41 protein-coding genes, 1 pseudogene and 1 riboswitch are annotated in these 57,671 nt (G+C 43.3%); of the genes and pseudogenes, 31 read left to right on the top strand and 11 right to left on the bottom strand.

What is annotated here, in order from left to right:
- Window positions 1–208 precede the first annotated feature (208 nt).
- Genes H8S63_RS16180 through H8S63_RS16165 form a run of 4 tightly spaced genes read left to right on the top strand, consistent with a single transcriptional unit; the run spans window position 209 to window position 4,659 of the window.
- Window positions 209–649: a MarR family winged helix-turn-helix transcriptional regulator gene (locus H8S63_RS16180; protein ID WP_004317834.1), complete on the top strand. Its 441-nt coding sequence runs from the start codon at window positions 209–211 to the stop codon at window positions 647–649.
- The gene (locus H8S63_RS16175) at window positions 630–1,949 is read left to right on the top strand and encodes a TolC family protein (RefSeq protein WP_186927371.1); all 1,320 of its coding nucleotides are present in this window, start codon (window positions 630–632) and stop codon (window positions 1,947–1,949) included. The genes H8S63_RS16180 and H8S63_RS16175 overlap by 20 nt, the downstream gene beginning before the upstream one ends.
- 38 nt (window positions 1,950–1,987) lie before the next feature.
- Complete coding sequence (locus H8S63_RS16170; RefSeq protein ID WP_186927370.1) at window positions 1,988–3,058, top strand: HlyD family secretion protein; 1,071 nt, start codon at window positions 1,988–1,990, stop codon at window positions 3,056–3,058.
- On the top strand, window positions 3,055–4,659 hold the full coding sequence (locus tag H8S63_RS16165) for an MFS transporter (protein ID WP_186927369.1): 1,605 nt from the start codon (window positions 3,055–3,057) through the stop codon (window positions 4,657–4,659). The genes H8S63_RS16170 and H8S63_RS16165 overlap by 4 nt, the downstream gene beginning before the upstream one ends.
- 118 nt (window positions 4,660–4,777) lie before the next feature.
- Here H8S63_RS16165 and H8S63_RS16160 read toward each other — a convergent pair whose 3' ends face one another.
- On the bottom strand, window positions 4,778–6,268 hold the full coding sequence (locus tag H8S63_RS16160; RefSeq protein ID WP_118407776.1) for a UxaA family hydrolase: 1,491 nt from the start codon (window positions 6,266–6,268) through the stop codon (window positions 4,778–4,780).
- A 28-nt stretch (window positions 6,269–6,296) separates the two neighbouring features.
- Window positions 6,297–7,361 carry a LacI family DNA-binding transcriptional regulator gene (locus H8S63_RS16155; protein ID WP_186927368.1) on the bottom strand — a complete coding sequence of 355 codons (1,065 nt, stop codon included), beginning with the start codon at window positions 7,359–7,361 and terminating at the stop codon, window positions 6,297–6,299.
- 253 nt (window positions 7,362–7,614) lie between these two features.
- On the opposite strand from H8S63_RS16155, the gene H8S63_RS16150 reads away from it, so the two are divergent.
- Both H8S63_RS16150 and H8S63_RS16145 read left to right on the top strand, forming a co-directional pair.
- Window positions 7,615–8,640 (top strand): sugar kinase, encoded by a 1,026-nt coding sequence (locus H8S63_RS16150; RefSeq protein WP_007752090.1) that lies wholly within the window; start codon window positions 7,615–7,617, stop codon window positions 8,638–8,640.
- A 71-nt stretch (window positions 8,641–8,711) separates the two neighbouring features.
- Entirely contained in the window at window positions 8,712–9,380 is a 669-nt protein-coding gene (locus H8S63_RS16145) for a bifunctional 4-hydroxy-2-oxoglutarate aldolase/2-dehydro-3-deoxy-phosphogluconate aldolase (RefSeq protein WP_007752093.1), read from the top strand.
- 177 nt (window positions 9,381–9,557) lie between these two features.
- Here H8S63_RS16145 and H8S63_RS16140 read toward each other — a convergent pair whose 3' ends face one another.
- From H8S63_RS16140 to H8S63_RS16115, 6 genes are read right to left on the bottom strand one after another with little or no spacing between them, the layout of a single operon-like run.
- Window positions 9,558–9,896, bottom strand: coding sequence for a DUF2149 domain-containing protein (locus H8S63_RS16140; RefSeq protein WP_004300151.1), 339 nt, complete (start codon window positions 9,894–9,896; stop codon window positions 9,558–9,560).
- Complete coding sequence (locus tag H8S63_RS16135; protein ID WP_186927367.1) at window positions 9,883–10,491, bottom strand: MotA/TolQ/ExbB proton channel family protein; 609 nt, start codon at window positions 10,489–10,491, stop codon at window positions 9,883–9,885. The genes H8S63_RS16140 and H8S63_RS16135 overlap by 14 nt, the downstream gene beginning before the upstream one ends.
- Before the next feature lie 8 nt (window positions 10,492–10,499).
- Complete coding sequence (locus H8S63_RS16130; RefSeq protein WP_074560311.1) at window positions 10,500–11,213, bottom strand: hypothetical protein; 714 nt, start codon at window positions 11,211–11,213, stop codon at window positions 10,500–10,502.
- 6 nt (window positions 11,214–11,219) lie between these two features.
- The gene (locus H8S63_RS16125; protein ID WP_186927366.1) at window positions 11,220–15,620 is read right to left on the bottom strand and encodes a cobaltochelatase subunit CobN; all 4,401 of its coding nucleotides are present in this window, start codon (window positions 15,618–15,620) and stop codon (window positions 11,220–11,222) included.
- A 38-nt stretch (window positions 15,621–15,658) separates the two neighbouring features.
- Entirely contained in the window at window positions 15,659–17,920 is a 2,262-nt protein-coding gene (locus H8S63_RS16120) for a TonB-dependent receptor (protein ID WP_229102251.1), read from the bottom strand.
- A gap of 6 nt (window positions 17,921–17,926) precedes the next feature.
- The gene (locus tag H8S63_RS16115; protein WP_186927365.1) at window positions 17,927–18,523 is read right to left on the bottom strand and encodes an HmuY family protein; all 597 of its coding nucleotides are present in this window, start codon (window positions 18,521–18,523) and stop codon (window positions 17,927–17,929) included.
- Between the two features lie 218 nt (window positions 18,524–18,741).
- Here H8S63_RS16115 and H8S63_RS16110 point away from each other — a divergent pair, with 218 nt between their 5' ends.
- The 15 genes from H8S63_RS16110 (at window position 18,742) to H8S63_RS16045 (ending at window position 38,211) form a co-directional block, all read left to right on the top strand.
- Window positions 18,742–20,340: an aspartate:alanine exchanger family transporter gene (locus H8S63_RS16110; RefSeq protein ID WP_022275213.1), complete on the top strand. Its 1,599-nt coding sequence runs from the start codon at window positions 18,742–18,744 to the stop codon at window positions 20,338–20,340.
- Window positions 20,341–20,386: 46 nt separating this feature from the next.
- Window positions 20,387–20,767: a hypothetical protein gene (locus H8S63_RS16105; protein ID WP_022275212.1), complete on the top strand. Its 381-nt coding sequence runs from the start codon at window positions 20,387–20,389 to the stop codon at window positions 20,765–20,767.
- An 84-nt stretch (window positions 20,768–20,851) separates the two neighbouring features.
- The gene (locus tag H8S63_RS16100) at window positions 20,852–23,173 is read left to right on the top strand and encodes a TonB-dependent receptor (protein ID WP_186927364.1); all 2,322 of its coding nucleotides are present in this window, start codon (window positions 20,852–20,854) and stop codon (window positions 23,171–23,173) included.
- Window positions 23,174–23,385: 212 nt separating this feature from the next.
- Window positions 23,386–24,234: a site-specific integrase gene (locus H8S63_RS16095; RefSeq protein ID WP_229102252.1), complete on the top strand. Its 849-nt coding sequence runs from the start codon at window positions 23,386–23,388 to the stop codon at window positions 24,232–24,234.
- A 429-nt stretch (window positions 24,235–24,663) separates the two neighbouring features.
- On the top strand, window positions 24,664–25,557 hold the full coding sequence (locus H8S63_RS16090) for a phage integrase SAM-like domain-containing protein (protein ID WP_008650617.1): 894 nt from the start codon (window positions 24,664–24,666) through the stop codon (window positions 25,555–25,557).
- Between the two features lie 46 nt (window positions 25,558–25,603).
- A complete protein-coding gene (locus tag H8S63_RS20205) occupies window positions 25,604–25,933 on the top strand; it encodes a hypothetical protein (RefSeq protein ID WP_004289226.1) in 330 nt (109 codons plus the stop codon).
- Window positions 25,934–26,319: 386 nt separating this feature from the next.
- Window positions 26,320–26,512: riboswitch (cobalamin riboswitch) on the top strand.
- Between the two features lie 154 nt (window positions 26,513–26,666).
- Complete coding sequence (locus tag H8S63_RS16085; RefSeq protein WP_004289228.1) at window positions 26,667–27,584, top strand: DUF4465 domain-containing protein; 918 nt, start codon at window positions 26,667–26,669, stop codon at window positions 27,582–27,584.
- 64 nt (window positions 27,585–27,648) lie between these two features.
- Window positions 27,649–29,430, top strand: coding sequence for a PKD-like domain-containing protein (locus tag H8S63_RS16080; protein ID WP_004293827.1), 1,782 nt, complete (start codon window positions 27,649–27,651; stop codon window positions 29,428–29,430).
- 14 nt (window positions 29,431–29,444) lie between these two features.
- On the top strand, window positions 29,445–31,535 hold the full coding sequence (locus H8S63_RS16075; protein WP_004311297.1) for a lipoprotein: 2,091 nt from the start codon (window positions 29,445–29,447) through the stop codon (window positions 31,533–31,535).
- Window positions 31,536–31,563: 28 nt separating this feature from the next.
- Entirely contained in the window at window positions 31,564–32,664 is a 1,101-nt protein-coding gene (locus H8S63_RS16070; RefSeq protein ID WP_004293828.1) for a YncE family protein, read from the top strand.
- A gap of 18 nt (window positions 32,665–32,682) precedes the next feature.
- Window positions 32,683–34,761 (top strand): TonB-dependent siderophore receptor, encoded by a 2,079-nt coding sequence (locus H8S63_RS16065; protein WP_004311295.1) that lies wholly within the window; start codon window positions 32,683–32,685, stop codon window positions 34,759–34,761.
- An 11-nt stretch (window positions 34,762–34,772) separates the two neighbouring features.
- Window positions 34,773–35,912, top strand: coding sequence for an ABC transporter substrate-binding protein (locus H8S63_RS16060; protein WP_004289233.1), 1,140 nt, complete (start codon window positions 34,773–34,775; stop codon window positions 35,910–35,912).
- Window positions 35,913–36,893, top strand: a complete 981-nt coding sequence (locus H8S63_RS16055; RefSeq protein WP_004311292.1) for an iron ABC transporter permease — start codon at window positions 35,913–35,915, stop codon at window positions 36,891–36,893.
- Window positions 36,890–37,648 (top strand): ABC transporter ATP-binding protein, encoded by a 759-nt coding sequence (locus H8S63_RS16050; RefSeq protein ID WP_186927363.1) that lies wholly within the window; start codon window positions 36,890–36,892, stop codon window positions 37,646–37,648. Before H8S63_RS16055 ends, H8S63_RS16050 begins: the two co-directional genes overlap by 4 nt.
- Window positions 37,645–38,211, top strand: a complete 567-nt coding sequence (locus H8S63_RS16045; protein WP_004289236.1) for a DUF2284 domain-containing protein — start codon at window positions 37,645–37,647, stop codon at window positions 38,209–38,211. Before H8S63_RS16050 ends, H8S63_RS16045 begins: the two co-directional genes overlap by 4 nt.
- Window positions 38,212–38,794: 583 nt before the next feature.
- Here the strand turns inward: H8S63_RS16045 and H8S63_RS16040 are convergent.
- Window positions 38,795–39,049: a hypothetical protein gene (locus H8S63_RS16040; protein WP_008650625.1), complete on the bottom strand. Its 255-nt coding sequence runs from the start codon at window positions 39,047–39,049 to the stop codon at window positions 38,795–38,797.
- A gap of 76 nt (window positions 39,050–39,125) precedes the next feature.
- On the opposite strand from H8S63_RS16040, the gene H8S63_RS16035 reads away from it, so the two are divergent.
- The 3 genes from H8S63_RS16035 (at window position 39,126) to H8S63_RS16025 (ending at window position 40,840) form a co-directional block, all read left to right on the top strand.
- On the top strand, window positions 39,126–39,542 hold the full coding sequence (locus tag H8S63_RS16035) for a DUF3408 domain-containing protein (protein ID WP_008650626.1): 417 nt from the start codon (window positions 39,126–39,128) through the stop codon (window positions 39,540–39,542).
- Between the two features lie 29 nt (window positions 39,543–39,571).
- Window positions 39,572–39,976 (top strand): DUF3408 domain-containing protein, encoded by a 405-nt coding sequence (locus H8S63_RS16030; RefSeq protein WP_004315818.1) that lies wholly within the window; start codon window positions 39,572–39,574, stop codon window positions 39,974–39,976.
- 75 nt (window positions 39,977–40,051) lie between these two features.
- A complete protein-coding gene (locus H8S63_RS16025; protein ID WP_004311277.1) occupies window positions 40,052–40,840 on the top strand; it encodes a ParA family protein in 789 nt (262 codons plus the stop codon).
- 108 nt (window positions 40,841–40,948) lie between these two features.
- Here H8S63_RS16025 and H8S63_RS16020 read toward each other — a convergent pair whose 3' ends face one another.
- A complete protein-coding gene (locus H8S63_RS16020) occupies window positions 40,949–41,110 on the bottom strand; it encodes a hypothetical protein (RefSeq protein ID WP_153862836.1) in 162 nt (53 codons plus the stop codon).
- A gap of 987 nt (window positions 41,111–42,097) precedes the next feature.
- On the opposite strand from H8S63_RS16020, the gene H8S63_RS16015 reads away from it, so the two are divergent.
- The 7 genes from H8S63_RS16015 (at window position 42,098) to H8S63_RS15985 (ending at window position 57,238) form a co-directional block, all read left to right on the top strand.
- The gene (locus H8S63_RS16015; protein WP_004327093.1) at window positions 42,098–43,978 is read left to right on the top strand and encodes a carboxypeptidase-like regulatory domain-containing protein; all 1,881 of its coding nucleotides are present in this window, start codon (window positions 42,098–42,100) and stop codon (window positions 43,976–43,978) included.
- Window positions 43,979–44,888: 910 nt separating this feature from the next.
- Window positions 44,889–47,759, top strand: coding sequence for a TonB-dependent receptor (locus H8S63_RS16010; RefSeq protein ID WP_004311273.1), 2,871 nt, complete (start codon window positions 44,889–44,891; stop codon window positions 47,757–47,759).
- Window positions 47,760–47,772: 13 nt separating this feature from the next.
- On the top strand, window positions 47,773–49,044 hold the full coding sequence (locus tag H8S63_RS16005; RefSeq protein ID WP_004312956.1) for a DUF4876 domain-containing protein: 1,272 nt from the start codon (window positions 47,773–47,775) through the stop codon (window positions 49,042–49,044).
- Window positions 49,045–49,067: 23 nt separating this feature from the next.
- Complete coding sequence (locus H8S63_RS16000; protein ID WP_004327091.1) at window positions 49,068–50,630, top strand: DUF6850 family outer membrane beta-barrel protein; 1,563 nt, start codon at window positions 49,068–49,070, stop codon at window positions 50,628–50,630.
- Between the two features lie 30 nt (window positions 50,631–50,660).
- Complete coding sequence (locus H8S63_RS15995) at window positions 50,661–52,835, top strand: HEAT repeat domain-containing protein (protein WP_008650628.1); 2,175 nt, start codon at window positions 50,661–50,663, stop codon at window positions 52,833–52,835.
- 6 nt (window positions 52,836–52,841) lie between these two features.
- Window positions 52,842–55,043: a HEAT repeat domain-containing protein gene (locus H8S63_RS15990; RefSeq protein WP_004311266.1), complete on the top strand. Its 2,202-nt coding sequence runs from the start codon at window positions 52,842–52,844 to the stop codon at window positions 55,041–55,043.
- 2 nt (window positions 55,044–55,045) lie between these two features.
- Window positions 55,046–57,238 carry a hypothetical protein gene (locus H8S63_RS15985; RefSeq protein ID WP_004311265.1) on the top strand — a complete coding sequence of 731 codons (2,193 nt, stop codon included), beginning with the start codon at window positions 55,046–55,048 and terminating at the stop codon, window positions 57,236–57,238.
- A gap of 3 nt (window positions 57,239–57,241) precedes the next feature.
- On the opposite strand, the pseudogene H8S63_RS15980 reads toward H8S63_RS15985, so the two are convergent.
- Window positions 57,242–57,415: pseudogene (locus H8S63_RS15980) on the bottom strand (transposase); the annotation flags it as partial.
- Between the last annotated feature and the right edge of the window lie 256 nt (window positions 57,416–57,671).

Genomic DNA, 57,671 nt, shown 5'->3' with positions numbered 1-57,671 from the left:
GAACAAACTTTTTGCTTGAATATTTTGATAATAAAGATTGGAGTACTATGTTAATGCATTAATATATAGTGATTTAATGAATGAATAAACGAATGGACAGGAATTATGTCTACATGGTGTAAAAATGAAATTAGTCAAACGTTTGACTAATTCGACGGAAATATGTAACTTTGCCACCGAAACGAAACAGGTAAAAAGGTTATAGAAAATGAGAGAAGGAGCAGAGTTTAGAGAACTCATGTTGCAGATTGTTCGTACCCGTATGGCTTTCCGCCGGTCTATGCAACGGACATTGAGAAAAAATAACGCGGGTATTACGTTTGAGATGCTTCAGGTATTGAGTAGTTTATGGCACGAGCAGGGAATCAGTCAGCAGATATTGGCAGAACGCATTGCAAAAGATAAAGCCTGTCTGACCAATTTGATGAATAATCTGGAGAAAAAAGGATATGTGTACCGTAAAGAAGATCCCGCCGATCGTCGTAATAAACTGGTATTCCTGACTCCCGAAGGGGAGGAGTTTAAAGACCAGATTCGTCCGATTCTCGATCAGGTTTATGTATACGCAGAAAAGATTATTGGTATAGAAAGCATTGAAACGATGTTATCTGAATTAAAAGGTGTATACGATGTACTTGAAAATGTATAAAAAATATTGGGCAGCTTTGTCCTGCCTGCTTTGGGTCACTTCCTCCATCAACGCACAAACAGATTCTTTGTTCCTTACCGTCGATCAGCTTTTTGAACGGGGAGTGCAATATAATCTGCAACTTCAGGCAGATGCAATGAAAGAATCCATGGCACAGGAGCGGATGCGAACCGCACGTTCTGCGCAGTTGCCGGAATTGCAGATTGGACTGAAAGGGGGATTTGTAGGACAACCCGTCGTTTGGGAACGGGGATTATCCGATCCTGTCTATCCGGAAGCACCGGACTGGTCACAAAACTATGCAATTGATTTTGCGCAGCCTCTCTATCAGGGTGGTAAAATCCGAAGCGCTATTCATAAAGCGGATATAGAAAAGCAAGTTGCCGAATTACAGACATTGACCGATCAGGCGGAAATAAAGCTAAGGTTATTGAATCAGTATATGAATCTGTTTAGTTTGTTTAAGCAGCATGAGGTACTGGCGCGGAATATTGAGGAGTCAGAACTCCGGCTACACGATATACGGCGGATGAAAAAGGAGGGTTTGATAACGAACAATGATGTGTTGCGGAGCGAAATGCAGTTGACTAATGATCGCCTGTCTCTACAGGAAACGGAAAACAGCATTGCGCTTGTATCGCAGCAACTTGATATCTTATTGGGACAGGACGAGAATTTATTATTAAAACCCGATACTACTGTTCTTTATCAGGCAGTTGCCTTGCAGCCGTATGATGATTATATTGTTCAGGCTTATGCGAATGATCCGGCGATGAGGCTGCTTCGTGCACAAACAGAATTGGCGAGGAATGAAATCCGTTCTGTCAAGTCCTTTTCTCTTCCCAGTGTGTCGCTTTATGCGTCGAATACTTTGGCGCGCCCCATCTCACGTACGTTGGCAGATATGTATAATAATAACTGGAATGTAGGTGTGTCGGTTTCCTATCCTTTATCGTCACTGTACAAGAACAACCATAAAATAAAAGAGAGCAAACTGATGGTATCCTTGCGGAAAAATGAGGAAGAGCAGAAGATGCAGGGAATCCGCGTCGATGTACGTTCGGCTTTTTTACGCCACCGGGAAGCGTTGCAAAGGGTGGAAGCTCTAAAGCTGTCAGTCCGACAAGCGGAAGAGAATTATCGTATCATGCAGAATCGTTACCTGAATCAGTTGGCTATCCTGACTGATTTGCTTGATGCAAATTCCGTCCGTTTGAATGTAGAATTGCAGTTGGTCAATGCGCGTACTCGTGTGATTTATACTTATTATCAACTTCAGAAGGCTTGTGGAGATTTATGATTTATGATTTCAGATTTATGATTTATGGGTGAATTGTTATGGCAAATGAATTGAAAGAAAAACAGCAGAAACTGAAAAAAGTAAGAGTTCGCAATATAGCATTAAATGTAGTGTGTATCTGTTTGGCAGGTTCCGGGCTTTGGTGGACGGCTACTTACTTTTGGCGTTACGTTAATTACGAAGTGACGAATGATGCTTTTGTAGATCAATATGTGGCTCCTTTGAATGTCCGGGCTTCGGGTTATATAAAGGAGGTGCGTTTTAAGGAGCATCAATATGTCCGTCAGGGAGATACGCTGCTGGTGCTTGATAATCGTGAATATCAGATTAAGGTGAAAGAAGCGGAAGCTGCATTGTTGGATGCGCATGGTTCGCAGGATGTACTTCATTCGGGAATTGAAACTTCCCATACGAATATTGCCGTACAGGATGCCAACATTGCCGAAGCGAAAGCAAAACTCTGGCAATTGGAACAGGATTATCATCGTTTTGAACGTCTGTTAAAAGAAGAATCAGTCCCGGAACAGCAGTATGAACAGACAAAAGCTGCTTATGAAGCGGCAAAGGCACGTTATCAGGCATTAGTTGCGCAGAAACAGGCGGCATTATCACAATATGCGGAAACAAGCAAGAAGACAACCGGTGCGGAGGCTGCTATTTTGCGGAAGGAAGCAGATTTGGATTTGGCGAAGTTGAGTCTCTCTTATACGGTTCTCACTGCTCCTTATGATGGATATATGGGCAGGCGCACGCTTGAACCCGGTCAGTATGTGCCGGCCGGGCAGACTATTTCTTATCTGGTGCGTAACAAGGATAAATGGATTACCGCTAATTATAAAGAAACGCAGATTGCTAATATCTATATTGGTCAGCAAGTACGTGTAAAAGTAGATGCAGTGCCCGGAAAGACTTTTCACGGAGAGGTCACCGCGATTTCCGAAGCAACCGGGTCTAAATATTCCCTGGTTCCTACGGACAACTCTGCCGGTAACTTTGTAAAGGTGCAACAGCGAATACCCGTGCGGATTGACTTGGAAGATGTTTCTCCGGAAGAAATGGCGCAGTTGAGAGCCGGGATGATGGTGGAAACAGAAGCTCTACGCAAATGATTACCATGAAAGAATTGGAGGCACCTGTTCGTCAATGGGTGCCCGATTGGCTTGGACTTATCAGTATTTTCATCGTGATTCTCCCGGTCACGATGCTCAATGGTTCATATACAGGCAGTATGCTGGAAGTATCGAACACGCTGGGCACTAATTCGGAAGATATAACGATGGGATATTATGCTGCTTCAGCGGGCATGGCTATCGCTTATCCGATTATTCCTAAAGTGCTGGCAGCCTTTTCTGTGAAGTCTCTGTTGTTGATTGATTTGGTACTGCAATTCTTCTTGAGTTGGGTTTGCGCACGTACGCAAAACGCAGATATTCTGATTGTTTGTAGTTTTGCCGTCGGTTTTATGAAAGGATTTCTTATGTTGTGGTTTATTCGTTATGCCCAAAAGATTTTCAGTCCGAAGAATGTACGTAGTGAGTTTTATTCTTATTTTTACCCGTTGGTTTACGGTGGGGGACAGGCTTCGATGCTGGTAACGGCTTTACTGGCGTATCATTATAACTGGAAGTATATGTATTACTTTATGATGGTACTGATTTTGATTTCCATTTTATTTGTTATCGTCTGTTTCCGTCATAACCGTCCCATTAAAGCCGTCGCATGGTCTGATCTGCATATTCGTGAGATGTTTGTTATTTCAGTAGGGTTACTGATGCTGATGTACGTTATCAATTATGGAAAAGTACTTGATTGGATGGCTTCCGGTAAGATCTGTGCCTATATCATCATAGCGCCTATGTTGATTGCGTTGTTTATCTGGTATCAGAGCCGTTCGGAAAATCCTTATGTAAGTCTGGCTCCTTTATTCCAGCCCAAAGCGATTATAGGTTATTTCTATATGATGCTTGTGATGTTTTTCAGTACATCGACCACATTGCTGACTAACTATCTGACTGTCATTCTGAAAGTAGATACTACACATACCTATTCCCTTTATATTTATTTGCTTCCGGGATATGTAGTCGGTGCTTTTATCTGTTTCTGGTGGTTCCGATGGCAACGTTGGCGGTTCCGTTTTCTGATAGCGGGAGGGATGAGTTGTTTTGTGATTTTCTTTGCGATCCTGTATTTTGGCATCTCTCCGGATAGCACGTATGAAATGCTCTACCTGCCTATATTTTTTCGTGGGTTGGGTATGTTGACTTTGATTATAGCTTTCGCCTTGTTTGCCGTGGAGGACTTGAATCCGAAATACTTATTGTCGAACGCTTTCTTTCTGATTATTTTCCGTTCCGTATTGGCACCTATTCTGGCAACCTCTTTCTATAGTAATGCACTATACCGCTTACAGCAGAAATATATGTATTCTTTATCGGAGACTATCACCACTGCCGATCCGTTGTCGGCAACACGTTATAACCAGTCTCTGAACAATGCAATTGCACAAGGGCATCCGTATAATGAAGCTGCGCAGCTGGCAACAAACTCTTTATATAATACCCTGCAACAGCAAAGCCTGCTGCTTGCGTTGAAAGAAATACTGGGTTATTTGTTAGTTATATCCGTTGTTATAGCTGTGGTTTCCCGTTTTATTCCCTTTCATAAAACAATCCGTGTTACCTTTAAGAGAACAGGTGACGATATGGTGTAATACAAAAAAGAGTTGCTATCCCGTTCAACTTATCATTGAGTGGAGGATAGCAACTCTATAGTTCTAACAATGTTTCTTTTTATCTTCGATATATTTGTTCTATCAGATAAAGAGCTGTTTACAAGGTTACACCTGTTTTAAAGATAGCAATTTCGCGATAACCTTTCTTTTCGTTATTTACGAATTCACCGCTTGCTACTTTGATAATATAATCAATGAAGCGTTCACAAGTCTTTTCCATCGGTTCGTTTTCTATAATTACACCAGCATTGAAGTCAATCCATCCCGGTTTGTTTTTAGCCAGCGTCGAGTTGGTGGAAATCTTCATGGTTGGAACAAAAGTACCGAAAGGAGTACCACGTCCGGTGGTGAAAAGCACCATGTGACATCCGCTTGCAGCAAGGGTGGTGGCTGCAACCAGGTCATTGCCCGGAGCAGAAAGCAGATTAAGACCTTTTTTCTGTAAACGTTCGCCGTAAGGCATCACGCCGGATACATAGCTCTTTCCGCACTTTTGGGTACATCCCAGTGCTTTTTCTTCCAGGGTAGAGATACCGCCGGCTTTGTTTCCCGGAGAAGGATTTTCGCCGACAGGCTCTCCGTGTGACAGGAAGTATTCTTTGAAGTCATTAATCAGATGGACGGTCTGTTCAAACAGTTCCTCGTTTTTGCAACGGTTCATTAGGATGGTTTCTGCACCGAACATTTCCGGTACTTCGGTCAATACGCTTGTACCTCCCTGTGCAATCAGGAAATCGGAGAACATACCCAATAACGGGTTTGCCGTAATGCCGGAGAAACCATCGGAACCACCGCATTTCAATCCCACACGCAGTTCGGACAAAGGAACATCGGTGCGTTCGTCTTTAGAAGCCTTTGCATACAAATCACGCAGGATTTCCATTCCTTCTTCATACTCGTCACCTACCTTTTGAGTAACCATGAACTTCACGCGGTCTTCATCAAACTCGCCCAGAAACTCACGGAATACGTCCGGCTGGTTGTTTTCGCATCCCAAGCCTACTACCAATACGGCGCCCGCATTGGGGTGAAGCACCATGTCACGAAGAATCTTTTTCGTATTTTCGTGGTCGTCACCAAGTTGTGAGCAACCGTAGTTGTGTGGGAAAGCGACAATGGCATCCACTCCCTTGCCTTCGGTTTCGCGACGCAGTCCTTCAGCCAGTTGACCGATGATACCGTTTACGCAACCTACCGTCGGGATAATCCATATTTCGTTTCTTACCCCTACATCACCGTTTTTGCGACGATAACCTTTGAATGTAAGATCTTTATGAGGAATATCCAAAGAAACCTGAATCGGGTTGTAAGTGTAATCCAACAATCCGGCGAGGTTGGTTTTGATGTTCGTTTCGTTCATCCAGTCACCCTGTTTCTTTGCCATTCGTGCATGTCCGATAGGATAACCGTACTTGATTACATTTTCGCCTTCAGCAAAATTCTTCAATGCGAATTTATGTCCGGCGGGAATGTCTTCGTTCAATGTAATTTCAATGCCATCTACAGAAAGATGCTCTCCTGCCGGGAGGTTAACAATGGCAACGGCAACGTTGTCGGCAGGATTAATTCTTAAATACTTTGTTTCCATGTAATGTACTTGTAAAGTTGTATCTCTTTTATTTGTTATGATAATAATCTATTGTTTCTACCGTCAGCAGGTCAATGGGCATATAGTTAATGCAGGTCACTTCTTTTTTGAAAATAAGGTGATCGCAAAGGGCTTTAATTCCATTGGCGCCTTGCAGCTCCGGTTGTTGGGCGATAAGGAAAAAAACACTTCCTTCTTTCAGACAGGCGACATTCCGTTCCAAAAGGTCATAGCCTATCAGGTTGAAATCTTTCTTTCCGTGACTTTGCAGGTATTCGCCGATGATGTAGACTTTGGAATTGAAAGTGATTCCGTTCTTAACAGTCGGGTGGGAACGGAAAAATTCATCCAGCATTTCATTGTCTTCGTCATTGCGTTCGGCGTGCAAGTCGAGCTCTAATATATTATAAGACGGATGATGTTCTTCCATGTACTGTCTAAAACCGATTTCTCTGTTCTCTTGTTGGTTGGAGCCCACAATTCCTTCATGTATTTTGCGGAAAATAACGATTTCCTTTTCATCGCGTGCCAGCAACATCATCATCCGTGCGGCAAAATATCCGCTTTGACGTGAGTTCTGCCCGAAGAAGGCGAGGGGAGGAACATTCTTGATATTTGAGTCTATATATATATAAGGTATATCTGACGCCTGCAACCGGTCGGTGAACCCTTTGGTGTACTGAGGGGCAGTGGGAGCCATCATGACCCCGTCCGGTTGAAGCGCCAGGATCGCTTCGCTGGCGTTGACAAAAGAATGATAGTCGTATGGATCGTAATAGTTGATTTTTACCGAGGTATTAAAATCCGAATAAGTAGCAATGGCTTCATGGATACCCAGCTCTACGGCTGTCCAATAGTCACCTTCCAAATGCTCCGGCAAAAGACAGATAAATGTATATTTTTTATTGGATGCAAGAGCACTGGCATACATATTGGGCTGGTAGTCAAGCTGCTTCAAGATTTCTTCTACACGTTTTTTGCTTGCTTCCGACACTCCGCTACGCCCGTGAATGACACGGTCTACTGTTCCCACCGATACATCTGCTAAACGGGCGATGTCTTTGATTCTGATCCTTTCGGGCAATTTATTCATACGACAACCTTAATTTATATAAGTATTTGTGCTCGCACACAATAATAATCTTAATATTTTCGATACAAATATATAACAATTTTTGTAATTACGAAAATTGTTGTATCTTTGTGCCCGCACACGAAAGATATGTGATGTTGACCTTATAATAGATTAACAGACAAATAATCAGTGCGTTACCCCTAGAAATAGGCGTAAAATGATAAATTGAAAGTTCATAATATTAATAACTTAGAATTTAAAACATAAGATTATGGGAAAGAAAGTCGTTACATTAGGCGAAATCATGCTTAGATTATCAACTCCGGGCAATACTCGTTTTGTTCAATCTGATTCTTTTGATGTAGTATATGGTGGTGGTGAAGCTAACGTTGCAGTAAGCTGTGCCAACTACGGACATGATGCCTATTTCGTAACTAAATTACCGAAACACGAAATTGGACAGTCTGCTGTTAACGCATTGCGTAAATATGGTGTAAAGACAGACTTTATTGCTCGTGGTGGCGACCGTGTAGGTATCTACTACTTGGAAACAGGTGCTTCTATGCGTCCTAGCAAGGTTATTTATGACCGTGCTCACTCTGCTATTGCTGAAGCTGACGCTGCTGATTTCGACTTTGATGCAATCATGGAAGGTGCTGACTGGTTCCACTGGTCTGGTATCACTCCGGCTATTTCTGACAAGGCTGCCGAGTTGACTCGTCTGGCTTGTGAAGCTGCAAAACGTCACGGTGTAACTGTTTCTGTTGACTTGAATTTCCGTAAGAAACTGTGGACGAAAGAAAAAGCACAGTCTATCATGAAACCGTTGATGCAGTTTGTAGACGTATGTATCGGTAACGAAGAAGATGCAGAACTTTGTCTGGGCTTCAAACCGGATGCTGACGTTGAAGCTGGTCACACAGATGCTGAAGGTTACAAGGGTATCTTCCAGCAAATGATGAAAGAATTCGGATTCAAATATGTAGTTTCTACTTTGCGCGAATCTTTCTCTGCTACTCACAACGGCTGGAAAGCTATGATCTACAACGGTGAAGAATTCTATACTTCAAAACGTTATGATATCGATCCGATCATTGACCGTGTAGGTGGTGGTGACTCTTTCTCCGGTGGTATTATCCATGGTTTGATGACTAAACCTAATCAGGGTGCTGCCCTTGAATTTGCAGTTGCCGCATCTGCTTTGAAGCATACTATCAATGGTGACTTCAACCTTGTTTCTGTTGAAGAAGTAGAAGCATTGGCTGGTGGTGATGCAAGCGGTCGCGTACAGAGGTAAATAAGTTGAGAATTGAGAATGGAGAGTTGAGAGTTTGAAAAATCATTTCATTTAAAATAGTAAATAATAAGATGGCAAAATTCGATAAAATAGCCGTATTAAATAAAATCGGCTCTACAGGAATGGTTCCTGTATTCTACCACAAAGATGTGGAAGTTGCAAAGAAAGTAGTAAAGGCTTGTTATGACGGTGGTGTTCGTGCTTTCGAATTCACAAACCGTGGTGACTTTGCACAGGAAGTATTTGCTGAAATCGTTAAGTTCGCAGCAAAAGAATGTCCTGAAATGGCAATTGGTATCGGTTCTATCGTTGATCCGGCTACTGCTGCTATGTACTTGCAACTGGGTGCTAACTTCGTAGTAGGTCCGTTGTTCAACCCTGAAATAGCTAAGGTATGTAATCGTCGTTCGGTTGCTTACACTCCGGGATGCGGTTCTGTATCGGAAGTTGGTTTTGCACAGGAAGTAGGTTGCGATCTTTGCAAAGTATTCCCGGGTGATGTTTATGGAACTAACTTTGTAAAAGGCTTGATGGCTCCGATGCCATGGTCTAAGCTGATGGTAACAGGTGGGGTGGAACCTACTAAGGAAAACCTGACTGCATGGATTAAAGCCGGTGTATTCTGTGTAGGCATGGGCTCTAAACTGTTCCCGAAAGATAAGGTGGCAGCAGAAGACTGGGCTTATGTAACTGCCAAATGCGAAGAAGCTCTCGGTTATATCGCCGAAGCTCGTAAATAAGATTAGAGAGCGAAAGCTTGTCTATGATAAAAAGAGGTTGATGCGACAGCCTCTTTAAAATATGCCTCGAGGGTTAGTTAGTTTAGTTAGTATATGAGGCATATTTTCATTTTGTTTAAAGGTGTTTAAAGGGGATAGGTCATCGGAATGAATCACTCATTTCGATGGCTTGTTTTTTTATTCCGGAACATAAATAATCTCACCGTTATCCAGTTCGTAGGCTATCCCCACTTTTCTTCCTCTTTTTCCTGAATCCTCCTCTTTCTGACCGGAAGGCTTGTAAGTATTGATTTTCTTTCCTTCCTTGGAGATGATTTCCATATTTTCCTTACCAGGGTTCTTCACGATGGTGAAATCTTCCTGTCCGAAAACTTCCGTCATATTCATGTGCATCACCATTGCTACCATCAATGCCACGGCAAATACCATCGCCACGTCGAACAGGTTTACTACTACACTTAGCGGGTCGGTATCCTCTTCTTTGAGGAATTTGCTGACTCTTCTATTTCTTTTCATTATTGGGGTCTCCGGTTGTTTCGTTTAATACTCTTGATACATAATCGAGGTTGTTGACATCTTTGGCATACCAACGTTGTTTGAACTGCATGGATATCAATCCTACAGCACTAATAACCAGACCCACAACAGTCGTTGCAAATACTACCTGCATATTATATGCCATTCCGGAGATGTCTCCTGTAGAAAGTCCAACTAGTGCCGGACTCATGGAAATCAATGTTCCTATCAATCCGAGAACCGGACCTATCTTAGCCAGCATTTTAGAAAGAGACACATCTTTCTCTGCTTCATTCTCGAATTTTGTTATCAGGAAGTCTGAGTAATCTGCACTGGCCGGATGGTAGAGCAGATCGCGGAGATAACCCATATATAGTGAATTGTCTTTGTCGGGTAAAGCTGCTTTCAGATCGTCTATCCGTGCATCTTTAATGAGTTGGTCCAGTGCTTTGTCATTTTTACGTTTGGTCATGTACATGTTGTAGGTGCCTCCGATCAAAATAAGTGAACGAACGAACAGGCACAGCAAAATAATGATATCGGGTATAAGTAAACTGTTCGCTACCCAGAATAAAAGTTTAGAGATGAGTTCCATATAATATTTTATTGATTGATTTTACTTCTTTTTTTTAATTCTCTACGTTGTAATAAAGGCCATTTCAGCTTGTTCCAGGCAAATCCAATGAGAAACAGGACAACGAACAGACCGATGGACAAGATAATCGCTTTCCAGTTGAGTGCCTCCTCGGTGGCAGCATAGGTCGTTTTCCCATTGACAGTGGTCAGTAGTCCGAGGATACAGATGAATAAGCTGACAAGGAAATGAACTTCCAACCGGAGATCGTCTTCGGGTACAAGATACTTCATCAGCCGGCTTAATAATGGGATGGCGATAACCACTATCCCTGCAAGTGACCAGGCTGTCACTGAAAAGTCTACGCCAGGTAACCGGAAGATAGCTTCTGTGAGATAGTAGAATAATACGGGGAAGAGCAACAAGCTGGGATACCAGCGAAGTAATTCCGCCCACCATAAATTCTTCTTACCATAAAGTCCGCGCAGGAAAGCCACGCAATAGCCGAAGCAGAGTGCTGACTCAAGCGTTATGATAATAGCCATGTTTTGCAATGCTTCCGTGTTCTGCAGATAATCAGCAATCTGTGTCTTTGACTGGAGAATAGCATACTGCCAGGTGCCGGCTACAAAAAGACCGGCTATCAGGCTGTATATTACGGTTTGCCAAAGTTTCCAGAAACTGAGTTTGAAACTGCAGTTAATCACGATAAACAGCATTAATATGTGAATGATTAACTCCATATTACATTACTTTTTCCGTTTCTTTTTAAGTATTAGCAACATGACAACAAATGCTACCAGAACAATACCTGAAATAAGGCCTCCATTCAAAGAATTTTGCTCTTCCTGTGCCCCTTGTACGGCATCGCTCGATTGTTTCTTCAATACCATGCCTCCTTTGGTCGCTTCTCCGTCCAGGGTGGCTTGTTTCATTTGTTTCAGTTCCTTGTTGTAGTTGGCTGCGGTTTGCGCATCTACTTGAGAGGCGATGAACTGCTGTAATTTGGTATTGTCTCCGGTAAATCCGCTGCCCGAAGGACCGAACTGTCTGACAAGGTCTGTATGCAGCTTGGCAATATTGGAGAGTTGTTCCGGAGAAGCTTTCCAATATCCTTTGCGGGCAGTTTCCATCATAACGGCAGTCACTTCCTGTAAAGCTGCGGGATTTTGTTTTTCAAAGAAGTCTTTTACATTCAGTTTGTATTCGTCTTTGACATATACATCATATATATTATCCCAAAGTTCCTTGTCGATAGCGGCAGGTTTCATCACGTTCCAGCCATACGTATTGGTTACAGTCTGGGCAACTTCGCTTGCTGCAGAAGCACCGCCTTTCATTTTCTCTTTGATATAGGTAGGATTCAGAATCGTTGTACGGCTTTCTACGCCGACTGCTTCTTTAAGTTCCTGCATTTTCATATTGTTGCGGTTCCGGTAGTCGCTAAGATAAGCGTCCGGGTCTTTACCGGTAACGTTGCGTACGGCAAGATTCATACCTCCCATAAATTCATATACGTGGTCGAGGCTCAATGCTCCCCAAGTGTTACTTTGGCGGGGCTGAACGACAACATCAGTACTGTTCAATGCTGCTTCAAAGGCAAATTTCTGAAAGACTTCCCAGTGTTTTTCGTCACCGTAGAAGGCTCCCATATTGTTGAGGTAAGTATCTGCGATTTCCGATTCACTTTCCCAACGGTCGCCGGATTCCACCATTCCCTGAATTCCTGTACCATACATGCCATTAGCACCTCCGAATACTCGGAAAGAAGCCATCTCGCGTGCATCTTTCGGACTGACACCTTTTTCAGTCAGCACTCTTTCAGCTTCTATCACACTGGCGGCTACCTGATTTTCAAACTTGTCGTCTTTCGTTGCCGCAGCCATTTCTACTGCACGGTTAATCAGGAAGAGGCGGGAAGCGGCAATATCACGGAGTTGTCCGGAAGTCTGGACCACTACGTCGATACGTGGACGTCCCAGTTCGGCTGAAGGAATCAGTTTCAAATCGCTGACACGACCGAATGCGTCACGGACAGGTTCTACTCCCAGCATATAAAGAACTTGGGCAATAGTAGCTCCGCCAGTTTCAATAAATTCGGAAGACCAGAGCGTATAACTTACTTTGCGTGGAATAGAATCATTATGACGTTGTTTGTAGGTATCAATTGTTTGTTTAGCTAAAGCAATACCCTTTTCCCAAGCAGATTCTGTTGGAGTTGCTTCGGCATTGATAGCATACATATTACGTCCGGTAGGCAAAGCGTTCGGATTAGCTATTGGGTCACCGCCCGGAGTAGGAGCGGTGTATCCGCCTTTCAATGCATTGATCAGACTGTTTAGTTCCTCTTCGGGACTTGTCATGAGTGCATTTTTATAATTACCTACATTCTTGATTGTACGTTCTACTTCCGCTACGGCAAGTGCTAGTTCAATCTCTTCTTTGCTGTATTCTTTCGTCGCTTTCCCCATAGCGGCCATCATGGCTGACATGCCTTTCGGTTTTTCTTGTTTGGAGCCTTTCATCTGTTTATCTGAAGACCCGGCAGGCTGCTCTTTATCCTTGTTGGATTTCATGGCAGCTTCCATCTTTTTCAGAGCTTCGGGATTTGCTCCCATAGATTTAGCCATTTCCATAGCTTTCTCGGGGTCCATATTGGCACCCATCTTTTTCATGGCTTCCTTCATGCTGTCAGGCATATTACTATGAGGAGTTTTTCCTTTGCCTGACATAGCCGGATGATCCTTGCCGGATTTCTTTTTATCAGCATTTTCATTCTTTGCAGATGCAGCCATCATCATTGCCATCATACCTTTCGGAGCATTGCGTTCGGCTTCTATCTGACGTGCTTTGGCAAGTTCTTGCGGTGTGATGCCAGCTGTACGGCAAATCAGTTCATCCGTGGCTAGTGAAGGATTGGCAATTAGCTTTTCTACCAACTGACGGGCAGGGGTCAAATACTGTTGTGTAAAAAGGCTGCGATGCTTGCTGACGGCATCTGTCGCTTTGCCACGCTGCTTGTCAAGAGCCAGCAGACTGTATGCGATAGGTTCTGTAGCCATTGCATAGACGGAAGAAGTGATTCGTTCCGCTTCATAAGGAACTCCCATTGTGTAGAGTTGTCCGGTGATTTTCTCGGTAGCCAGTTCTTCTGCGAAGTTTTCTACACGGGCGATTTCATCTTCCGTATATGGTTTGTTGGCAATGCTATCCAAACCTAAATCACGGTGAATTCCCATCTTCACAGTCAGCGTTTTGATCGCTAATGATTCTTGATCTTTATTCTCTTTTTGAGAGTTATTGTAAATCTTGATTTTTTCCATCAACTCCCGATAAATACCGCGTACGCTGCTTTCAAGGAAAGGAGGAGTGAGGTATGATTGTATAGTTGCGTAAGAACGACGTTTAGCCATCATTCCTTCTCCAACATTACCGATGGAATAGATGTAGAAGTGCGGAACTGCTCCTACCAGGCGATCTGGCCAGTCGTTGCTGCACAATGCCACTTGTTTTTTGGGAGTAAATTCAAGACTTCCGTGTGTACCGAAATGGATCAGTGCGTCAGCCTTGAAGCCATATTGCATCCATAGATAGGAAGCAATATAGGTATGAGGAGGTGCCATATTAGTGCCATGAATCACTTGGAAGGAGTTGTCACCACTTCCGGCTGCATTTTGTGGCATTAAGACAACATTTCCGAATTGCAGACGGGCAATACCCAGTTTGCCGTCATTGGTTGCCATATAGTTTCCGGGAAATTCGCCGAAAATATCCACCACTTCCTGATATTTTTCAGGGCGGAGTGACTCTTTCACCCAACTTTCATATTGATCTTTGGTGATAAGTTCGGGATGTCCTTTTTGCATAAAGTCATTAAAGGCTCCCTCTGCGTAAGAGTTGAACACAGCGCCTTGAGCCTGTATCATTTTACCCAGTTCTTCAGCATTTGCAGGCAGACCGGATATGTTGTATCCTTCCTGTTTCATGCGGACCAGAAGATTGTATAGGGAAGGAGCCACCTCCATACCGGCAGCGGTCAATGCATTTTGCCCCGGACCTTTATAATAGTAGATAGCTACCTTCTTCTCGCTGTTCGGCTTAGTATTCAGATTCAAATAATTATTGATTGTGGATACGAAAGTCTTCAAGCGTTCGGGTACTGCATACGAATGGCGCAATCCTTCTTCATCCTCATATTGTGCAAAGAGAGCGAAAGGACGGATGGCACCGTCAATTTCCGGAGTCACGATGCTCTGTGACATAAATCCTCCTGCCATTCCCATCGGATCTTTCTCCCATTCATCTACCAGGCTGTTGATGGTGAGCGGAGCAAACAAGAGGATATTCTTAGCTTCCAGATAATCCACCATTTTGTCTCCCATGCGTCCGTGTGCCATGTTGATGATTGCGTCGGGCTGCACTTCGTCAATAAATGACATGAATTTCGTCATTGACTGAACCGGATAAACATTGTAACCTTCTTTTTCAAGAGCCTCAATAAGTCCGGTGGCATCAGCCATTTGTCCGGTAATCATGATTTTACGTGCTCCTTCTTTATAAAGACGGTTGTCCTTCATGAATTTCTCATAATCTGCCACGGTGAGGAACTCCAGTTCATCATCCGGGTTGGTGAGTCCGGCGTGATAGAGCATGTCGCTGGGCCTTTCTGCCGGGCCTTCCACTTCCGGTATGGAAGAGATTTTACCGTCAATAGCTTTACGAATATAATTCAGCATATTCCGGTAGTTGGTCTTTCCTCCATTAGTCAGATAACCTCGTATCAGATTCTGTTGTACACTGTCCAGATTACAAATGTTGTTGGCCGGGTTGGTAGCCATGGAAGTATATACAAGAATACCTTTGTCGGCAGCCTGTTGTATCTGTTGACGTTGTTCCTCGACGATACGCAGACCCATTCCGTTGATGAATACCATGTCGTAACCGGTCAGGCGGTCGAGGTTGTCGAGCGATACTTCACTGAGTTTGATGGATGAATTGTCGTTGGCTTTCGATATACTTCCCTGCTGTATGGTCTGGAAGTTGATGAAAGCAATCTTTGTAGGACTGAACCAGGTATTCCATACGGACATCCCTATCAGAGCTGCAGCAACGATGCATACACCTAAGATGATTTTACTTTTCTTTTTCATTTCTCTTATTTTTAGCTTTGTATGTAGTTTAACTCTCGTTATAGTCTGAACAAATCGGCAAGATTAATTGAAACAGTTCCGATAAAGCCGATACCTTGCTGTGGTAACTGGATTCCATAATCGGCAGATTTATCTTTGTAATTGAATAAATTGTCTATACCCAGTCCCACAGAGATACCGCGAGGAAAACTTGCACTAGTGTTCAAGGTGCAAATAGTACGTGGAGAGTAATTATATTCAGTTATAGTATTGTCAACGGAATAATAGGAGTATGTGTGTAATTTGGAACTCCACTGCCCGTTCAGTGAAACGGAAGTATTGACTTTACCGAATTTACGGTTAAAGGATGCGTTGAATGTTAAACTATGAGGCCGTGTCATGGATAAATTGTATCCTTTATATTCTTCTTTTTCATGGACGTATGCGTAAGAACCTTGTAACATCAGTCCGCAATCCATTTTTACCCGTGCAATAGCTTCCATACTTATACTTTCAGCATTGTCGGAATTCATGTATTTCATGTCCGGCATACTTTTCCCGTCTTCAATATTATCAAGATAAGCTAGTGTAATTTTATTCTTGAATTTATTGTAATAGCCGGATATGGAGGCATAAAAGATGTCTTTGTTAATTTCGGCAGACAGGGAAAACTGCTGGCTGTTCTCTGCTTTCAGATTTTCATCACCATGAATGGTAAACATCCCCAGACCTCCCATGTCATATTCTTCATACAGTTCTTTTAAAGTCGGTGTCCGATAGCCTTGTGCATAGCCGACACGCAGGGTTAACAGTTCTACCGGCCGATACATTACCGATAGTTTAGGAGTCATACGGAAGTGGTATTTGGAATGGTAATCAGTCCGTATGCCCGCTATCAGATTGAACTTCTCGGAGATTTTCCAGTCTTCCTGCACATAGAACACGTATGATTGCTGGTTATAATTGGTACTGTCTTTGAACATATAATGTTTTAAATATTCAAGATTGGCTTCCAGTCCTGCTGTAAATGTATGTTGGTCGTTGAAATTTCCGGTATAGTTCAAACGTGCTGTTTGCACGAAGTTATCGTAGTTCTTTTTGGTATGTCCTGCTACAAAATAGTCTATATCCTTTCTATAACTATCGAAGATGTAGGAAAGATCCAACCTGTGATTGACATTAAACAAATATTTTAATTTACCATTTACCGAGTAGTTTGAAAATATATCATTGGTTTTTGCATTAGCCGTAGCATTATCGCGTTTATTCCGATAATATGTTCCTTTTATTTCCGCACTAAACTGGTCGGTAAAAGCATAACCGAACTTCTGCGAGGCATCCCAGATCTGATATCCCCGAATGGTACTGCTGTTAGCACTTTTATCGATGGTGATTGAACCGTCCGGATTGATGACTGTTCTTTCTGTTTCTTTGTCATCAGAAATTGTGTATGTATCTCTTCTTCTGTGGGATATGGTAGTGAAAGAAGAAAAACGGTTTTGTTTGGTTCCACCTGAAACAGTGTATTTTTGTCCACTGTTATTGCCATAACGTGCGTTTACATTTCCTGTAAAAGGTCTGTTGGCGCTTTTCGTGATGATATTGATCACAGCACCCAAAGCATTTGAAGCATAGAGAGTGGATTGAGCTCCTTTGACGACTTCAATGCGTTCAATATCATCTATATTGAAACGGCTGAAATCGGGGTTATGATCCGAGCCTTCACCACTTATACGTTCACCGTCAACCAAGAATAATAAGTATTCGCCACTCATTCCTTGATAAGTGATTTCCGGCAATTTACTCATGGAATTGTAATTGAATTGTATACCGGGTAGCTCATACTGTAAAAGGGTCTCTATATCCATAGGATTTAAAGCCTGGATTTCCTTTTGCCCGATCACTCTGGTTAGTATCGGGGCATCTTTGAGCGGTTTTTCTGTCCGTGTACCTGTAACGACGACCTCTTCCAATGAGCTTTGGGTCGGTTTCAGGCGTATGACAATGTTATTGTGTTCATTGTCTTGAATCTTGTATTCCACAGGAGTATACCCGATGAAACTGGCCCGCAAGATAGGAAACCCTTTATCTCTTAAACTTAATGTAAACTCTCCTTGTGTATTAGTGCCGGCACCGATTGTCGTACCTATTACAACGATGGACGCTCCGGGCAGGGGAGTGCCGTTTTCATCTAATACAACTCCTTTGAAACACCGCGTAGTAGCGTTATCGTTCTCATTGTTTTCGTAGAGGCACCCCGTCTCCGCTGTCGTATACAACGTGGATAGGACACCCAATAACATCATAAAGATTCTTTTCATGATTGGTTATTTAACGGGATACTCGTAATTAAACGTGACGTGCCCTTTTACATTATCCGCATTTGCAAAATCGGTGAACTGGAGTTTTGCATATGTCCCGTCTTTACATTTTAGAACGAACACATTGTTGGTTGTTGCCAATGTTCCAGCCATAGCCGAACCTTCGGTCCATACCATTGTAGTATTACAGTGGCTTTTCACGTAGCAATCATCTGTTGGCGGCATAGCGAATCTGACGAGTATGTTCTGTTCACTTTCATCTGCGACATATCCGCCTGTCGGAATTGTAGTCACCTTGCTCATATCCGTCATATCTGTTTTTACAACAGAGCCTCCATTGGTTTTTACTTCCGTATAGCGATGTATGGCAATCTGCCAGTCAATGGTAACTGCAGATTCGTCATCACTTCCTTCCATAGTTACGGTTTGGGTTTTGCCATCTTTAAGATTTACATATACCCATTGATTATAAGCAGTAGCGTCAACGGTCAATGTTTTCATCTCTGTTTCTTCTTTCTTTTCGTCGTCATCGCTGCAAGACGTCAATGTTGTTGAGAGTGACAGTGCCATAAAGGCAACCATCCAAAAGTTCAAGATTTTCATACTCTGTTAATTTTGATAGATAATGATTGTTTAATTTTCGGTTGCAAAGTTATAGGGAACTATAAGGATGGAAAATACCTAAAAGAAATGAAAAATAACCAAGCTTTAGTTATATGTAGGTATTAAAAGTGAGGAAGTCGCTTCTTGTGAGAAGGAATATTGTACGGCTTAAATAAAATCCGTACCTTCGCGCCCTTAACTAACTAACCTTTATTTTTATGTTTACTGACTTATTGCATTCCTCTTATTTCTCCCTTTTCCTGATAGTCGCGTTGGGGTTTATGCTGGGAAGAATAAAGATCAGAGGATTATCTCTTGATGTGTCGGCAGTTATTTTCATTGCCCTTCTTTTCGGGCATTATGGTGTTATTATTCCTAAAGAATTAGGAAACTTCGGTTTGGTGCTCTTCATATTCACCATCGGTATTCAAGCGGGGCCCGGATTCTTCGATTCTTTCCGTAGTAAAGGAAAGACGCTCATTCTTATTACTATGCTTATTATTTGTTCTGCCTGCTTGACTGCAGTCGGGTTGAAGTACGCATTTGATATTGATACACCGAGCGTTGTCGGTCTGATTGCCGGTGCGCTGACCAGTACTCCGGGTCTGGCGGTTGCTATCGACAGTACCCATTCTCCTTTGGCGTCCATCGCTTACGGTATCGCATATCCGTTTGGAGTGATCGGCGTGATTCTGTTTGTCAAACTGCTGCCTAAGATTATGCGGGTAGATTTGGATAAAGAAGCCCGCCGCTTGGAGATAGAACGTCGTGGACAATTTCCGGAGCTGATTACTTGCATTTATCGGGTTACCAATTCTCATGTGTTCAATCGTACTCTGATGCAGATAAATGCGCGCGCCATGACGGGCGCTGTCATTTCACGTCTGAAACATAATGATGAAATATCCATCCCTACGGCCCATACGGTGCTGCGTGAAGGAGATTATATACAAGCCGTAGGTAGTGAAGAGTCGTTGAATCAGCTTGCCGTGTTGATTGGCAAGCGTGAAGAAGGTGAGTTGCCTTTGGATAAAACGCAGGAAATAGAATCTTTACTATTGACCAAAAAGGACATGATAAATAAGCAGTTGGGTGATTTGAACTTACAGAAAAACTTTGGATGTACAGTGACCCGTGTCCGTCGAAGCGGTATTGATTTGTCTCCATCTCCCGATCTCGCTTTGAAGTTTGGCGATAAATTGATGGTTGTCGGTGAGAAAGAAGGACTTAAAGGAGTAGCCCGCCTGCTGGGTAACAATGCGAAGAAACTGTCTGATACGGATTTCTTCCCCATTGCGATGGGTATTGTATTGGGAGTGCTGTTCGGCAAAATAAATATATCTTTCTCTGACAGTCTGTCATTCTCTCCGGGACTGACCGGTGGAGTGTTGATGGTAGCCCTTGTGTTGAGTGCGATTGGTAAGACGGGCCCCATCATCTGGTCTATGTCCGGACCAGCCAATCAATTGCTGCGCCAGTTAGGTCTGCTTCTTTTTCTTGCCGAAGTAGGAACTTCTGCCGGTAAGAATCTGGTAGCCACTTTCCAGGAAAGCGGATTGCTGATGTTTGGCGTAGGTGCAGCCATCACATTGGTGCCGATGCTCGTTGCCGCCATTGTCGGACGTCTGGTATTTAAAATCAGTCTGCTCGATTTGCTGGGAACGATAACGGGAGGCATGACGAGTACTCCGGGACTTGCTGCTGCCGATTCAATGGTAGACAGCAACATACCTAGTGTAGCTTACGCGACTGTTTATCCGATTGCTATGGTATTTTTGATTCTGTTTATACAAATCATAGCTTCGGCGGTATATTAACAGTATTTTGTCTAATCATTGATTGTGAAATAAATAGTTTGTATCTTTGCCGTCCCAAAGTGAAAATGAGGTGAAACGATTGGTTTTAAATATAACACGCTATTTCTTGCCGATACTTTTTATATCGTATTTGGCAAGTATTACATTCTTTACCCACGTCCATGTGGTTAATGGCGTGACAATTGTCCATTCGCACCCGTTTAAGCAAGGGACGGCGCATCAACATTCAACAGTCGAATTGTTGCACATCCATATCCTGTCTCATCTGATAGCGGATAGTGCGACTGTTGTTTTTGCCCTTCCCCTTTTCGTTTCTTTTCTATTGTGTTTGCTGCTCGGACGCTTGCCGCATACACATTTTCATGCTCCTTATCATGGAGTGACAGCACTGCGTGCTCCGCCTGCTATTTGTCTTTTCGCCATTTAAATGATGGTACCATGTCTCATTTGAGGCAGGGGATTATCTATATGTACATACAAGTATTAAACGAAAACAAATAACAAACGGAAAATGAAGAAATACATCTTTTCGCTTGTCTGCCTGTGCTGCGCATTGTTGCCTGCCCTTGAAGGACAAGCTCATGAATATCCTAATCATCCTGAATTACGTAAATCGGACGCCAATATCATTGGCCATATTCTTGATAAAAACACTAAGGAACACTTACCCTATATAACAGTCGCCTTGAAAGGTACTACCATCGGAACGGTAACCGATGCTACCGGGCATTATTTCTTGAAGAATCTTCCCGAAGGTAATTTTGTGCTCGAAGTTAGTTCGGTGGGGTATAAAACCGTCAGACGGAATGTGACGCTGAAGAAAGGGCGCACATTGGAAGAAGATTTCGAGATAGAAGAAGATGCGGTTGCTTTGGATGGTGTAGTAGTATCTGCCAATCGTAATGAGACTACCCGTCGCCTGGCTCCGACGCTGGTGAATGTGGTGGATTTGAAAATCTTTGAGAATACCAATTCCACGACTTTGGCGCAAGGATTGAGTTTTCAGCCGGGTGTCCGTGTAGAGTCTAATTGTCAGAATTGCGGCTTCCAGCAAGTACGTATCAATGGATTGGATGGTCCTTATACGCAAATCCTGCTCGATTCCCGTCCCATCTTTAGTGCACTTTCCGGTGTGTATGGCATCGAGCAGATCCCTGCCAGCATGATAGAACGTGTGGAAGTGATGCGTGGAGGTGGATCTGCTTTATTCGGTTCGTCTGCTATTGCCGGAACAATCAACATCATTACCAAAGAACCTATACGTAATTCCGGTATGTTGTCGCATACCATAACAGGTATTGGTGATGGCGATGCTTTTGACAACAGTACAGCACTGAATGCATCACTTGTGACGGACGACCAGCGTGCCGGTTTGTATATCTTCGGGCAGAACCGCCATCGTTCTGCGTATGATCATGATGGTGACGGATATTCCGAAATACCCAAGTTGCACGGGCAGACAGTCGGGTTCCGTTCATTTTTGAAAACAACGGCTTATTCGAAACTGACTTTTGAATATCACCACATGGAAGAATTCCGTAGGGGAGGAGACCTATTGAGCCGCCCGCCTCACGAAGCGAATGTGGCGGAGCAGACCGAGCACTCTATCAATGGCGGAGGACTGAAATTTGATTATTTCTCTCCTAACGAGAAACATCGTTTCAATGTGTTTGCATCAGCGCAGCATATCAATCGTGACAGCTATTATGGTGGCGGTCAAGACTTGAATGCTTACGGAAACACCACCGACTTGAACTGGATGGCAGGATCGCAATATGTTTATAGTTTCGGAAAATGTATCTTCATGCCGTCCGACCTGACTGCCGGAATAGAATTCAATCAGGATAAACTGGAAGATAATATGTGGGGATATAATCGTACGGTAGATCAGAAAGTGAATATCGGTAGTGCCTTCCTCCAGAATGAATGGAAGAATGAACATTGGGGATTTCTGATTGGCGGTCGTTTGGATAAACATAACCTGATTGACCATGTGATATTCAGTCCGCGTGCCAATCTGCGTTATAATCCGACGGAAAACATCAATCTTCGTTTCAGTTACTCATCCGGTTTCCGTGCCCCGCAGGCTTTCGATGAAGACTTGCATGTGGAGAATGTAGGCGGTAATGTAGCGATGGTCGAACTGGCTGATAATCTGAAAGAAGAAAGGTCGCAGAGCTTGAGTGCCTCGGCAGATATTTACCATCGTTTTGGTGCGTTTCAAGTTAACTTCCTGGTAGAAGGATTTTATACAAAGTTATCAGATGTATTTGCACTTACTGACGGAGAGGTGGTGGATGGAATCCTGACACGTACACGATACAATGCACCGGGAGCCCGTGTGATGGGACTGACATTGGAAGGAAAGATGGCATATCTGACTAAATTCCAGGTTCAGGCGGGAGTCACTTTGCAGCAGAGCCATTACAACGAACCGCACGTGTGGAATCCAGACGCTCCGGCTGTGAAGAAAATGATGCGTACGCCGAATACTTACGGCTATTTTACAGCAACCTATACTCCGGTAAAACCATTGTCTATTGCTCTTTCCGGTACATATACCGGTTCGATGCTGGTTCCTCACGAACCTGTTCCGGGATTCCTTGAAAATCCGATAACGGTGAATACGAAGGACTTCTTCGACATAAGCCTGAAGGCTGCATACGACTTTAAACTCTACAAGTCTGTGAATTTGCAAGTGAACGCCGGAGTACAGAATATTTTCAATGCCTATCAGAATGACTTTGATAAAGGAGCCGACCGCGATTCCGGATATATCTATGGTCCGTCCTTGCCGAGAAGCTTCTTTGCCGGAGTGAAAATCAGTTATTAATTCGGTTGTTCGGTAAGTTATACAACGCTACCCGATAGCTTCTCTTCCGACAGATTTGGTCTTTTTATACCGCCCTTCACCTTTTCGCTATAATACCCTATTCATAGGCGTTAGCGGGTGAAGGGCGTATGTTTCACCCGCTAATGCCTATGAATAGCGAGTTACAGCAAAAAGGTGAAGGCTATTAATAATTAATTATAATTATCTCCGTAATGAAAGAAAAGAAGAATTTGACTGAATTTATGCTCTCTTTGGTGCAGACTCTGGAAGACGAACATCGTTTTGGCTCCGCTCATGTCTATCGTAGTACTCTCCACACTTTTACCGCTTATTGGAATAAGCGTAAAGGGAGAAAAATCTTAATGGCAGTACGTAACGTATTTACCGTAAGCGTCTTGCGGGAATTTGAGGAGTATCTGAGAGGCAAGTTGTTGAAGATGAACACTATCTCTACCTATATGCGGATGCTGCGTGCGGTATATCATCGGCTTTTGAAAGACGGTGAAGTAGATTATACGGCCGGTCTTTTTGACAGTGTCTATACAGGTACTTGTGCCGACGTGAAACGTGCGCTTTCACCCGCCGATATGGCGAAGATTTTATCTTTCCCGTTGCCGGACTTAGGTAGCGTGGCAGTTGGCACTTCTGTTTCGTCTTCGTTGGTACAAGATGATTTGGAAGAAGCCCGTTGCTGGTTCTCCTTGCTGTTTCTGCTTCGCGGAATACCTTTTGCCGACCTTGCCCGTTTGCGTAAATGTGATTATAAAGACGGGGTAGTCAGTTATTGCCGTCAAAAGACGGGGCGTCGTCTGACGGTGACCGTACCGAAAGAAGCGGAGTCTCTGATTCGAACCTGTTCTGATACTAATCCTGCTTCTCCCTATCTTCTTTCTATTTTGGATGGAGGAAAAACGGGTGGTATCGGTAGTCGTGAGGAATATGACCGTTACCTGTGTGTTCTTCGCGATTTCAACCGACGACTGGAACATTTGGCTTACGTTATTGGGATAAAGTGCAAACTGTCTTCTTATACGCCGAAACATCATACAATCTCTATCTAATTGAAAATTAAACAGTTATTTCTGTTTAATTAATATCAGGTAACGATTTAGAAACGAGCGAATTACAATATTCTGTTTTCTTTTGCCTCTGTCAAAGAACGATTCTTTCAATGCAAATATACACTTTACTTGTGACAAAAGCAATCTTTTTCTACATTTAATCGACTTACAGTCAGCCTTAAAGAGGGTATCTGGTCTCATTCCATCTTCTTCCTCAAAAATAACATAGCAGTCTAAATTGGTTTATGTATGGGATAGGTCTTGTTCATTCGATCCGGTAGACTACTATACATAAAAGTATAAAGGCGAGATACGACAAGGAGATGCCATGCTTTTGTGTAAGGGGAATCTCTCTTAGCTTATCGCAGACCATGTATAGCTAAGTGTTTTGAGAATAAACAGTCTGTAAAAAACGGAAAGACACCGATTATGGGCCGTATCACCATCAATGGAACCCAAGCCGGTTTCAGTTGTAAGAAAGAAGTGTCCCTCGCTTTGTGGGACGTCAAAACCAACCGGGCCAAAGGCAAGTCCGAGGAGGCCCGTACACTCAATCAGGAGCTTGACAATATCAAGGCGCAAATCACCAGGCACTACCAGTACATCTGCGACCACGACAGTTTTGTTACAGCCAAGAAAGTCTATAACCGCTATGTCGGCTTCTCAGAGGAATGCCACACCCTTATGAACCTTTTCAGGGAACAGCTGGAACCGTATAAAAAGAAAATCGGCATAGAGAAAGCCGAAAGCACCTACTGCGGTCTGGTTGCCGATTACAAGAGTCTCCTGCTTTTCATGAAAAGCAAGAAGAATGCAGAGGATATTGTCATCGAAGAACTTGAGAAATCATTCATCGAGGATTACTACAACTGGATGCTCGGTACATGCGCTTTGGCAAACTCCACTGTCTTCGGGCGTGTCAATACCTTGAAGTGGCTGATGTATATCGCGCAGGAAAAAGGCTGGATACGGGTTCATCCGTTCGCATCATTCGAGTGTATGCCCGAATACAAGAGGCGTTCTTTCCTTTCCGAAGAGGAACTGCAAAGGATAATCCATATAGAACCGAGATACAAACGCCAGCGTGCCATGCGCGACATGTTCCTGTTCATGTGCTTCACCGGTCTTTTCTATGTGGACTTGAAAGCCATAACATACGATAATATCCATACCGACTCCGACGGCGGTACATGGCTGATGGGCAACCGTATAAAAACGGGAGTGGCGTATGTCGTAAAATTATTGCCCATTGCTATCGAACTGATTGAAAAATATAGGGGTACGGATGAAAAGAAAGACTCCCCGAATGTGTCTTTCCGGTAGGTGAATACAATGCCATGCGGCTCAGTCTTGGAATCATAGGCAGGAAATGCAACTCCGGGGCGAGGTCACCCCGCACATCGGACGCCACGCATTTGCCGTTCTGGCCATACTCAAGGGGATGCTGCTGGAAACTCTTCAGAAAGTGTTTGGGCATAAGTCCATCACATACGTCCTGCGCATCCATTCACTTGTCCGGCGCAGGCGGGGCAATCTTTTTCTGGAAGTCGCCCATCTGTACGACCAGCGTGCTGACCAGCTTTCTCAACTCCTAATACGCGCTTGTTTCAATAATTGTCAGTTCCATACTAAAATTCTTTTTAAGATTCTGAATATGCGACAAAGTAACGCACATCCTATATCCTTTCCAAACAGATAATATCAGAGTCTTCCGTTGGCGTGCATTGGCGTATCCAACGTTAAAAGAGAAGGTCCTTCACCTGCATCCATGCGGCAACGGAACTTCCATTCCCTTACTTGTTTTCCATAAATTTATAGGATTAATTTCTGGTGCATGATATTAATAGTCATTATTCTGTCTGCTTTTTTTGCTTGCATAATTGCAGCTAACAGTTATCTATTCCAGAACGCATTGTTATGGAAAATGGCAAGCTGTTTTGTTGGTTTATGGATATTGTGTATGATAATTACCGTCTTCGTTTGTCGTAAACTTGAATGCTCTAATTAAAACAGTACGGTTGTCATGCTTTGTGTGTTTTATTATAAATATTATGAATTATTTGGAATTGATATGTAATATAGATAATTTTGCAGTCGGGAAATGGTTTCGGGAGGTTTACGCCTTCCGAATGAAAAGGGAACCCGGTGAAAATCCGGGACAGTACCCGCTGCTGTGAGTCCACAAAAACGGACATCGAACTTTTGCCACTGGTGTAATACCGGGAAGGCACGATGACCGGGACGAGTCAGAAGACCTGCCATGACCGGAATGAGATTTACACCTGCGGGATATACGGGTCGTAATCAAATAAGGAATAGCTCATCGGCCATTCAATATTTGAAGACAGACATATTCCCGTTCGTGTAAGTCCGCACGAACGGGAATTTTTTGTGTTTGTTAATAATATGTTTTACATTAAAATGAGTGACCTATGAAAAGAAAATTACGCTTTCTGGCAGGTGCCTGTCTATTTACCGCAACCGCCTTGTTCTCTGGCTGTAGCTCGGACGATGACTTTTTGATGGACCCGGTTGATTCCGGAACTTCGCAAACCCGTGCTGTGACAAATTCGGACGGTACTTTAACTATCACTTTCGATGATTTCGATCCCGGCATGTTAGCAGGACCTACCTCGGCCGGAGAAAATCTTTATTCGTACCAAGGGTATCCTCAAGTAACCACCATTTACGACAATACTCCGGAAGAATATCTCTTCCTTTCAATGTTTAATACTGTAGGTGGAAGCACAGAGTATTCCAGCGGCGGCATCGCACTTTCCAACTGGAACATCCGCTCCAATCAGTCGGGAAATACCGGAGACTGGTGGTATTCTTATCTAAACCAATGTTCTGTCTATAACACTGCGGTGGAAGCGGAAGGACAGAATAAGGAAGCCGGGCACAGCGGTTCCAATTTCGGTGTCGTTTACGGATATGTGGATGCTTACAATCAGGCATGGATGGCTAAACCAGAATTTTATTTCAATGTTCCCCGGAAATTGGTCGGCCTGTGGATCTGCAACACCTCATACACTTATGGTGTCATTACTTATGGTAATCAGTTCGGTTCTACGGGGGTAGCGACTCCTCTGAAAGAGATGAAAGGGTATTTCCAAGTGAATCTGGAATGTTATGATGCGAATGGCGGTCTGATCCGCACTTACAAACGTCTTTTAGCCGATTATCGTAACGGCCAACAACAGGTTGATCCTATCACGACATGGGATTATTGGGAAATCAATGCCGAAGGGGTGCAAAGTGTGAAATTCAACTTCGAGGGTTCGGATTCGGGAGCATACGGTTTGAATACTCCGGCTTATATCTGTATTGATGATATCACCATACAATAAAAAGAATACAAGGATATCCCTTCTGTCGGGGGTATCCCTGTTATTTTTCTAAAATCCACACATCATGCATCGTTTTCACTATTTTATTATTTCTGCCTGTATGCTGTTCACCTCCTGCAACAAGGATGAAGTCATTACCGAAGAAGTAGGAGGACAACCTATAATAGAACTTGACAGCGAGACCGGTATTTACACGGTCAAGGTCGATCACGAATTGACTATCGCCCCGACATACCAGAATGTTGAAGATGCTCTTTTTGCTTGGACGATAGACGGTACGCTGGTTTCTTCGGGTCCGTCTCTTCAACGTACATGGAATGAATGCGGGGATTTTTATGTCAAACTAAGAGTAGACAATGCGGAAGGCTATGCCGAAGAGGAACTGAAAGTAGAAGTGAAAGAACTCACCCCTCCGGTCATCTCACTGGCACTACCTTCGCAGGGGCTAAAAGTCGTCCGGAATACCGATTACACATTTACTCCCGATATTCAGCATTCGGATGTCGAAGGGTTCAAAATCGAATGGGTACGGGAAGGAAAAATCGTTTCCACCGAGAATACTTATACTTTCAATGAAAAAGAACTCGGTGTTTATACGGTGACAATCAACGCTTCCAATATAGATGGGACAACAACGAAAGACGTAAGCGTAGAGGTCGTGGAAACGATGCCCTACGTTGTCAAATTCCCGACCCCGTCTTACCTGCAAACATCCACGGACAGGTACACTTTTGCCGACCGTCCTGTTTTCCTGCGTCCGTTGTTGGAGTATTTCGACAATCCCCGTTTTGAGTGGAGTGTGGACGGTCAGGTCATGGAAGGAGAAGTGGAACGCATGTTCAAGTTCACGCCGTCCGCACCCGGAGAATACACCGTCTCCTGTACTGTGTCGGAAGACACACCGACGGAAAAAATAAGCAGGAATATCGACAAAGGGAAAACGGCTGTCACTGCCACCGTAAAAGTCGTTTGTGTGGACAAAAAGGAACAAGACGGCTTCCGGGCTTCGGGAAGTTCCAAGCTCTGGAATAAAGTCTATGAATATACCCCAGCTCCCGGCCAATTTATCAACGAGACGAGCACGATAGGCGGTATGACCGGCAACGAAACATCCCCTGAAGCGGCTGTCGCATGGGCAACACAGCGTTTGAAAGACAAACTGCACGTCTCTTTAGGTTCTTTCGGGGGTTATATCATCGTCGGCTTCGACCACAGTATTCCCAATTCGGGTAACCAATATGATTTCTGTGTTCAGGGGAACGCCTTTGACGGCAGTTCCGAACCGGGTATCGTATGGGTCATGCAAGATATAAACGGAAACGGATTGCCGGATGACGAGTGGTACGAACTGAAAGGATCTGAAGCAGGCAAGGAAGAAACAATACAGAATTTTGAAGTGACCTATTACCGTCCGGAAGGCAAAAAAATGGATGTCCAATGGATCAGTTCCGACGGTAGAAACGGCTGGGTAGACTATCTGTCCGCTTATCATACACAAGACTATTATTATCCGGCTTGGATTTCGGAAAACAGTTATACCCTGACAGGCACTTGTCTGGCCGCCCGCAACACCCAAGATTCTCAAACCGGTTATTGGGATAATCAGAGTTATGACTGGGGGTACGTGGATAATTTCGGAAACGACCAGATAGAAGGCGGCAGTACGGTGGATGGAAGCGGACAAAGGAACGGTTTCAAAATTTCCAATGCCATCCATGCCGATGGAACGGAAGCCAATCTGCAATATATTGACTTTATCAAAATACAATGCGGTGTTCTGGCCAAAAGCGGCTGGCTGGGCGAAGTTTCTACGGAGGTATTTTCTTTTGAGGATCTAACCAAATAATAAAAATTACAAGTATGAAAATTTATTTTCTTCCCATGCTCCTATCCTTGTTCTTTTTGGGAGCGTGTGACAAAAACGATGAAATTATACCTGAAGATGCAGATGAAAATTTCATCACATCGGTCGTGATGACCGTGGACGGGAAATCGTACACGGCCGACATTACGGACAATACAGTAACAATAACCGTTCCCTATACGGTATCGCTGAACAACGCCGAAGTGGAATTCAAGTACACAACTTCTGCAACAATCATACCTGATCCTGAAACGGTAACGGACTGGGATAACGAACGAACCTTCCGGGTGACATCCTATAACGGAGATGCCCGCGAATATACCTATAAGGTCGTGAAAAGCGAGATAGAATCTGACGGAGATGTGGAGTTGAAGACCACCGAGGAGGTAGCTTCTTTTGCCGCAACCAAAACAACCGTTGTCAAAGGGAACCTGATTATCGGCTCTGATGCGGAAGAGGCAGAAAAAATCACTGACATATCTGCATTGGCATCTTTGAAAGAGGTTACTGGCAACATTGTCATTCGTAACAGTTACAACGGTGCAGACTTGACAGGGTTGGATAATATCGTTTCTGCCGGAGGTTTACAGGTAGGTTCGACCGATGTCGCCTCGAAAGCTACGGAACTTCACATGATTTCCATGAAAGCATTGGAAACGCTCTCCGGAGACATATCGGTATATAACGACCAAGTGACGTATGTCCTATTCGAGAAACTGGCAACTATTGAAGGAAGCGTGATGTTCAATGCGTCGTCGTTACAGAGTTTTGAGTTTCCGGTTCTGACTACTGTAGGTCAGGATCTGAATCTTCAAGGACTCAATGAAGAGAACACAGCAGCCGGTTCGATTGCGTCTTTGGAAATACCGGAACTGACAAGTGTCGGAGGGGTCTTGTCCGTAAACAATCTTGCCAAGCTGACTTCCATGAGCTTCCTTAAGCTGAAAGAGACCGGTGGCCTTGATTTCCATACCGTCCCCGTGATGTTGGAAACCATCAACCTTCCGGAAATCGAAACAGTAAACGGAAGTATTATTATGGAAGCCAATATGGAAGCTCCTCCTACCGGTAGTTTTGTTCCCCAACGAAATGACGTGCTTCAGGCTTTCGGTGGAATGGACAAACTGACAACGATAAAGGGACAGATAAAGATAAAGAATTTCACGGCACTCAAACAACTTCCCGACTGGAGCAAGATCACCACACTTGGAAGCATCACGCTGGATTATCTTGAAGATGTGAGCGGAACACTGCTGTTGCCGAACGCCCGATTTGAAACCTTCGGAGAAACAGCGCCCCAGATTGAAATTATAAACAAGGTGCAGCTCTCCAAAATTGAAACAGCCGAAGATTTGTCAAATGTAAATTTTGTCATCACCAGTCTCACGAATAATAAGTTCCCTGAAATCACGTTCAAGAATATCAAAGACTTCACTTGTAAGCCAACCACCAACAATACCGATTATACCATATCGACAATTCAACATGTATATGGAAATCTAAATGTGACAGGCCAAATGCGAAGCAATGCCAAATTTCCCGACTTGGAAATCATAGATGGATATGGATATATCCAAATACCCATGTTTGCTTCAATCACAATGCCAGTCTTGAAAGAAGTGGGAGGACAGTTCTATTTATCTGGAAATTTTACCAGTTGTAACTTGCCCTTACTATCCAAAGTTTGTTGTTCAGCTTCTCCTGTATATTATAAAGAGGGAGAGGGTTCGTTAGCAATATCTTTACAAAGTAAATCGCTGGATATTCCGGAATTGCTTCACGTAGGAGGTGAAGGGTTGTTCGTTAATAAAGCAACAGGCATTACTTGTGATAAATTACAGACTATAGATGGTACGCTACAGATAAAAAGTGCGACTTCTCTTTCTCAGGAAACACTTTCCATGGAGAAGTTGGAGACCTTGCATGGGGTTGTTTTTGACGGTTTGACGAAATTTACCGACTACACTTTCTTCGGCAAGTTTATAGAAAACGGAATGATTACGGGGGAAAGTTGGAGCGTGACGAAATGTGGGTATAACCCAACCTTCCAAAATATGAAGGACAAACAATATACGCAGCAGGATTAAACCTTATACCTTAACCAGAGTACCCGTAATGATTCGGGTACTCTTTTTTATCCGAATGACAATGAGCAGAACAATACAACGGATTTGCCTTTTTCTTTTCTGCCTGCCAGTTTTCGGCAGTTGCATGAAATGGGATTACGGAGAGATGGAAGATTTCTCTGTATCGGCCTCTGGTCTTTTCATTACCAACGAGGGGAATTTCCAGTACAGCAATGCCACGCTTTCCTACTACGATCCCGCCACGTGCGAAGTGGAGAATGAAGTGTTTTACCGTGCCAACGGGTTCAAGTTGGGCGATGTGGCCCAGTCTATGGTTATCCGGGACGGTATAGGCTGGATCGTGGTGAACAACTCGCATGTGATTTTCGCCATCGACATCAATACTTTCAAGGAAGTGGGCCGTATCACAGGTTTCACCTCACCCCGGTATATCCATTTTCTGTCGGATGAGAAAGCCTATGTGACGCAGATATGGGACTACCGTATCTTCATCATCAACCCCAAGACATACGAGATTACCGGCTATATCGAATGTCCAGACATGGACATGGAATCGGGTTCCACCGAACAAATGGTACAATACGGCAAGTACGTCTATGTGAACTGCTGGTCGTACCAGAACCGCATCCTGAAAATCGACACGGAGACGGACAAGGTCGTGGACGAACTGACCATCGGCATACAACCTACTTCGCTGGTCATGGACAAATACAACAAGATGTGGACCATCACGGATGGCGGTTACGAGGGCAGCCCATACGGTTACGAGGCACCGTCTCTCTATCGTATAGACGCCGAGACTTTCACCGTAGAGAAACAGTTCAAGTTTAAGCTGGGCGACTGGCCTTCGGAAGTCCAGCTCAACGGTACACGGGATACACTTTACTGGATCAACAACGATATTTGGCGAATGCCGGTGGAAGCCGACCGTGTTCCCGTCCGGCCTTTTCTGGAGTTTCGGGACACCAAATACTACGGCCTTACGGTCAATCCCAACAACGGGGAGGTATATGTGGCCGACGCTATTGATTACCAGCAACAAGGTATCGTGTATCGCTATTCGCCGCAAGGCAAGCTGATCGATGAATTTTACGTGGGAATCATTCCGGGAGCTTTCTGCTGGAAATAACGAGGAAGGAGGACAAAAATGAAAAGACATCTTATTCTATTGTTCGTGGGGGTAAGCCTGCCCTTTCTGCTTGCCGCCCAGCAGAAAAATTCCGTCAGCATTACCAAAAGGGTACTACGTATTCCGGAGGTTACGGTGGTGGGCAAACGACCTATGAAGGATATAGGCGTGCAACGAACCCGTTTCGATTCCATCGCCATGAAAGAGAACATCGCCTTGTCTATGGCCGATGTGCTGACATTCAACTCATCCGTTTTTGTCAAGAACTACGGACGCGCCACGTTATCCACCGTGGCTTTCCGGGGTACCTCTCCCTCGCATACCCAAGTGACGTGGAATGGTATGCGCATTAACAACCCGATGCTGGGCATGACGGATTTTTCCACCATCCCTTCTTACTTTATCGATGATGCCTCGCTGCTGCACGGAACGTCATCGGTAAACGAAACGGGCGGCGGCTTGGGTGGTCTGGTCAGGCTCTCCACTTCTCCGGCCAACCATGAAGGGTTCGGGTTGCAGTACGTGCAGGGAGTGGGGTCGTTCAGCACGTTCGACGAGTTTCTCCGCCTGACCTACGGTGACAAACACTGGCAGTCCTCCACCCGTGTGGTGTATTCCTCTTCCCCCAACGACTACAAATACCGAAACCGGGACAAGAAGGAAAACATCTATGACGAGGACAAGAACATCATCGGTTCCTATTACCCGACGGAACGCAACCGCAGCGGGGCTTATAAGGATCTGCACGTCTTGCAGGAAATTTATTATAACACGGGCGAAGGCGACAAGTTCGGGCTAAACGCCTGGTATATCAATTCCAACCGGGAACTGGCGATGCTCAGCACGGATTACGGGAACGACATGGACTTCGAGAACCGCCAAAGGGAGCAGACGTTTCGCGGCGTCCTCTCGTGGGATCGCGTGCGGGAGAAATGGAAGGTCGGTGTAAAAGGCGGCTATATACACACATGGATGGCCTATGATTACAAGCGGGACAAGGGAAACGGCGAAATGGCTTCGATGACCCGCTCACGCAGTAAGATTAACACGTTCTACGGAAGTGCGGACGGGGATTATGCTCCTTCAGAGAAATGGCTGTTCACGGCCGGTGTTTCCGTACACCAGCATTTGGTGGAAAGCGCGGACAAAAATATCATCTCGCAGGAAGGTAACAAGGCTGTTGTCGGGTATGACAAGGGACGTGTCGAGTTTTCCGGTTCCGTTTCTGCGAAATGGCGGCCTGTCGATCGTTTTGCCGCCTCGCTTGTCCTTCGCGAGGATATGTTCGGTACGGAATGGGCCCCGGTTATCCCGGCTTTCTTCATCGACGGGGTACTGTCGAAAAAAGGCAATATCGTGGCGAAAGCATCCATCTCCCGGAACTACCGTTTTCCCACGCTGAACGACCTCTATTTTCTGCCGGGCGGTAATCCCGACCTGAAAAGCGAGCACGGCTTCACATACGACGTGGGGTTGTCGTTCTCGGTGGGGAAAGAAAATGTATATGCTTTGAGCGGTGGTATCAACTGGTTCGATTCGCACATCGACGACTGGATCATCTGGCTACCCACAACCAAGGGATTCTTCTCCCCCAGAAACCTCAAAAAGGTACATGCTTACGGGGCAGAGACCAACGCCCACCTTGATATAATGCTCGGAAAGGACTGGAAACTGGATATGAACGGAACTTTCTCGTGGACTCCCTCGATCAACGAGAGCGAACCGATGAGTCCGGCAGACCAATCCGTCGGCAAACAGTTGCCATACGTGCCGGAGTTTTCCGCAACGGTGACCGGACGTCTGTCATGGCGGACATGGAGCCTGCTTTACAAATGGTGTTATTACAGCCAGCGTTATACCATGTCGAGTAATGACTATACCCTGACGGGCTATCTGCCCCCTTACTTCATGAATAACGTGACACTGGAAAAACAGCTCTCTTTCCGATGGGCCGATCTGTCGCTAAAGGGCAGCATCAACAACCTGTTCGATGAAGAATACCTTTCCGTATTGTCCCGTCCCATGCCGGGCATCAATTTCGAGATATTCATCGGCATAACACCCAAGTTCGGAAAAAACAAAAATAGTAAACGATAATCTGCATCAATATGAACGCATTAAAGAATTTAAGCCTGATTTTGTTGCTTTCTCTGGCATTTACAGGCTGCCACAACAAAAGCTCAAAAATCAATGATTTCAACCTGCTGCTTTATGCTCCCGAATATGCCTCCGGCTTCGACATCAAAGGGGCGGGCGGGAAGGAAAGCGTACTGATAACCGTCAGGAATCCCTGGCAGGGAGCGGACAGTGTAACCACATGGCTGTTTATCGTCCGCAACGGTGAAGAGGTTCCCGAAGGGTTTGCAGGACAGGTACTCAAAGGAGACGCCAAACGTATCGTGGCGATGTCTTCCACTCATATCGCCATGCTTGACGCAATCGGTGAAGTCCGGTGTATAACCGGCGTTTCGGGAATCGACTACATTTCCAACCCAGACATCCAAGCCCGCCGCGACAGTATTGGCGATGTCGGCTATGAAGGGAACATCAACTACGAGTTGCTGCTCTCGCTCGATCCCGACCTCGTTCTGCTCTATGGGGTGAACGGCGCAAGCGCAATGGAAAGCAAACTCGAAGAACTCGACATACCGTTCATGTATGTCGGCGATTATCTTGAAGAGTCGCCTCTCGGCAAGGCCGAATGGATGGTAGTGCTTTCAGAAGTCACAGGAAAACGTGAGAAGGGTGAAAAAGCCTTTGCCGCAATCCCGGTCAGATACAACGCCTTGAAAAAGAAAGTGGCCGACAGTACCCTCGGCACTCCTTCGGTTATGCTTAATGTTCCCTATGGCGACTCGTGGTTCATGCCTTCAACCCAAAGTTATGTAGCCCGCTTGATTACTGATGCGGGAGGCCGCTATATCTACCAGAAGAACACGGGAAACGCTTCTATCCCCATTGACTTAGAAGAAGCATATCTGCTCGCGTCGGATGCGGACATGTGGTTGAACGTGGGAATGGCGAACTCCCTTGACGACTTGAAGGCATCATGTCCGAAATTCACCGATACCCGATGTTTCAAAAATGGAGAGGTGTATAACAACAACGCCCGTACCAACACAGCCGGGGGTAACGACTATTACGAGTCTGCCGTCGTGAATCCTGACATCGTGCTCCGCGACCTCGTGAAGATATTCCATCCTGAACTGGTGCAGGAAGAGTGTGTGTATTACAAGCAACTGAAATAGATGCGTTCCCGTTCGACTATATTATTCTCCATATTGATTACGCTCACGGTCGGTCTTTTTTTACTGGACTTGGCCGTGGGAGCTGTCAACATTCCGATCCGCGATGTATGGGCAGCACTGACCGGGGGAAATTGTTCCCGTGCCACGGAAAAAATCGTACTCAACATACGCCTCATAAAAGCTATAGTGGCACTGTTGGCCGGGGCTGCCTTATCGGTCAGCGGTCTTCAGATGCAGACCCTCTTCCGTAATCCTCTTGCCGGTCCCTATGTCCTTGGCATCAGTTCCGGTGCAAGTCTCGGTGTGGCACTTGTGGTACTTGCCGGGATCGGTTCATCAATAGGCATTGCCGGAGCAGCGTGGGTGGGTGCGGCTGTCGTGTTGCTCGTGATAACTGCCGTCGGACAGCGAATAAAAGACATCATGGTAATCCTGATTCTGGGCATGATGTTCTCATCGGGCGTAGGTGCTGTCGTGCAGATATTGCAGTACCTCAGCAAAGAGGAATCGCTGAAAGCCTTTGTCATTTGGACGATGGGGGCTTTGGGTGACGTCACCTCCGGACAACTTCTGATTCTTGTTCCATCGGTGTTTGCCGGACTGCTGTTGGCTGTACTGACCATCAAACCGCTTAACCTCCTGCTGTTCGGAGAGGAATATGCCGTAACAATGGGACTGAATATTCGGCGTTCACGCAGCCTGTTGTTTCTCTCGACAACGCTGCTCGCCGGAACGATAACCGCTTTTTGCGGTCCGATAGGTTTCATAGGTCTCGCTATGCCTCATGTCACAAGAATGCTTTTCCAAAATAGCGATCATCATGTCCTTCTGCCCGGAACAATTCTTTCGGGAGCATCGATATTGCTTCTTTGCGACATCATTTCTAAAATATTCACCTTGCCGATCAACGCCATTACAGCTCTATTGGGAATCCCAATCGTCGTATGGGTGGTTTTACGCAACAAATCCATCACCGCATGATAGAATTACAGCATTTTTCCATAGGTTACAAAGAAAACTCGTTGCTCCACGAGGTAAATGCCACGATAAAAAAAGGTCAACTGACAGCCCTTATCGGAAGAAACGGGACAGGAAAATCGACGTTGCTCCGCGCCATAGCCGGTCTGAACCGGTGTTATTCCGGAAAAATCATTCTCGACGGGCACGACATCGCCTGCATGAAAACCGAAGATATGGCAAAAACGCTGGCTGTCGTCACGACCAAGCGCACGCGCATCGCCAACCTGCGGTGCAAGGATGTCGTAGCCATAGGCCGTGCTCCTTATACCAACTGGATAGGTAGGATGCAAGAAACAGATAAGGAGATAGTCATGCAATCGCTCATTTCGGTGGGAATGGAGGCTTATGCAAACCGCACGATGGATAAAATGTCGGATGGCGAATGCCAGCGTGTGATGATTGCTCGTGCATTGGCACAGGATACTCCTATCATTCTCCTTGATGAACCGACTTCCTTTCTTGACATGCCTAATCGCTACGAACTTGTGGCGTTGCTTCGTAGGCTTGTCCACGACGAGAAAAAATGTATCATGTTCTCGACACATGAACTTGACATCGCGTTGTCCATGTGCGATTCGATAGCATTGTTAGATACCCCGAATTTAAGTTGCTTGACCGCGTCTGAAATGCAGAAAAGCGGATACATTGACAGACTTTTCCAAAATGAAAACATCCGTTTCGACTCCTTATGCGGTACAATGATTTTGAAACAATGAGTATATACACTGTAGAAAATTTTACTTCAGACATCACTGTTGAAGGATACATCGCCGAATTCCGTGACGAACCACATTTTCTTGAACTTTGCAAACAATGTACCAATTACGGTAAAAGTTGGGGGTGTCCTCCATTTGATTTTGATACGGAATCGTTTCTCCGACAATACAAGTATGCACATCTTATGGCAACGAAGATAATCCCTGAAGACAAAGATATTCCGATTGAATATACACAAAAACTCATTTTACCGGAACGGATACGAATCGAGAGCGAATTATTGGATATGGAACGGAAATATGGAGGGCGTTCATTTGCCTATATAGGTAAATGTCTTCACTGCTCAGATAACGAGTGTACGCGTAACTGCGGCACACCATGCCGACACCCGGAAAAAGTGCGTCCGTCACTCGAAGCCTTCGGATTTGACATAGCCAAAACGCTTTCTGAACTTTTTAACATCGAACTTCTTTGGGGAAAGGATGGCAAATTACCTGAATATCTTGTTCTCGTAAGCGGATTTTTTCATAATGAATACGAACTTTGCAACATAGCATACTAATGATTCGGACATGAAATAAACAGACAAACTAACCACATTCGGTTCAATCTGTTTTGTGATTTCAAATGAATTATAATTAGATATGTAAAAAGCGACGCTGGAGCTTGAAATAAGTAACGGTTTATCGGTGTATTCTCCGTTAAACCGTCCTGTTTTCGTTAAACGAAAACACAACTTGCTGTCCGCAGGAGCGGACCACATTTATCCAATAATTATTGTGTATTAGCCCATTGTATGGCTATTCTCCTGTGATTTACGAGGCATTTCCATCAGGTGTTTGCCGGCTGCTCTCCCCATAAAAGGGTGGATATCTCTCCATAATCATATGACTTACGTCCATAATTCGGGAATAAGGAGGCGAATATACGGGAAATCTGCCCTTTACATGCCCTATTGTCCATTAATGGATTGTTACTTCTACACATCTACAAATGGAGAGCGGCAGTGAGCCGTATATGGTTTATGGTTTTTCTGCATTATCTTCATTAATGGATTACTACTTCTACACTTCTGCAAATGGAGAATGTAGCCGTGTACACCTTATGGTCTTCCTTCATAATTCTCCATTAACGGATTAATACTTTTACACTCCCATAGACCGATAATTTAAGAATCCGTATCCGGACGGATGCGCGCTCTCACGCCTGCCCATAAGGATTAAAAAGGAACGGTGGACAAGGAAACGGAATCCCGCTCGCTTTTCCACACCACTACGGGCCTCTGATGTCGCCTCCGCATAGGAAGAACCGTCCGAACGGAACGGCATCTCCGTCCCCCCCGTCATGTGTATCATGACAATAACTGACTTTGGATGACTATAAGTGACAGGTGGTTTCATCCTGTTCTCTTCTTCCTTTATTTTGTATTCCGAGACAATACCAGTTGTGTAATTTAATAATTTAAGATTTTAAAATATGGATTCAGAAAAGGAAAAGAACCGGCTTTCCGATATCGTTCTCGAGAGGGTCGGACTCACGGGGAACCTTCTGTCAGCTCCCGTTTCCCCATCCCTGGAACCAGTGGTGGAGATACCAAGTCATGGAAGTCAGGTCCGGGCAGGGAAAGTGACAGGTCCGGAGGAATACAAGAGGAGGTTTCTGGTTCCCGCTCCCAGAGCCGCTGAGTGGAAGACCGCCTACATTGATGGGAGACTGCACCGCCGGATCGCCATGCTGGTCAGGGTCGCCGGCTGCGGCAGCATCTCCGGTTTTATCATCCGGTTGTTGGAACTCCATATGGAGGAACACAGGGAGGACATCGCCTCCCTGCTCGGTGAGGTCTACCGTCCCTGGGATGAGGACGGACAGCCGGGAGGAACACCTCGCCGATAAAACGTTGTCATTGTCCAAGAAGGCATATCATGACAGGAAAGAACGTAAAAGAGCGGATTGGTCTTGGCGGGATGGACGCGGACCGCATCCGTGAGATCATGGGGGAAGCGCCTGCCTGTCCCCGGAAGAGACGTGGAACGTCCGGTAACGACATTATACGTCCCGCAAGGAAAAATGGCCCCATGCAACCGTCCGTCTACGGGGAGGAATACCTGCATGGCATTGCGGGCGTGCAGCGTCGGTCGCTGCATATTCCCGCCGCCCTGCACCGGAAACTGTCCATCCTGGCGGGAGCCTCGAGAAACGGAAAGGTCACTCTGGAGGGGTTCATCAACCACCTTGTCTCGCGGCATCTGGAAGAATACAGGGAAACGACGGACATGATTCTGGAGGAGTCCCTGCCCGGCCCGGTCATAAAGGCTCGTCCCCCATGACAGGGGATCTCCCCCGATGGGAGCATTATTTTTGTTTCTGAAACAATAGTGTTTAACTTTTAATGAAAAAGAAGTATGATGAAAAAAGAAAAAGAGTTGTTGGTTGCCATCGCCAGCCAGAAGGGTGGCGTGGGAAAATCCGTCTTTACGGTACTGCTGGCCAGTGTCCTGCATTACCGCAAAGACGTGCGTGTGGCGGTTGTGGACTGTGACTCCCCGCAGCACAGCATCGCCCTGATGCGTGAGAGGGACATGGAGAATGTCATGAAAAATGACGACCTGAAGGTGAACCTGTACCGGCAGTACGAAAGAATCCGTAAGCCTGCCTATCCGGTCATCAAAAGCGACCCGGAAAAGGGGGTGGAAGACCTGCGGCGTTATATGGACGAAAAAGGGGAGACTTTCGATATCGTGCTCTTCGACCTTCCCGGAACGCTCCGCAGCGAGGGGGTAGTTCATACCGTTGCCGCGATGGACTATATCTTTGTCCCGCTCAAGGCGGACAATATCGTCATGCAGAGTTCCCTGCAGTTTACCAAGGTGCTGGAAGAGGAGCTGATCGCCAAGGGGAACTGCAACTTGAAAGGAATCCGGCTGTTCTGGAACATGGTGGATAGAAGGGGACGGAAGAATTTGTATGATGCCTGGAACCGGGTCATCCACAGGATGGGGCTGCGGCTGCTGTCCTCACACATTCCGAACACCCTCCGCTACAACAAGGAGGCGGACCCTGTCTGTAAGGGTGTCTTTCGTTCCACGCTGTTTCCACCCGATCCCCGTCAGGAGAAAGACTCCGGCCTTCCTGAACTGGTGGAGGAGATATGCCATGCCATCGGTCTGGAGGAATCCGATACCGAGCGGTAGCGGATGATAGGATACAGACACCTTGAATAAGGGCTTTTAGCCTAAGATAAAGTAAGATAATTGCATGATAATAAGTTTTTTACAGATGTGACTTCTCCTATAAAAGCATTACCTTAGTAGTGTAATGTGCGCCAAGAGGTCACACAAGTAATTGTTCAGCATCGTGTCTGAACCTATTGTTCCATCAATAGTAGCCTGAAGAGGCGTACGTGACTGGCAACGGTCGGGTGCGAAGCCCTCTTGACAACGACGTTCCAACCTAAGCATCATAGGCGAAGAATGTCAAAGCTGACTGATATGAGTAACCTAAGTGAATCGCCGTACCATCGTGACTATGAATTAGCTCACGGATATTTATGGGCCATTCCAAAAGGCAAGCAGTCAGGATAGTACGCTGTTACATCGTGCTACACGGATGTCGCACTGCTGGTGGATAGGCGGAGTCTAAGTCGGTCGTCAGTTATTTGTGCGAAACTTGGTAAGCCCGTATCTCTCCCGTCAGCCAATAACCGATGGGTGGCCAATTGTAAGAGCGGCCGAATGAGGTGCGGGTAAAGGATTGTGGAGAAAGCGAATGCCATGGTGTAATGCCCTGGATAAAGGTTTCAACGTCACCCTACGCGAAAGCGGGCAGACTTCCACAGGGTAATTCTTTGTGAAACGAATTGTAGAACTTCAAGTATAAAGAAACAGCAAAGGAACAAGGCGCAAGCCGAGTGTGCATCTTCAGCCGGACGCAAAACCGTGTGGAAAGGAATAGACTTCGCACGATGCGAACGTAAGGTATCAATCGTTCACTGACTGCTATGTTCGGTATTAATGCAGACTGAATCCTTAATCATTTATCCAAACTCTTGAAATATCAAAGCCTGATTTAAGTGCAGATAACTGATAGAGTTTGGATAAATGGAAAGTTTGAATAAAATACATTATTATCAATTTCTACAGATATTTTTCCTTGCGCTCACACCCCACTGCATATTTGAGAAAACAGAATGATTTAACATACTATTTTTCATATCCAATCTTTTTTAATACTCCCCATGATAATACTCACTATAAAAAGTCCAATCGAATAATTTTACGCGGTGATAAATGAAATTAATAGAAAGCGATTACCTTTGAAGAAAAAGTCTGTAATTTGGTCAAGAGAAAAGTACAATAGGTCAAAACATGGATATTATAATTCGCTTTATTTGCACTACCATTTTAAATCTAATTGTATTAATCCTTATTATAAACTTTAATATCTGCACTATGAAGAGAAAAGTACTATTAAGCACATTGTTTCTAATACTACATTTCACTGTAGCATTAGCACAGCAAGTAACTATTTCAGGGCAAGTGTTGGATGAGAAGAGTGAACCTCTTATCGGTGCCACGATAAATATCGAAGGTACCACCAATGCAGTAATCACCGATTTAGAAGGAAAGTTCACGATAAAAGTACTTCCTTCTGAAAAACTGGTCATCAGTTATCTGGGATATAAGCCCAAAACTATCACTATCGGAAAGAACCGAAGATTTGATATCATTCTAGACCCTTCAGTCACAGAGATGGATGAGGTGGTTGTTGTAGGCTATGGTAGCCAGCGAAAAAGTGATATTGCAACCGCCGTTGCTTCTGTGAATATAAAAGATATTGTAAACAGTAGTTCTACGCAGACGTTGCAAGCACTACAAGGCAAAATCAGCGGAGTACAGATTATCCCCACAGACGGTTCATTGTCAAGCGGAATGACTTTCAGAATCAGAGGTGTCAACTCCGTCACAGGAGGAACCCAGCCTCTCTTCGTCATTGATGGTGTACCAATGCCTACTCAACAGATCACCAATGAAGATACCGAAACGGTAAACAATCCTCTGCTGGGACTGAATCCAAATGATATTGAATCCAATTTGAATTATTGGAATCCTCGTCCTATCAAAAAGGATAATCCATATTTGACCGTCCAAAGGAAGCTCTCTCCACAGACTGTGGAGGATTTCGCCAATAGACTGTTCATCTACCAGGTAGGAAAAAACAATCATATCGGCTTTCCATTCCGCAAACCCTCCCAGATGGAAATCCTTAACTTTGAAATGAGGAACTATTTTGCAGAGACCAATACCAATTATAAAGCCTTTGCCACGGGTGGTGACAAGGCGCAAAGCTGTTGGATGGCCAATTTTGTTCCTTTTGACAAGGTTACAGACATATATCTCTTTGAATCCGCTATTGACGCAATGAGTTTCTACGAAATAAACCATTATACTAAAGAAACCACATGCGCATTCATAAGCACGGGGGGATATGTCACCAAATCCCAAATAGAGAATATAAGCCGTATATTCCCATCTGATAAGGTAAAGTGGAATTGTTGCTATGACAATGATGCCAGCGGTAATGGTTTTGACATCACCACAGCATATTATCTCAAAGGTGAGGAATGTAAAGCTTTTGCAAGGACCAACACTGGAGACACATATAAGACCATCTATTTAAGTTTCCCGGATGGAAACACACAGACCTTCAAAGAAGATGCATTTTCCTCCGGCGAGTATCTTAAACAACATGGTATAGACAATGTAAATATCATCAAACCTTCACGGTACAAAGATTGGAATGAGCTTCTTGTCTATTACAAAAGATTTGATTTGAACCTGGGTCCAGGAATGAAATTCATCCCGGCTATCGAAAAGACCATATCCCAACTGAATCTAAGAGGATATGAACAATTGGCCAATAGTATCAGTTCTTCCACAAAAGAACTGGTGGATTCTCTGCTTGAGCAAGCCAATTACTGCATTTCCGCACCTCTTGCCGAGAGCGGCGCTTATACTCTTATGGTAGACTGTAATATCTTCATGGGGCTGGACACGATGGTACCGGTACCAAGCAACTTATATGTTATAGAAAAGTGCACGCAAAAAAAGATATCGGCACATGCCATAAATGAATTTCTTAAAAAAGAATATATAAACATTTTTAGAGACATGAGTTCATCTGATTTCAAAAATTTTCTAGAGAAAGACATCCTAACTTATACAAAGGGTGCTGTAGAAAAGAATTTTGAGAAAGTGATATTGACTTTCGGATGGAGCCTTAAACCTTCAATTCTAAAAAAAAAGAGTTTTGACTTAGAACATGGTATATAGCATAACAATACAGCATGATACCATAATAGTAGCTGTTTCAAGCAGACATGTTGTCACAATTCCTGCCAGGTTTAATGGAATGATTCTCGGGCTTTGGAACTTGATACAGATTTTCGTTGCCTACTGTAATGAGAATCCGAATTGGGTGAGTAATGTCCGGTCACTGTGGGGTGACCGATTCAAATAGGGACAGGTATGGAACGGATGCCTATTCATGCCCCTATTATAGCTGACACATGGACTTTTATACATTCTTGCACTTTTTAAGTGGGTAAAAAAGTACTATTTGTATTTTATACAAAAAATTGTTTGCTTAATGAAATGGAACATACATTGCCAATGATATTTAATACCTATATATAGGTATTAGATGCGTTTTTATACCCAAAAAATGGTATTTTTATAATCTTTTGTAATATCTAATTTTGCGTCCTAAAATAGATCTTTTATCGAAGAGAGATACAGTTTCCTTATATTTGAACTGGGGCTTCTGTAAAGTGCGATAAATATGAGGCTGGAACGGAGCTATCAGAAGAATTTTGGAGAAAATCCGTTTTTTAACTTAGTTAGATCTATCAATGAAAATATAAGTATTTATCTGCGTTGTATTAAGATATAGCATATCAGAACTACAACCATCCCGTTTTTTATTTAGATTTGCAGTTTGCTTTTAATCACTCAAGATCCGTATTACTATGTATGGAACTTAAATAAAGTACTAATATATATTGGATTTTCCTAAATATAATGCAGTTGCTATATTGTTAGACAACAGACGGTTGAGGTCTGTGAGATTATGCAACGGCACCAACAAAAACAACATGTATTTTTAATAATTTTAGTTTTGTTACACACAATGGTTTGTTTTAATTTAAAATTTACATATAATTTTGCATTATTAATAAATATGATGTTACTTATGAAAAAAGGTATTTTGGGGTGTAATATTATATACTTGTTTATACTTATTTGCATAGGAATTGCCCTCCCTATCAAATCGCAAAACAATTACAAAGTAAAACTTACAGGCACTGTTTATGAGTACGACCACAACAACAAGCGTTTGCCTTTAGAATTTGCAGCTGTGTCTATTCCTGAAATTGCACTAGGGACAACCTCTGATGAAAATGGTAGATACATACTGGAAAACGTACCTACTGGTAAAATTCGTATGCAAATTCAATATTTGGGCAAAGTCTCCATTGACACCTTAATAAATGTAAATAAGGATTTGGTTCTTAATTTTACAATGAGGAATGAGGATTTTAAGTTGAAAGAAGTTACAGTAACTGCAACCAACAGCCGTTCAGGCAAATCCACATCTTCTCACATTTCCCGCTCTGCTATGGACCATATGCAAGCGACCAGTTTATATGATGTAATGTCATTGATGCCAGGTGGAATTTCACAGAATCAAGATATGAGTTCGGCACAACAGATTAACATCCGTCAAGTTTCCAGTTCCAGTGGTCCGGAAGCTCCGATGAATGCTATGGGCACCGCAATAATTCGTGATGGTGCCCCCATCTCAAATAATGCTAATCTATCTGCGATGAGCCCTACGGTATTAAGTGGTACGGAAACACCCGCTTCATTGGCCGGAGGTGCCTCGCCGGCTGGTGGAACCGATGTTCGTAGTATTTCTACTGAAAATATAGAGTCTATACAAATCGTTCGTGGTATCCCTTCTGTTGAATATGGTGATCTGACCTCAGGAGCAGTAATTATTAATACAAAAGCTGGTCGTGAGCCGCTACGTGTCAAAGCAAAAGCCAATCCCAATATCTATCAGGTGTCTATGGGAACCGGTTTTGAACTTGGAAAAAAGAAAGGCGCTTTAAATGTAAGTGCAGATTATGCTTATAATACGAATAATCCAATATCCAGTTACCAGCACTATCAGCGTGCCACAACAAAGTTGCTCTATTCAAATACTTTCTTTAATAATAAGTTACGTACCAATTCCAGCTTTGATTTTATTTATGGTAAGGATCAACGTGAACGTAATCCTGATGATGAACAAACTAAAACAGCTTCGGAAGGCCGCGATATAGGTTTTACTTTGAATACCAATGGTACATGGAATATAAATAAGGGCTGGTTAAAAACACTACGCTATGTATTGTCAGGTACGTATATGGATAAAGACAGTTATTATGAAACCGTATACAGTTCTGCTACATCTCCTTATTCCATGACCACTACAAACGGTGCGGTACTTAGTAACTTTGCAGGTCAGCATATCTATGATGCCAATGGTAATCAAATTACTAATTTTGGACCGGAAGACATAAATCATTATGCTGTTTATCTACCAAGCAGCTATTTGGGACACTATGAGATCGATAGTCGTGAAGTTAATTTGTTTGCTAAAGTGACGAGTTCTCTATTCAAGGCGAGCGGTCATGTAAACAACCGCATCTTGATTGGTGCGGATTTCCGGAGTGACGGTAACGTTGGTAAAGGAAAAACTTATGACCCAAGTACTCCTCCTTATCGTAGTCAATACGGTCATAATTCATCTTTCCGTCCACGTAACTATAAGGATATTCCTTTCATTAACCAATTTGGTGCATATGTGGAAGATAATTTCAAATGGTCCATAAGCGGTACGCATGATTTGAACATTCAGGCTGGTGTGCGTTATGATCATACCTCAGTAGTAGGAGGCATTTTCTCGCCACGTGTAAATGCATCCATTGATTTGATTCCGAATCTATTAAGTCTTCAGGGAGGTTACGGTATTGCTGCAAAGATGCCTTCTCTTCTCTATTTATATCCAGAAAATGCATATTTTGAATATATCAATATAAATGAGCTTACCAATGAAAATATTCCGGAAAGCCAGCGCTTGTTTATGACTACCACAGAAGTTCGGCAAGTAGATAACTCAGATTTGAAGATTGCCCAAAATCATAAAGCAGAAGTCGGTTTTAATTTACGAGTGGGTAAAACCAATCTGAATGTAATAGCTTATAAGGAGCGTCTGAAGGATGGTTATGTAATGAGCCAAACCTTCAACACCTTCAATACATTTATCTACAATGAATACCAGCGCACAGAAAACGGGATAGAGCTTAGTAGTAGCCTACCGGTATTGTCTACTTATGCAAAACCAACTAATAATTTAAATATAGAAACTAAAGGTTTAGAATTTGATTTGAATATCGGACGTATTGATGCTATCCGTACGGCCTTCCAAATAAATGGCTCATGGATGCGTACTAAGAGTTGGCGTCAGGGTTATAGCTTCTATGACAATAGCGAAGATGCTGCTTCAGCCCGTAAACCGGTGGCCATTTATTCTCAAGAAGGCAATGCAAGTTACAAACAACAATTTGTAACGACTTTACGTGCCACTCACAATATCCCGCGTATCGGTTTTGTTGTTACGATGACAGCACAAGCTATTTGGCAGCAGTCTAATTGGAATACATTTGGAAACGATTCTATACCTGTGGGCTATTTAGCATTGGAAGATGCGTCTGTAAATATGTTTCCCAAGGGGAAATATACCACTACCCAGCAAGTAAAGGATGCAGGATATGGATATATGTTGAATAATGTAAGTCATAATAATGCTATAAAAGAATCATACAGTCCTTATTTTTGTTTTAACTTGAATGTAACTAAAGAAATTAGCAATATGCTACGTGTTTCTTTCTTTGCCAACAATATGTTCAGAAGTTATCCGCGCAGAGAATCCAAACGTAATCCGGGTTCATATATTCAATTGAATAACCGATTTTTCTTTGGGCTGGAATTATCACTCACTTTATAATGTTTAGGAAGTTATGAAAAAATATTTAATATATTTGTTTACATTGGCAAGTACCCTTTTGATAGGATGCGATTCGTTCAGGGACATGTCTGGCACAGCAGAAGTGAATCCTATCACAGTGGATGTATATTTGGATATTACCGTTGAAAATATATCCACACTGAAAGATCTGACTGTAAAGTTCGACAATTACGATGAAGATTTACATTATGTAAAAGAAGTAACTGATAATAGTGTGAAAGTTGACGGAATTATCCCCGGAATTTATTCGGTAACAGTATCCGGTACAGCGATCGATACAGAAAACAATGAATACTACATCAATGGCAATTCTGTAAATGCGGCATTATTTAAGCATGGTAGCGCATTGAATATTGAAGTACAAGGGCTTAAAGTGAGCCCATTAATATTCAAGGAGATTTATTATTGCGGTAGCCGTCCGGAAAAAGGAGGAGTCTATTTCCGAGACCAGTTCTATGAGATATACAATAACTCTGCTGACATTTTGTATTTGGACGGTATTTATTTCGCAAATTTAACTCCGGGTACAGCTACCACTAAATTACCTATTTGGCCGGAAGCGGACGGTAATAATTATGCATATGGAGAACGTGTGTGGAAATTTCCAGGAAATGGAACCGAATATCCGTTAGCGCCAGGTGAATCTTGCATCATTTCTCAATTTGCCGCTAACCATCAGTTGGACATCTATAACCCTCAAAGTCCTATAGACGGCAGTAGTTCTGAGTTTGAGTTTAATATGAATAATCCAAACTTCCCTGACCAGGCAGCTTATGATATGCAACATGTTTTCTACCAAGGAAAAGCAGAGATGGGAAGTATACCACAATATTTGACATCCGTATTCGGAGGTGCTTATGTGATTTTTCGTGTTCCTGAAGGAGAAGCTTGGGATCCGGTCAACGATGAAAATATGAAGACAACAGATCTTAGCAAACCGAACAGCAATGTTTATTATGCAAAAATACCTATTAAATATGTATTGGATGCTGTTGAAGCAGTAAACAATGAGTCAAAGATGAATGCAAAACGTGTCCCCGGTGTACTTGATGCAGGTATTACTTGGGTAGGAGCTACTTATTGCGGTTTAGGTATTGCTCGCAAATTGTCCACAGACGAAGAAGGTAATCCTATTATTCGCGAAGAAACAGGTACATATATATATCAGGATACAAACAACAGTACGGATGACTTTGAACGTGGCGTTGTTCCTGTAATGCGTCGTAATGGAGCAAAAATGCCTTCATGGAATCACACATTGTAATAATTAACTAAAAAGACAGAACAATGAAAAAACAATATATGAACTATATGAAAAGCTGCCTGCTGGTAATGATAGCCTGCCTTGTAAGTATGGTGGGAGCGGCACAGGGCTTCTCTCCCGCCGCTATGGAACAATTGAAAACAAGACGACTATGGTCTCATTCACAGAATGCTGCCGGTATGCCATTCGATGATATTCAGAATTATTCGAATGTTATATTGGGATATGACTTACAGGACGGAAACTATTGCCGTCCGCAAGAGGGGCAGAAAGAGGCTATCGTAGGTGTATCCAGTGAAGGCTTTATCAATCTGAAAAATGCATATGTGTGGGGAGCATTTAATTTTGCACAAAAAAATCTGACAGATGCCGGATATAACGCCTCCATTGCCGATCCATTCAGGGGAATGCCTTACTATGTCGCAGACCAGCACTTAAGCAAATGGAGAAATCAATATTACGATCTGAAGTTTCGTGCAGCTACTCCTTTACTTGGTAATCATTGGGCATTGGGGTTGGAAGGTAATTATGTAGCTACATTAGCTGCCAAACAGCGCGACCCGCGTGTGGATACCCGTTTTTATACGCTGGGACTGACGCCGGGGATTACTTACAAGTTGAATAATTCACACAAGTTTGGTGCAAGTTTCAAGTATAGTTCTATCAAGGAAGACTCAAGAATGAGTAATGTCAACTCTTATGTGGATCAGGACTATTATATATTATACGGTTTGGGAACAGCCATAAAAGGAATAGGCAGCGGTGTAACCAGCAATTATATTGGAGACCGTTTCGGTGGAGCTCTCCAGTACAACTTCAGTATGCCCTCTTTCAATTTACTGCTTGAGGGCAGTTACGATGTAAAAGCGGAAACTGTTCAGCAGAGCTATACGACTCCTAAAAAAATAGCCGGTGTAAAAGATAAAACTGCTCATGTTTCTTTAACGATGATTCAGGAAGGAAAGGACTATACCAATTATATGAGAACCACATATACAAATCGTAACATCGATGGTATTCAGTATATTTCTCAACGCGATAACTCTGAATCACAAAGTGGCTGGGTGGAATTATATAATAACATCCGTTCTACGTACAAGGCACAAACCGCTTCTCTTAATTATGCATTAAGCAGAAACCGCGGGAATGAATATAGTTGGAAAGCAGAATTAAATGTGAATTATACCAAGCAAGACGATGAATATTTAATGCCTAATTCTGTACAGAATGCAGAAAATTTATCTTTAGGCTTAGGTGGCAAAAAAAATTTTGTTTTAGGCAATAGTTTGAATCGCAGGCTTTTAATAGATGTTCATGTTGCGTATAACAATAATCTGGGAGGTGAATATGTATATGGTGGCAGCCATGCAGACTATCCAACTGTAACCGAATTACAACAAGGGCTGACTAATTATTATACCTGTGATTACTATCGTATTGGCGGGTCGATAACGTATTCGCAACAAGTCAGAGAAAACAGACGTATGAACTTATTTGCAAAAGTTGTATTCGATCGTGTAAATACCTCTGACTATGATTATGATGGGCGTACTCATTTATCGATAAGTTTAGGATGTAATTTTTAATGCTACATAACGAAATCTATATTACAAAACATGCGTAAATTAATAACTGGAAGTTTGATGCTCTGCAGCATATTATCTCTGCGGGCACAGACATTTGTTAAACCGGCTGTGAAAGTAAAGGACACCTCTTTTGCTGTAATTACAGATAAAGGGACATTTCAGGCTTGTGAAGCCGAGCTTAAAGCCTATCAGGAGATTCTAGGAATGGAAGGGTTGCCTACGTTCATCGTATACAATGAATGGAATAAACCGGAAGATGTAAAGAAAGTTATTGTTAAGCTCTACAAAAAGGATAAATTGGAAGGAGTGGTATTTGTCGGTGATATCCCTATTCCAATGCTCCGCAAAGCCCAGCATATGACTTCCGCTTTTAAAATGGATGAGAAAAACAATGACTGGAGAGATTCTTCAGTGCCCAGCGACCGTTTCTACGATGATTTCGACCTACAATTCGATTTTTTGAAACAGGACAGTGTCGAAAATAATTTCTTCTATTATTATTTGGCTATAAAATCTCCACAGCAAATTCGGTGTGACATATATTCTGCACGTGTCAAAGCTGTTGATAACGGCGAAGAACCGCATGCGCAAATCAGCCGCTATTTTAAAAAAGTGGTGGCTGAGCACCAGATAAACAATAAATTAGACCAATTCTTCTCCTATACAGGTGATGGCTCTTACTCTAACTCATTGACTGCATGGACACCGGAAACCTTTACTATTCGCGAACAAATGCCGGGCGTATTCGATAAAGAGGGACGGGCCCGTTTCATCCGTTATAATTTCAGCGATTATCCCAAGGACGATGTCATTAATATGCTGAAACGCACAGATCTGGACTTGTCTATTTTTCATGAGCATGGTATGCCCGAACGTCAATATCTTTCCGGTAGTCCCGCTACTAATAGGTGGAATGCTCATGTAGATGCAATGAAGTACTATTATCGTGGTTTAGCGCGTAGAAAGCAAAACAACAAAAAGTCTTTCGACGAAATGCTGGATATGATGAAAAACACATACGGTTTGGACACTACTTGGATTGCAGGCTATGATGATCCCAAAGTAATTGCAGAAGATTCTTTACTAGACCTGCGCACCGGTATTATCCTGTCGGAAGTTACAGAGTTTAAGCCTAATAGCCGTATGGTAATTTTCGATGCATGCTATAATGGTGATTTCCGGGAAAAAGATTACATTGCCGGACGTTATATCATGTCGGAAGGAAAATGCGTAACTACTTTTGCCAATTCAGTCAATGTACTGCAAGATAAAATGGCAAACGAGATGCTCGGCCTGTTAGGTATGGGAGCACGAGTGGGGCAATGGGCTAAATTGACGAATATTCTCGAATCGCACATTACCGGTGACCCTACTCTACGTTTTCAATCTATCAATGAGGTAGATGCCAATGCTTTGTTCAAAGAACCATATAGCGAGTCCCGCATGTTGGAGTTATTACAGTCGCCCTATGCCGACATACAGAATTTTGCTTTGCACAACCTTTATCGCAATGACTATCCGGGTATTTCTGATTTATTAAGAAAAACTTTTGAAACTTCCTCGTTCATGATGGTACGTTTCACCTGCTTGGCATTGCTTGAGAAGATTAGTGACAAAAACTTCCGGGAAGTCTTACACTTGGCCATTACGGATTCCTATGAATTTATTCGTCGCACCTCTGTTCGTATGATGCAACATGTGGGACTGAACGAGTATGTTTATCCGCAAATCAAAGCCTATGTAGAAGACAACCTATCCGAGCGTGTGGCATTTAATGTGAGTTTGGGGCTTCAAGTCTTTGATCAGGCAGCCGTACAGGCGGCAATTGATAAAGTAATGGCTGAGACCTATGTGTTGCAAGACAAGGAGGAGATGCGTAAGGTTTTGGAGAATGCCAATAATAGTCGTAGCATGCAAAAAGAGTTATTAAGCAAAGAAACTTCCGAACGTTGGCGCATCCTTTATTGCAATTCTCTGAAAAATCATATGGCACATGCCTGTGTAGACGGCCTCTTGGCTTTACTTACCGACTCCAGTGAAAGTGAAAAGCTAAAAACCTGTTTATTGGAGGCTTTTGCTTGGTTCACTCATTCTTATCGGAAGCCTGACATCCTTCGGGTATGCGATCAACTGAGAAAAGATAAGAGCTTATCCGAGAACCTTCGTGAAGAAGCCGACCGTACATATTACAGACTTAAAAATTAATTGGCCATGATTAAAAAAATAATATATCTGGCATTTCTTTTGCCATTGGCAGGAAATGCACAAACAACAGTCATAAAGCCATTGGTCAAACAACCTACCGCTTTTGCTATCATAACAGATAACCAAACTTATGCAAATACCAAAGATGCCATGCATCAGTACAAAACTGCGGTTGAAGATGATGGTTTGGCAACTTATCTGATCAGCGGTGACTGGCAAAATCCAGATCAAGTCAAACAGATAATCATCAAAACATATCAAGAATGCCCTTCATTGGAAGGTCTGGTTTTAATCGGCGATGTGCCTGTCGCATTGGTACGTAATGCGCAACACATGACTACTGCATTCAAAATGAATGAGAAAGCCTTTCCTTGGGATCAGTCTTCCGTACCTACCGACCGCTTTTATGATGATCTGAACTTAAAGTTTGAGTTCATCAGGCAAGACTCAGTAAATCATCAGCATTTCTACTACAAATTGACAGAAGACAGTCCCCAGCGGCTAAATCCTACTTTCTATTCAGCTCGTATCAAGTATCCGGAAAAAAAGGAAGGGGATAAATATGCGGCCATTGCCTCATATCTGAAGAAAGCTGCTGCTGCCAAGGCAGATAAGCATAATCAATTAGATCGGGTATTCTCATTCAATGGTGCTTCTTACAATTCCGATTGCCTGATTGTATGGATGGATGACGAAAAAGCTTATATGGAGAACTTTCCATTAGCTTTTGGTCGTCAAATGGGATTCAAACATTGGAACTTCCGAATGAAACACCCTATGAAATATAAGTTATTCAGCGAATTGCAACGAAAGGACCTTGACTTATTTATGTTTCATGAACATGGAATGCCAACAGGGCAGCTTATTAATGATGAATTGGCATGCACTGATTTCAATAATCGTTATAAAATGTTGAAGAGTACACTTTATAATGCAGTCATGTCCCATGTTGGAAAACGTGACAAAGACACCTTACGTATTCAGATGCAGGAAAAACGACAAGTGAATGAGGTGTTTTTTAAAGACCTGGACAATCCTAAGTTCTGGGAAGCAGACTCTCTTCACTACGCTGATGAACGTATCGTAACGGAAGATTTAATGAAGAGAAATCTTTCCACTAATCCGAAGATGATAATGTTTGATGCGTGCTACAACGGTTCTTTTCACGAAAACGACTATATAGCAGGACAATATATCTTTAATGACGGTCAGACATTAGTAGCACAAGGAAATACCCGTAACGTATTGCAAGACCGCTGGACTATTGAAATGATTGGTTTGTTGTCCCATGGTGTACGAGCCGGGCAATACAATAAGCTAATCGTATCACTTGAAGGTCATTTGTTTGGTGATCCCACTTTCCGTTTTGCTCCTATCGAAGCCAATACTTTAAGTACCGATATAACAATACACAAAGATGACAAAGCCTATTGGAAGAATTTGTTAAACAGCCCATACGCTGATGTACAAAGTTTGGCCATGCGTATGCTGGCTGACGCCGATACCCAAAAGGAATTATCTCCGTTGCTCCTGAAGAAGTACCGGGAAAGTGGCTTCAATACGGTTCGTATGGAAGCTATCAAGTTGTTGAGCCGTTATCAGGACGACAACTTCATCGAAGCATTACGCGAAGGTTTGAACGATACTTATGAAATGGTAGCTCGCCAAAGTGCCATTTATGCTGGATTTGTAGGTGACGATTCCTTATTGCCCGCTATTGTGGAAGCATTGGTCGAACATAATGAACGCTTACGCGTACAAATGAGTGCCAACAAGGCTTTAAGCCTTTATCCGAAAGAGAAAGTAGAAAAGACAATAGAAGACTTTTATGCAAAAGTTGACCGTTTGAATGAAAACGAAGAGAAAAAACGATTACTAAGAAGCCTGGAAAGAATGTTTGTACAAGAGGCAAAAGTCCATCAGACCTTGATGGATGTAGCTGCACCGGAAGCAAAACGTATCAGTGCAATCCGCAATGTGCGTAACTATACATTCCATTTCCACGTGGATGATTATTTGAATGTAATTCGTGATGCCGGTAATCCACAGGAAGTACGTGTAGTAATGGCCGAAGCATTAGGTTGGTTTACTAATTCTGTACAACGGCCACACATTCTTGAAGAAATAAAGAAGATGCAACAAACAGCCAATCTTCCGGAAGATTTAAAAGCAGAGCTTGAACAGACAATCAAAAGATTAAGTTTATAAATATGAATAAATACATCCTTTTGGCAATTACCGCTTTGTGCTTACAGGATATGCAGGCGCAAACAGTTGTACATCCTAGTATAAAAACAAAGACTACTTTTGCAATTGTAGTCGATCAGAAAAGTTATGATGAAGCGAAAAGTGAAATTGATGCTTATCGTACCAGTATAGAAAAAGAAGGTTTAGGTACTTACTTGCTAATTGATGATTGGAAAAGGCCCGAACCTATTCGTGAGCAACTTGTCAAATTGCATGAGAATGAGAAAACGCCTTTGGAGGGTTGCGTATTTATAGGTGACATCCCTATTCCAATGATTCGTGATGCACATCATCTATCTTCGGCTTTCAAAAGGTCTCCCAAAGCCAATTGGCAGAAATCAAGCGTTCCTTCCGACCGTTATTATGATGACTTCGGATTAAAATTTGATTATATTAAACAAGACAGTTTGATACCTGACTATCATTATATGACATTGCGTGCTGATTCTAAACAGTATATTTCACCGGATATTTATTCGGCCCGTATCCGTCCATTACATTTAGAAGGTGAGAACCGTTATCAGATGCTACGCGATTACTTAAAAAAGGCAGTTGCCGAAAAAGCAAAGCAAAATGCATTTGACCAACTGACTATGGCCCGTGGCCATGGTTACAATTCTGAAGATCCTTTGGCATGGAGCGGTGAGCAAATAGCCTTACGTGAGCAATTGCCGCAAATATTCAAATCGGGTAATACAGTGAAGTTCTATGATTTTAACATGCGCTATCCGATGAAACCATTATACTTGAACGAGATTCAGCGCGAAGGATTAGATGTCATGCTATTCCATCACCACGGTGGCCCCACCATGCAGTATATCAATGGCTATGAAAATGGTTCCGGTATTAATTTGAGTATTGAGAATGCCAAAATATTCTTGCGAAGCAAAGTGCCTTCATACGCCAAGAAACATGGGCGTGAAGCTGCTATCAAAGAATATGCCAAGCAGTATGGGGTGCCTGAAAGTTGGTGTGCGGAAGCTTTCGATGAGGAGAAAATAAAATCGGATTCCATTGTAAACCGTAATATGGATATCTATACTGAAGATATTCGTCTTTTGACTCCTAATGCGCGTTTTATATTGTTCGATGCTTGTTTCAACGGTTCTTTCCATTTGGATGACAACATTGTAGGCTCTTATATATTCAATAAGGGTAAGACCATTGCTACTATGGGATGTACGGTTAACACCATTCAAGATAAATGGCCGGATGAATTTCTCGGCTTGTTAGCTGCCGGTATGCGCATCGGGCAGTTCACTCGTTTTACCTGCTTCTTGGAAAATCATCTGATCGGTGACCCGACTTTTCACTTCACCAATAATGCCGGGCTGGATATGGACATCAACCAAGCTTTAGTTGCGCAGGAAGGAAATGTTACATTCTGGAAAAAACAGCTGAATTCCCCTATGGCTGACATGCAGGCAATGGCGCTCCGTCAATTGTCAATGGCAAATTATAGTGGTCTCGTTGAGTTGCTGAAGAAAAGTTACCACGAATCGAACTATTTCGTTGTGCGGTTGGAAGCATTACGCCTATTAGCTTTGAACTATCCGACAGAGGTTGCCGATGTATTGCAGACAGCCATGAACGACAGTTATGAACTGATCCGTCGTTATGCGGTGGAATACGTTGAAAAGAATTGCAATCCGGAATTGTTGCCGGCATGGATAGAAAGCTATTTATTACGCGGACATGAAAACCGCCATCGTTTCAGAATTTTTAGTGCTATCAACACGTTCGACCATGATATGGCTTTGAATGAATTGAAGAAACAGGCTGCCGATTGGTCTTTCTACGATTCTTCCTATGTGAATGAATTGTTAGAATACCTTCCTCGCCAAAAGAAAGGACTTGAAAGAGATTTTGCACTTATTGACAGTCCGGAAAGTACTACCAAACAGATACAAAGCGAAATAAGTAGGTTCCGAAATAAACCTATTGCTAAAGCTATTGAGCCATTACTGAACATTATAAAAAATGAAAGCCAAGAAGAAGAACTTCGCATATTGGCTGCTGAAACATTAGGCTGGTATAATTTATACTATAATAAAGCAGATATAATCAAAGAACTTAACACATTTAGAACTTCCAATCAAAAGCTAATGAACGAAGTTACCAAAACAATTAATAGGCTGAAAAGTCAAAATAGGTAGAATCATCCAAACGATGAGATAGACCGGATCCAAAGGGCGGTTCTGCCATTCCTGAGCAGCCTGGTTGACTTTGTTCGTGATGATGGAAATAGCTGATGTGGACAGTTCTATCTCATAGATTTCACGCATCTCCTCTTCTATGTCTGACACGCTCATTCCTTTGGCATATAGGGAGATAACAAGTTTTTCTTTAATATTATCGACACTATACAGGGACATTCAGTAAATGTCTATAGTATAACTCCTCAACCAGTTCCAGACACCAATCATTAAAACAGGGATATTCCTAAAATAATAAAATTTAAGGCAACTAATTCATTGCGAGTTAGTTGCCTTTTTTGTATCTTTAAGCATTCCGTGCGACAAGAAGTCGTATAAGTAATTGTTTAGCACTGCGTCTAAACCTATTGTTCCGTCAATAGTAGCCTAAAGA

Source organism: Bacteroides sp. NSJ-39, from assembly GCF_014287315.1.
GTDB classification, from domain to species: domain Bacteria; phylum Bacteroidota; class Bacteroidia; order Bacteroidales; family Bacteroidaceae; genus Bacteroides; species Bacteroides finegoldii.
This window is presented reverse-complemented; position numbering and strand designations above follow the sequence as displayed.

Bases quoted from the DNA above. Each gene is read 5' to 3' on its own strand.
- H8S63_RS15995 (WP_008650628.1), top strand. From the start codon at position 50,661: ATGCGTAAATTAATAACTGGAAGTTTGATGCTCTGCAGCATATTATCT.
- H8S63_RS15985 (WP_004311265.1), top strand. From the start codon at position 55,046: ATGAATAAATACATCCTTTTGGCAATTACCGCTTTGTGCTTACAGGAT.
- H8S63_RS16125 (WP_186927366.1), bottom strand. From the start codon at position 15,620: ATGAAAAAGAAAAGTAAAATCATCTTAGGTGTATGCATCGTTGCTGCA.
- H8S63_RS16130 (WP_074560311.1), bottom strand. From the start codon at position 11,213: ATGGAGTTAATCATTCACATATTAATGCTGTTTATCGTGATTAACTGC.
- H8S63_RS16085 (WP_004289228.1), top strand. From the start codon at position 26,667: ATGAAAAGAAAATTACGCTTTCTGGCAGGTGCCTGTCTATTTACCGCA.
- H8S63_RS16140 (WP_004300151.1), bottom strand. From the start codon at position 9,896: ATGAAAAGAAATAGAAGAGTCAGCAAATTCCTCAAAGAAGAGGATACC.
- H8S63_RS16005 (WP_004312956.1), top strand. From the start codon at position 47,773: ATGAAAAAATATTTAATATATTTGTTTACATTGGCAAGTACCCTTTTG.
- H8S63_RS16015 (WP_004327093.1), top strand. From the start codon at position 42,098: ATGAAGAGAAAAGTACTATTAAGCACATTGTTTCTAATACTACATTTC.
- H8S63_RS16055 (WP_004311292.1), top strand. From the start codon at position 35,913: ATGCGTTCCCGTTCGACTATATTATTCTCCATATTGATTACGCTCACG.
- H8S63_RS16030 (WP_004315818.1), top strand. From the start codon at position 39,572: ATGACAGGAAAGAACGTAAAAGAGCGGATTGGTCTTGGCGGGATGGAC.
- H8S63_RS16035 (WP_008650626.1), top strand. From the start codon at position 39,126: ATGGATTCAGAAAAGGAAAAGAACCGGCTTTCCGATATCGTTCTCGAG.
- H8S63_RS16100 (WP_186927364.1), top strand. From the start codon at position 20,852: ATGAAGAAATACATCTTTTCGCTTGTCTGCCTGTGCTGCGCATTGTTG.
- H8S63_RS16180 (WP_004317834.1), top strand. From the start codon at position 209: ATGAGAGAAGGAGCAGAGTTTAGAGAACTCATGTTGCAGATTGTTCGT.
- H8S63_RS16150 (WP_007752090.1), top strand. From the start codon at position 7,615: ATGGGAAAGAAAGTCGTTACATTAGGCGAAATCATGCTTAGATTATCA.
- H8S63_RS16070 (WP_004293828.1), top strand. From the start codon at position 31,564: ATGATTCGGGTACTCTTTTTTATCCGAATGACAATGAGCAGAACAATA.
- H8S63_RS16020 (WP_153862836.1), bottom strand. From the start codon at position 41,110: ATGATGCTTAGGTTGGAACGTCGTTGTCAAGAGGGCTTCGCACCCGAC.
- H8S63_RS15990 (WP_004311266.1), top strand. From the start codon at position 52,842: ATGATTAAAAAAATAATATATCTGGCATTTCTTTTGCCATTGGCAGGA.
- H8S63_RS16160 (WP_118407776.1), bottom strand. From the start codon at position 6,268: ATGGAAACAAAGTATTTAAGAATTAATCCTGCCGACAACGTTGCCGTT.
- H8S63_RS16135 (WP_186927367.1), bottom strand. From the start codon at position 10,491: ATGGAACTCATCTCTAAACTTTTATTCTGGGTAGCGAACAGTTTACTT.
- H8S63_RS16060 (WP_004289233.1), top strand. From the start codon at position 34,773: ATGAACGCATTAAAGAATTTAAGCCTGATTTTGTTGCTTTCTCTGGCA.
- H8S63_RS16155 (WP_186927368.1), bottom strand. From the start codon at position 7,361: ATGAATAAATTGCCCGAAAGGATCAGAATCAAAGACATCGCCCGTTTA.
- H8S63_RS16145 (WP_007752093.1), top strand. From the start codon at position 8,712: ATGGCAAAATTCGATAAAATAGCCGTATTAAATAAAATCGGCTCTACA.
- H8S63_RS16090 (WP_008650617.1), top strand. From the start codon at position 24,664: ATGGGCCGTATCACCATCAATGGAACCCAAGCCGGTTTCAGTTGTAAG.
- H8S63_RS16080 (WP_004293827.1), top strand. From the start codon at position 27,649: ATGCATCGTTTTCACTATTTTATTATTTCTGCCTGTATGCTGTTCACC.
- H8S63_RS16075 (WP_004311297.1), top strand. From the start codon at position 29,445: ATGAAAATTTATTTTCTTCCCATGCTCCTATCCTTGTTCTTTTTGGGA.
- H8S63_RS16025 (WP_004311277.1), top strand. From the start codon at position 40,052: ATGATGAAAAAAGAAAAAGAGTTGTTGGTTGCCATCGCCAGCCAGAAG.
- H8S63_RS16010 (WP_004311273.1), top strand. From the start codon at position 44,889: ATGTTACTTATGAAAAAAGGTATTTTGGGGTGTAATATTATATACTTG.
- H8S63_RS16065 (WP_004311295.1), top strand. From the start codon at position 32,683: ATGAAAAGACATCTTATTCTATTGTTCGTGGGGGTAAGCCTGCCCTTT.
- H8S63_RS16040 (WP_008650625.1), bottom strand. From the start codon at position 39,049: ATGAAACCACCTGTCACTTATAGTCATCCAAAGTCAGTTATTGTCATG.
- H8S63_RS16050 (WP_186927363.1), top strand. From the start codon at position 36,890: ATGATAGAATTACAGCATTTTTCCATAGGTTACAAAGAAAACTCGTTG.
- H8S63_RS16120 (WP_229102251.1), bottom strand. From the start codon at position 17,920: ATGAAAAGAATCTTTATGATGTTATTGGGTGTCCTATCCACGTTGTAT.
- H8S63_RS16095 (WP_229102252.1), top strand. From the start codon at position 23,386: ATGAAAGAAAAGAAGAATTTGACTGAATTTATGCTCTCTTTGGTGCAG.
- H8S63_RS16115 (WP_186927365.1), bottom strand. From the start codon at position 18,523: ATGAAAATCTTGAACTTTTGGATGGTTGCCTTTATGGCACTGTCACTC.
- H8S63_RS16170 (WP_186927370.1), top strand. From the start codon at position 1,988: ATGGCAAATGAATTGAAAGAAAAACAGCAGAAACTGAAAAAAGTAAGA.
- H8S63_RS16000 (WP_004327091.1), top strand. From the start codon at position 49,068: ATGAAAAAACAATATATGAACTATATGAAAAGCTGCCTGCTGGTAATG.
- H8S63_RS16175 (WP_186927371.1), top strand. From the start codon at position 630: ATGTACTTGAAAATGTATAAAAAATATTGGGCAGCTTTGTCCTGCCTG.
- H8S63_RS16045 (WP_004289236.1), top strand. From the start codon at position 37,645: ATGAGTATATACACTGTAGAAAATTTTACTTCAGACATCACTGTTGAA.
- H8S63_RS16165 (WP_186927369.1), top strand. From the start codon at position 3,055: ATGATTACCATGAAAGAATTGGAGGCACCTGTTCGTCAATGGGTGCCC.
- H8S63_RS16110 (WP_022275213.1), top strand. From the start codon at position 18,742: ATGTTTACTGACTTATTGCATTCCTCTTATTTCTCCCTTTTCCTGATA.
- H8S63_RS20205 (WP_004289226.1), top strand. From the start codon at position 25,604: ATGCAACTCCGGGGCGAGGTCACCCCGCACATCGGACGCCACGCATTT.